The sequence below is a fragment of the Mycetocola saprophilus genome (assembly GCF_000718085.1).
GTDB lineage: Bacteria > Actinomycetota > Actinomycetes > Actinomycetales > Microbacteriaceae > Mycetocola > Mycetocola saprophilus.
This window is the reverse complement of record NZ_JOEC01000002.1, coordinates 1093578-1151248: the sequence shown is the minus strand read 5'-3', so window position 1 is coordinate 1151248 and position 57671 is coordinate 1093578. Positions and strand designations below refer to the sequence as shown.

Below are 57671 nucleotides of genomic sequence, written 5' to 3'. Positions count from 1 at the left end.
GTCACGGGGTGTTGTGTTTTTGCCGGTAGATTGAGGCTGTGATGAGTACGACCACCCCACCCCGGCCGCGCCGTTCCCGCGCCGAGCGCTATCGCAGCGCGCTCTGGCTGCTCACCAAACGGGACCTACGGGTGCGCTATTCCACCAGCGCCCTGGGGTATTTCTGGTCGATTCTGGATCCGCTGGTCATGGCCGGCATCTACTGGTTCGTCTTTGTGGTGGTGTTTAAGCGTGACGGCACCATCGGTGAGGACCCCTATATCGTCTTCCTGATCGCCGGCCTGCTGCCCTGGATGTGGTTCACCGGAACCATCTCCGACAGCACCCGGGCGTTCCTGCGGGAGGCCAAGCTGGTGCGCTCCACGTCCATTCCGCGCACCATCTGGGTCGCTCGTCTGGTGCTCTCCAAGGGCCTGGAATTCCTGGCCTCGATCCCCGTGCTCATCATCTTTGCGGTGATTTTTGGGGCGCATGCCAACTGGTCGCTGGTGTGGACGTATCCGCTGGCGATCATCCTGCAGGCGACCCTGGTGCTGGGCATCGGCCTGATCGTGGCCCCGCTGGTTGTGTTCTTCCGTGATCTGGAGCGCGCGGTGAAGCTCATCCTGCGCTTCATGTTCTACGCCTCCCCGATCGTCTACTCGACCCTGGACATGCCCAAGGACATCCAGTCCTGGGCCGCGCTGAACCCGCTCAGCGGCATCTTCTCGCTGTACCGTTCGGGCCTGTACCCCGAGCAGCTGGTCGCGTTCCCGGTGATCATGTCCGTCATCATCTCGGTGGTGGTTCTGGGCATCGGCCTGCTCGTCTTCCGCCGCTGTGAGCGCGCGGTTCTCAAGGAGATCTAATGACCGAACCGATCATCTCGGTGACCGACCTGGGCATCCAGTTCCGCCGCAATAAGGCTCGTCGCCGCAGCTTCAAGGACCTGTTTGCCGGGCGCAAGCGCCGGGCCCGCCCGAACCAGTTCTGGGCGTTTCGCAACCTCACCTTCGACGTGGCGCCGGGCGAGGCCATCGGCGTGGTGGGACGCAACGGCCAGGGCAAGTCCACGCTGCTGAAGCTGGTGGCCGGGGTCATCCTGCCCGATGAGGGACGCGTTCGGGTCGGGGCCGGAGTCGCACCGCTGATCGAGATCACCGGCGGCTTTGTCAGCGACCTGTCGGTGCGCGATAACGTATATCTGACCGCCGGTCTGCACGGCATGTCCAAGGCCGAGGTGGCCGCAAGATTTGATGAGATCATCGACTTTGCCGAGATCCAGGACTTCGTGGACACCCCGTATAAGCACCTCTCCAGCGGCATGAAGGTGCGCATCGCTTTCTCGGTGATCGCGCAGCTGGATGAGCCGGTGATCCTGGTGGATGAGGTGCTGGCGGTGGGTGATAAGTCCTTCCGCGAGAAGTGCTACCGCCGCATCGACGAGCTTCTTTCGGCCGGGAGAACGCTGTTCTTTGTCTCGCATAACGAGCGTGACCTTCGGCGTTTTTGCAGCCGCGGCCTGTACCTTGACAAGGGAAAACTGGTCCTGGATGGGCCCATTGGCGAGGTTCTTGATCGCTATAACGAGGATTATAATAATCCCACGTCCTAATCCGGGCGGACCCGTTCGAACAGGGGGAAGGGGCACGCATGGCTAAGAAACCACCGGTGTACGTGGTAACGGGGGTTCCCGAGCCCGAACGCTCCCCCGCCGATCCCGCCAGCATCGACGCGATCCTGCTCCCCGGCACCACCACGTCGGCGGCCCAGGGCGGTTCGCCTCGGCCGGCCAAGGCAGGCCCCGTCGGCTCGGCCACCGATCCGGCCTGGGTCCGCGGGATCGACCGTCTGCTCTCGGTTCAGCGGCCGCTGGTCCTCGCGCATATTCGCTCGATTCGCCGCCGCCATCCGCATGCCACGGGCGACCAGATGGTGCGCATTCTCGAACGCCGCTATCTGACCGCCGTGACCTCCGGCGGTGCCGCGGTCGGGGCCACCGCGATGGTTCCGGCGATCGGCACGGGCATCACCATCGCCCTCTCCGGCGTGGAAACCGCCGGGTTCCTGGAGGCTACCGCCCTGTTTGCCCAGTCGGTGGCCGAGGTTCACGGGATCGCCGTGAACGATCCGCTGCGTGCCCGCGCCCTGGTGATGACCCTGATGCTGGGCAACGCCGGCAGCGACCTGGTAAAAAACTTCACCGGCGACGTGCTCGGCCAGGGCAACAGCCGCCGCGCACACTGGGGTCGCACGATCGCGTCCTCGATGCCGCAGATGGTCATGGGCCCCTTTGCCGACCAGGTGAAGTCTCGCTTTATGAAGCACTTTGTGGCGACCCAGGGCACCACCCTGGTGGGCAAGGCCGTCCCCTTCGGCATCGGCGCGGCCATCGGCGGGGTGGGAAACCACGTGGCCGGCCGCGGGGTGGTCACCAGCGCGCGCACGGCCTTCGGGCCGGCCCCGGTGCGTCTTCCGCTCGAACTTGAACCGCTGGAACGCGCCGAGCCGCTGGTGGGACGGGTCCGTTCGGGCATTCGTGGCCTCGGGGAAAAGATTCCGCGGGCACTTCCCGGACGCCGTCGCCCCGGAACGCCCGAGGCACCGGGGAAGAACCGCACACCGCGTCCCGAGGATCCCCAGAATCTCGCCTAGGCATTCTCCCCGGCGGCGTATTCATCCCACCGCCGCGTGGAGGCGCGCCTAGGCGTTCCTGCCCTCCTGCGCGGCGAAATCTTCCCACCGCTCCATCAGGGTGTCCACGGCCGCGTGGAAGCGTGCGGTAGCCTCCCCCGGGGTGGTGTCGCCGAAGTAGTGGCGGGACCAGCGTCGCAGGCGCGCGGTGGCCTCGGCATCATCCCGCACGCGCTCAACCTCGGTGACGATGTGGGCGGCGCCCTCGGCGGTCAGCCACTCGCACTCCTGCAGGTAGCCTCCGGCGTCGATTTCGGCGGCGGGATTGACCGGCCGGGTCACCAGCACGGGCTTCCCCACGGCCAGACGGTCATAGATCATCGCCGAGATATCAACGATGGCCACATCCGAGGCCGCAAGCTGCCAGCCAAGCTCGATGCCCTGGTCATAGACGTGCTGAACCCGCGGATCGGCGTGGTTGGCGTGCTGAATCATCGAGATGATCTCGCGATTGGCCTGCGCATAGCCGTGATCGCTCACACCCGAGCGCGGATGCGGACGGTAGATCACCCGGTGCTGACCCGAGGCCAGGAGACTCTTGACCAGGGTCACGCCGTGGGTGGCGATGGATCCATAGGCCGCCGAGGCCCGGTCCCCCTCCCAGGTTGGGGCGTAGAGCACCACGGTGCGCTCGTCGGGGACGAAGGGCAGCCTGCCGGCGAAGTGATCGGCCTGGGGACGACCGATCGCGAACGTGCGTCGATCCAGATCGTAGTCCCAGAGCGCCTGGGTGAGCCGCTCGCGGGCGGCCTCCCCGGCGATGAAGGCGTAATCGTAGGCCTTGAACTGGTTGGTGGTCATATACATCTTGTCGCTCTCACCGTGATTGATAAACACGTGCCAGCGACGTCCGTAACGGAACATCTGGAAGTTCTTGGCGTTCTGATTCACGTAGAACACGATGCGGATGTCCTGCTCCTCGAGGGTGTCCTCAAGTTCGCGAACGGTGCGCACATAGGCCACGTCCAGCGGGGATTCCTCCAGCAGCTGCGCGGCCGCGGTCGCGGTACGGGTCAGCACCACCACGGGCCATTTTTCGGCCAGGCCCGCGAGCGGCTGATACCACTGGCGCATCTGGTACATGTTGACCTTGCCATCGGCAAAGTACACGGCGATTTTGAAGTGACCGGGGGTCAACGGTGTCAGGGCCGCCAGCCGATGGGCAAGATCGGTCCGCGCGCGGCGATTCGCAATCGCCTCGCCGAGGAGAGTGAGAGCCTTACGGCCGTCGGAGATGACACCCATGTACGTTTCGTATCCAGTCGTTTACGTTGTGTTCGTTGCAGATTAGTAGATCGGTGGACGCCCGGCCCGGTTCATCCGCCAGATGGTGCGCCAGCGCAGACGCGTGCGTCCACCCGGTGCGGTGCGGATGCCCTCGCGCCAGCCACCAAACCAGGGTTTGAGGGCCTCGGGCTTGCGCCACCAGCGGGCGATCGTCGCGAGGGTCCAGACCCCCACGTAGGCGATCCCCAGCGGGAAGGGCAGGTTACGCCGGGCGATCCAGACGCGGTTTCGCGCCGTCAATCGATAATACTGGCTGTGCCGGGTCTGCTGCACGACGGGGTGGAATGCCCGCAGGTCTCCGTCGTACCAGGCCCGCAGGTCCTGGTCCCAGACCCGCCAGGCCAGCTCGATCCCCTCATGCGCATAGAAGAAGGGTTCCGCCCAGCCCCCGGTGCGATCAAACACCGCACGGGGCATCAGGATCGAGGCCTCCATGCAGGAAAACGCGGGGCCGGATTCGCTCGGGTCGGGGCTACCGGCGCGGGGGATCCAGTGGCGCAGGGTTTCCCCGGACTCGGGATCCATCATCCGCGGCTGCACCAGACCGATGCTGGGGTCGGCCCGGATCAGCCCGATCGCTCGGGCCAGATAATCGGTATCGGGCAGCCAGGCATCGTCATCGAGGAAGTAGATATACTCCCCCGCCACCTGTGCGGCCCCGCGGTTGCGCCCGGCGGGAATGCCCTCGTTGGTGGCCAGGGCGTGGGCGCGAACGCCCGCGGGGAGGCCCACCGGCTGGTAGCCGTTACCCACCACCACCATGTCGAGGCGAACGCCGGTCTGGGCGAGCACGCTGTCGATCGCGCGGCGCAGCTCCTCGGGTCGACGCCCCTGGGTGAGGATCGCGACGCCCACGCTCGGCAGGCCCGCGCCGGGCGCTGCGGCGCTAGGCACGCAGCCGCTTCGAGGTCATGATGGCCACAAAGTGCCCAAACAGGGTGATGATGCCAAAGACCAGCAGGAACACCAGGGTGCCACGCATCGCCAGCTCGCCACCGATAAACAGTCCGACCACGGCGCCCACAAAGATCACCATGGTGAGTTCCACCGAGTGGAACAGGCGGTGGAAGGGCAGGAAGCGGGCGATCCGACGGGCCGCCTGCAGCAGACCCGGCTGCGGTGCCGACTCGCTCACGCTATAGGTGAGCTTGGGGGCACCATAGGCGGCACGGGCGTTGCGCACCATATCGTTGAGGGCCTTGTTCAGGATGATCACGATCGCCAGGCCCATACCCAGGGTCGTCCAGAGGTAGTCCTCGGGTGCCTCAAACGGGTAGCCGGCGGCGCGAATGGCCAGCGCGATGGGGATCAGCGTCTCGGTCGAGTAGTGCCCCACCGAGTCGAGGAACGTGCCCGCCGGGGACGAGGTCTTGCGCCAGCGCGCCACCTCACCATCCGAGCAGTCCACAAGCATCTGCAGCTGACCAAAGATCAGACCGAGAACCGCGCCCCAGATCCCGGGGATCAGCAGGACCCCGGCCACACACCATCCGGTGAGGATCATGATGCCGGTCACGCCGTTGGCGCTGATCCGGGTGCGCAGCAGCGCCATGGTCAGGTACGGGGACAGATCACGCAGGTACAGCGAGGCCACCCAGTGCTCGGCGTTGCGGCGGGATCGAACCTCCGGCGGCTGGGCCACGGCGCGCAGCTCGGCCAGCGAGCCGGGTCGGGTATAGCGAGGCTGGGAGTCGGTCATCGGCGGTTCTTACCTTCGTTTTTCAGCGCCGAGGTGGACCCGGCAAGGGAGAGATATCCCAGGATAAACCCGATGCCCCAGCAGAAGTGAATACACGGGATGACGATCAGGAACCAGGCCATCGCCCGCGGGGAATCCTTCGACCCGACGGTGAGGGTGGCCAGTAGGACCAGCAGCACGTAGCCGGCCGGGATGATCCAGCCCCACACCAGCGGGTTCGGGGTACCCAGCGCGGACTCCACGGTCCCGATGACGCCCAGAATAATACCCACGGTGACGGCCAGAACCATCAGCGGCGGCGCAAAGTAGCGGATGATCCCCCGGCTGGGGAAGGTACGGCTGAGCTCCCCGCGCCACAGGCCGGTGGAGAAGAACTGGCGAATCAGGCGGTTCAGGCTCGGCCTCGGCCGGTACACCACGCGCATTTCGGGGGTGAACCAGACGGTTTCCCCACCCTTGGCCAGGCGGTGGTTGAGCTCCCAGTCCTGGCCACGCTTGATGCGCTCATCAAACAGGCCCGCGGCCTCCAGCGCATCCCGGCGGAACACGCCGAGGTACACGGTTTCGGCCGGCCCCTGGGTGCCACCCACGTGGTGGGGGCTGCCGCCGAGCCCCACCCGGCTGCCATAGGCGCGGGCCACCGCCTGCTCGAACGGGGTGGTGCCCCGGGCGTCCATGATGCCGCCCACGTTGGCGGCGCCGGTGCGCAGGATCGTCTCAACCGCGACAGAGGTGTAGTTGGGAGGCAACACCGAGTGGGCGTCCACCCGCACCACGATGGGCAGGGTGGTAGCGCGAATGGCGATGTTGAGTCCGGCCGGGGTCGAGCCCACCGGGTTGTCGATCACCCGAATCCGGGGATCCTCGGCCGAGAGCTCGGCCACGAGTTCATTGGTGCCATCGATACTGGGCCCCACGGCGATCGCCACTTCAAAGGGGCCGGTGTAGTCCTGGGCCAGCAGTGAGTCAACGGCCGCACGTACGTGGGTGACATCGTTGAGCACCGGCATAACGTATGAGACGCCGGGTAACGTGGTCTGGGAAGGGGCAGAAGAATGCTCCGACATGGTCTCCGCTCGCGGTATTGTCCGAACTAGAGCGTATCAGTCTCTTTCGGAATCATGCTGCGGGAACGCCGCAGGCTGGCGTTCGAGTCCCGGATATACGGCGGCGCCCGCCGTGTTGTTCAACACGACGGGCGCGCGGTGGCTCTGGAAGGAAGCCGGTGAATCGGGCCTACTTCACCGAGAGGGTGGCCAGGGTCACGTTGGCGGTGCCCTGGTTGGTGCCCCGCACGTAGGTGATCTCCACCTTGGTGTCCGGAGCGTAGGAGCGAACCTGGGCGGTCAGATCGTTGGCGCTGGAGACGGGCTTACCATTCACCGCGGTCACGATGTCACCGGCACGCAGTCCGCCGGCCTCGGCGGGTCCACCCGCGGTGACCTCCTTGATCAGTGCGCCGGCGGTGGTGGCGTCGGCCACGGTCGAGGCATCCTGAACGGAGGCACCCAGCAGGCCGTGGGTTGCGGTTCCGGTCTTGATGATCTCGTCGGTGATCCGCTTGACGGTGTTCGAGGGGATCGCGAAGCCCAGGCCGGCGCTGGCACCCTGGGTGCTGTTGTCGCTCTTACCCGGGTCGACGATGGCCACGTTGATTCCGATCAGCGAGCCACTGGAATCCACCAGCGGTCCACCGGAGTTACCCGGGTTGATCGGGGCGTCGGTCTGGATCACGCCGATCGGCACCTGAGCCTTCTGCTGGCTCGGCTGCTGACCCTGCTGGTTCTGGCCGCGCAGGTCGAAGCCCCAGTTGTGGCCATCGGAGTTACCCGAGTCGCCGTTCTGGTCGTTTCCACCGGCGCTTGAATCGTTCTTCGGCACCGCGGTGGACGGCAGGCTCAGCGAGCGGTTGAGCGCGCTGACGATACCGTTGGTCACCGAGTTGGGCAGATCCAGCGGGGCACCCACGGCGATCGCTGCCTGGCCGACATTGAGCTTGTCGGAGTCGGCGAAGTTGATCGGGGTGAAGTCGTTCACACCATCCACCTTGATCACGGCGAGGTCGTTCAGCGGGTCGCTTCCCACCACCTTGGCGTCATAGCGACGACCGTTGCTGTCCTGCACCTTGATCGCCACGTCGGTGGTGGCACCGTCCAGGGTGACCACGTGGTTGTTGGTGACGATGTACCCGTCCTTGGTGAGCGCGGCACCGGAACCGGTCGCGCTGCCACCCTGCGACTGCACCGAGATGGTGAAGGTGCTGGCGAGTGCGCGATGGGCGGCGGCGGCAATCTGGTCCACCTTGGTCTCATCGTTGACGGACACGGTGCCCGCCCCGACGTTTCCGGTCGAGGAGATGTGGGACTGGTTCGGGGAGATCAGCGCATAGGTCGCCGCGCCGATTCCTCCGCCCAGCAGCGCTCCGACGGCGAAGCCCGCCACCACCAAAACGGGGGCGCGACGCTTCCTGGGGCCGGGGGCGGCGAAGGCGTTCCCCGAGTTCGGGGGTGTGCCCCCAAATCCGGAACCACCGGCGGCGTGCGCACCGGGATGCTGGGCGTCCGAACCGGGGTAGGCCGGGGCGGACCCGGGGTACGCGCCATAGGAACCCGGAGCGGAGGCCTGGGCGGCCGGAGCAATCGGGGTCGTGGCCGCGGTCTGGGCGGCAGCGTGGCCGGCCGGAGCGATCGGGGTGGTGGCCGCGGTTGCCTGAGCCGAGTGCGCGGACGAGGACGGGGCCGAGTGCGCGGACGGAGCCTGAGCAGAGTACGCGGGCTGAGTCGGGGCGGTGGCCGGGGCCTGAGCCGAGTGGGTGGGCTGCACGGGCTGAGTCGGTGCCGTGTGCTGGGCCTGACCGGCGGGCTGCGCCGGAGCGGCCGGCTGCGCGGCGTGGGACGGCGCGGTGGGCTGCTGACCCGTCTGCTGAGCCGCGCTGTAGGCGTTGGTCGGCTGCTGTGCCGACGGGTAGCCGGGGGTGGCGGACTGCGGGGCGGTCGGGGCCGGACCGGCCGCGGTGTATCCACCGTGGGTGGGCAGCGGCGGTGCCGGACGCGGCTCGGTGGCCTGGTGGGCGGCCGGGGTGACCGGTGCGGCAGGAACCGACGGCTGCACCGCGGTCTCGGTCTGGTCTGCCGATACCTCGGGCAGTACCCGGGTCTCGGCCTGGGTGTCGGTGGACTCCTGGGTGTTGGCGGTGTCGTGAGAATTGGCGGACGTCTCGCCGGTGCCGTCGGCCCCGGTAGTCGGATCGACCTCGTGAGGGTTGTGAGTCATGATTGCTCCTTCCAAGCACAGCCAGCTTGTCGTGCGAACCTGAACGTTTCTTAAGCGCCAGCTGTGGAGTATCCAGCGCCCCGTTTTGCCCCGGATTTCCGGGGTTCCGTAACGATACGACTTCTTCATCGTAGCCGCCACTAGGCTGGAGCGGGCCGGAAATGACGCCGACCGTTACACATTCTTTAGCAAAAGGACTGGGCATGAACGCTCTCGCTGGTTGGTCTCGAGCCGCACGGGGTGCGGGGCTACTCTCCCCCGGCGGCGCCCCGGCCGCCTCGATCTTCTCGGAGATGAGCGCCCTGGCTGGTGCCACCGGGGCGATTAACCTGGGGCAGGGCTTTCCCGACGAGGATGGCCCGATCGAGGTCCTGGAGGCCGCCCGGGAGGCGATTGCGTCCGGGGTCAACCAGTACCCGCCCGGACGAGGTACCGCGGACCTGCGCCTGGCCATCGCCGAGCACCGAAACCGGTTCTGGGGCGACAGCCCCGATCCCGAAACCGAGATCCTGGTCACCGCCGGGGCCACCGAGGCCCTCGCCGCGACGATCCTGGGCCTGACCGAACCCGGCGACGAGGTCGTGACCTTCGAGCCCTTCTATGACGCCTATGGCGGCCTGATCGCGCTGGCCGGAGCCACCCACGTCACCGCGACCCTCCACGCCCCCACATTCACCCCCGATCCCGACGAGCTGCGCCGAGTTATCACCGACCGCACCCGACTGATCATCGTGAACACCCCGCACAACCCCACCGGCGTGATGCTGTCCACCGAGATCCTGGATCTGCTGGTGGAGCTCGCCCACCGCCACGATGCGATCATCGTGACCGATGAGGTTTATGAACACCTCACCTTTGAGCACACCCACGTGCCCGTGGTCACGCGTCCCGGAGCCGCCGAGCGCACGCTGACGATCTCGTCGGGTGGAAAGACGTTTGCGACCACCGGATGGAAGATCGGCTGGATCAGTGGCCCGGCAGATCTGATCACCCGGGTCACCACGGTGAAGCAGTTCCTCTCCTACGTGAACGGAGCACCGTTCCAGCCGGCCATTGCGGTGGGCCTGCGCCTGCCCGATGCCTACTTCACCGGGGTGGCGAAAACCCTCCAGGGAAAACGGGACCGCCTAGCCACCGGACTGTCGGCGGCCGGTTTCGGAGTGTCTCTGCCCGACGCCGGATACTTCATCGTCGCCGATACGTCGCCGCTGGGGTTCGCCGACGCCACCGAGCTGGCTCGCGAGCTTCCCTCAAGGATCGGGATCGCGGCAATTCCGGTCTCCGCCTTCGTGCGGCCCGAGCACCGCGACGACACGTGCATCGTTAGGCAGCCGCGCGCATACTGACGCTTACCGTGTCGAAATAGCCCCGGAACACCGCGGCGTGCATCGTTAGGCAGCCGCGCGCATACTGACGCTTACCGTGTCGAAATAGCCCCGGAACACCGCGGCGTGCATCGTTAGGCAGCCGCGCGCAGGTTCGCGCTTACAGTGTCGAAGTAGTGTGGGGCGTGCACCGCGAGGTCCGAGCTAAACCCTGCCGCACAGTCGGGGCAGCGGTTCACCTCAAGGTAGGTCGCGATTGTCAGCGTGGCTGAGCACGCCCCACACAGAATCGCCGGTTCACCCCAGGCCGAGCGCGGCCAACGCTCGAGCCGGTGATCGGCGTCTTCATCATGGCAGCGGAAGCACGGGTAATAGCGAGAGCAGCACGGAACGAGGATGGCGACTATGTCGCGTTCACCGGAAAAGTGAACGCAACGAGTCTCCTCGTCCAGCGTTGCTCCATATACTCGCACGTTGCCCTCCCCAAGGCATTTTTCGTTTGCTCATGTGCCACCGAGATTACCGCAATTCACCCGTATTTCCGAGGTTTATCCCCAGATTAGGACCGGTAATGCGGCCCCAGTTGGGGGGCATATTCGCGACGGGGAACGACGATTGGTAGCGAAATTTCGCGTAATTCCGCGGTTCTAGTCGGTTTTTACCGGTACCGGAGCCCCGGCCCGCGGAAGCACACGGTAACGCCGCAGCGAGAGCGCGGGGTTGGTTTCACGCACGGCCTCGATGTGGGCCGGATCGAGGTCACCCAGGGCGAGCCCGGTTTCGGCGCCGAGGGTGGCCAGGGCGATGCCCGCCGGGTCCACAATCACGCTGGCACCGATGCCACCGGGGGCGCTCTGATCGGCGGCCACCACATAGGCGGTGTTCTCGATGGCGCGCGCCGCGGTGAGCGTCATCCAGTGGTGCTCCTTATGCCGGCCGGGAACCCATTCCGAGGGCACCAGGATGACATCGGCGCCGGCGTCCACCAGAACGCGCGAGGATTCGGGGAAACGCAGGTCGTAGCAGGTCTGCAGCCCGAAGGTCAGCCCGCCGATCCGGAAGAGCTCGTCGGGGCCGGAGGTGTCCCCCGGGGCGATCCAGTCGCTTTCCCGGGTGCCAAACGCATCGTAGAGGTGACGCTTGCGGTAGCGCGCCTGAATGCGCCCGCTCGGGTCGATGGCCACGACGGTGTTGGAGACATGGTCCGTGCCGAGGGATTCGAACATCCCAAAAACGATCCAGAGTCCGAGCTCGCGCGCGGTTGCCGAGACCCGACGAACGAAGGGTCCATCCAGGGGTTCGGCGAACTCACGAACTTCCGGGCCGAAGGGCGGGCGGAACCAGGCCGAGTACTCGGGGAACACGATCAGTTCGGCACCGCGGTCGCGCGCGGCGCGGGCGAGGCGAAGCATCTCGGTGTGATTATGGTCGGGCTGGTCATCGGGGGCGAACTGTCCGACGGCCACGCGTACGATGGCTGAGTCCTGGGTCTCGACGGTCATAAATTCCACCCTAGCCGCGGGAACGCGGCGATGGCAGACCGCGCGGCGTGGTGCACGGACGTGCAGGGCGCCAGGCCCGTAACCGCGATGAGCGAGCCTCCTGGGAGGCTGGACCTGCCCAACCAATTCGATCCGCACCGGGACCGGAGCGTGCGGTCGGTGCCGGTGCGGATCGTTTCAGGCTAATGGTCGGCCGTGTCCCCCCAAGGTAACGGCCGACCCGAATGATCCACGTGATACGAGGTCCCCCGACCGCGTATCCCACACCACATTTCTGGGGTGCCGGCTCTTTGAACCCGAATCTCCAAACCGGGTGAATCACTAGATCCACACTATGGCGGGCGACAGTTCTTACCCGGGCCCGTGTCGCATACCGTATGCCGATATGTCGCGGCTCGACTGTCGGCATGAACGGCACCCCGGCAGAGCTCATGGGCGAGCATCACACCCATGACGCCCCGGCGTCCCACGAAACACGCGGGAACCCCTGGTAGCGTTCCTCTACCTACGCGGTCGCGTCGGCTCTCACTACTCCTCGGGGGAATCATGACCAGCACACATTCACGCCCACGCCTGCGCCCCGGGGCACTGGTGACGTCCGCCACCGCCGGGCTACTCGTCCTATCCGGGTGCTCGGCCCTACCCGGTTTCTCCGAAAGCGAGCAGTCCTCCAAGACCCCCGCGTCCGCAGCCAGCACCGCACCGGCGCAGGACTGTGCGGCGATCGTGCCGGTTCTCGGCAAGCTGCCCGCGCTGCAGCTGGATGGGACTGCCGCGGACTATTTCACCGAGTATGCAAACTCCGTGACCAGGGCCCTGAATGCCAGCACAAATGGCGAGATTTCCGCCACGCTCACGGGAATCAACGAGCAGATCACGCGTGCCTCAGATGTCACAACCCGGCTCGCCGCGCTCGGCGACACCTCGGGACTCAACCCGGCACAGCTGATCGAGCGGGCTCAACAGGCGGCAGACCTAGCCGCGGAGGCTAAGACGGTGTTCTCCGACCTCACCACGCAGGTGGGCAAACTGACGGCACTCTGTCCGCAGGTGAAATAGCGAGTCATGTGATCCGTCGCCGCACGCGGCCAGGACATGACGCTACCCGAGGCTTGGCATCGGCTAAGACATCACATCGGCTGAGACATCGCATCGACTGAGACATCGCATCGACTGAGACATCGCATCGACGAGGCAAAGCAAAAGGCCCCCGGAAACCGGGGGCCTTTTCTTGCGATCTTGTCGCGATGGTTGCGGGGGCAGGATTTGAACCTACGACCTCTGGGTTATGAGCCCAGCGAGCTACCGAGCTGCTCCACCCCGCGTTACGTATGTCAGCTTATCACGGCCCCGCACGCGAGCCAATTCGAGGCCAGGAGTCGGCGCGTCCCCCGGCCCCTTCGCCAACAGCGGTGGTTGAAGGAACTGAACCAACCGAGACAACCGCAACAACCGCAGCGGGCACCGGAACCGCAGCAGACACGGCCAGCTCGGCACGATCTGCTCAGCACAGCAAAAATCCCCGGATCTTCCGATCCGGGGATTTTGGTGTTACCACATGGTTGCGGGAGCAGGATTTGAACCTACGACCTCTGGGTTATGAGCCCAGCGAGCTACCGAGCTGCTCCATCCCGCGTTACGTTTATTACTCTACCCAGTAGATCCCCGAAGCGCCAATCGAGCGATTCTCTCGGCGTGGCGCGAGCCCTCCCCCGCTCCAAAACACGAACGGCGCCATCCCGAGGGATGACGCCATTCGTGTTGGTGCCGGTTACTTCAGCGCGGCGTTGGCGCGGTCAACCGCGTCACTCAGCGCCTTGTCGGCGGTGCCATAGGCGGCCCAGTCTCCCGACTCGAGCGCCTTCTGCTTGTCCTTCATAGCCTGGGCGGCATCATTCAGGGCGGTGCGGAGGGCCTCGGCCTTAGCCGGGTCTACCGGGGCGTTGGTGCTCGGGGTTTCGGTTCCGGGATCCGGTGTTTCGGTTCCCGGGTTTTCAGTCCCACCCGGCTCGGTCGGCACGATGCCACCGTCTCCGGCGCTCGCACCCGAGTCACCACCGAAGAGCTCATCCAGCGCCTCATCCAGGGTGGACTTGAACGCGATCTTGTCACCGAAGGCCACGAGCACTCGCTGGAGCAGCGGGAACTTGGTGGTACCGCTGGACTGCACGTACACGGGCTGGACGTAGAGCAGACCGCCACCCACGGGAACCGTCAGCAGGTTACCGTTGATCACTTCGGTCTGACCCTGCTTCAGCAGGTTGATCTCCTTCGAGACCTCCTGGTTCGCGTTGAACGTGTTCTGCACCTGACCCGGTCCGGGGATCGCGTCCCCCGAGGTCAACGTGAGCAATCGGAGCTTGCCGTAGTCGGCGCTCTTTTTACCCTTCTCGTTTCCGGCATTCGCATCGGCGGCCAGGTAGCCGGTCAGCACGTTACGGCTGTCCTCACCCTTGCCCGGCGGAATGAAGGACGAGTAGAGCGAGAAGCTCGGCTTGTCCTGACCTGGCATCTGCATCGTCAGGTAGTACGGCGGCTGCAGACGCGGGTCATCCTTCTTGGACTGCGGGTCGGACGGGGTGATCCACTTGTCGGTCTCCGAGAAGAACTGTCCGGCGTTGGTGACGTGGTAGTCACCGAGGATCTTGCGCTGCACCTTGAACATGTCGCTCGGGTAGCGCACGTGGCTCAGCAGGTCACCGCTCATCTCGGAGATCGGGCGGATCGTGTTGGGGTAGATCTTCTGCCAGGTCTTCAGGATCGCGTCATCGGTGTCCCACGCGTAGAGCTTCACCGAACCGTCATACGCGTCCACGGTCGCCTTGACCGAGTTGCGCATGTAGTTGATGTCATCCAGCGCGAAGGACTGTCCGCCCTCGGAGTCCTGAATCGAGTTCGACAGGCTCACGGTCTTCGAGTAGGGGAAGTCGGCCGAGGTGGTGTATCCATCCACGATCCAGACGATCCGACCGTCCACCACCGAGGGGTACGGGTCCGAGTCCAGGTCGAGGTACGGGGCCGCCTTCTTCACGCGGGCCGCCGGGTCGCGGTCATAGAGGATCTGCGAGTCGTTGGTCACATCCGAGGACAGGAAGATCTGCTCGGACTGGAACTTCAGCGCGTACACCAGCTTCTTGAAGATGTTGTCGAGCTTGGGTCCACCATCACCGGTGAACGTGTAGTAGGCCTGCTGGTCACCCTCGCGGCTGGCCGGGTAGTCCAGCTCGATCGGGTCGGTTCCCTTGGGAGCGCCCACGATCGAGTAGCGCGGCGACTGCTCGCCGAAGTACACCCGCGGCTCGAAGTTGCCCAGCTCACCGGTGGAGGGGATTCCCGACTGCATGAAGACGGGCTGACCATCGGAGGAGCGCTTGTTACCGTAGGCGGCAACCAGGCCGTAGCCATGGGTGTAGACCAGCGAGGAGTTCACCCAGTTGGCGTCCAGGCCTGCCTGGTTGAGCTCACGCACGGCGACCACGGCGTCCTGGCTGCGGCCGTCGATCTCATAGCGGTCCACATCCAGTACCTTGGGGAAGCTGTAGTACTGCTTGAACTGCTCGAGCTGCTGGAACGACTTGGTCACCACGGCCGGGTCGATGATCCGGATGTTAGCGGTGGTCTCGGCGTCCTGACGCAGCGCGCCCGGCTCGGCGTCGGTGGTCGCGGCATACGGAATCTCCTGGACATCGCTCAGCCCATACGCTGCCCGAGTCAGGTCGATATTCTTCTGCAGATAGGGGGTTTCCAGGGCCTTCTCGTTCGGCTGAACCTGGAAGCGCTGCACCAGCGCCGGATAGGCGAGGCCCAGAACCAGCGCGGACACCAGCAGCAGCGCGGTACCCACCACGGGCAGACGCCAGCGGCCGACAAACGCGGTTACGAAGAACAGGATGGCCACCAGGGCGGCGATGCCGGCGAGGATCATCTTGCCGGGGATCGTGGCGTTGGCATCGGCGTAGTTCACACCGGTGAACCGGCTGGACACGGTGGTCAGGGTCGCATACTGGTCAAGCCAGATCGAGACGGCCTGCAGCAGCAGGTAGACGCCGGCGAGAACGGCGATCTGCACGCGGGCGTGCTTGGAGATGCGCAGCTCGCGACCGCTCAGGTGAATCGAACCGTAGAGGTAGGACACCACGGCGGTGAGGATCAGGCTGAGCAGGATCACGGCGGAGGCGAAGGCCACCACGCCGCGGAAGAAGGGAAGCTCGAACATGTAGAACGACGCGTCGAGGCCAAACTGCGGGTCGGTGGTTCCGGTGGGGGTCGAGTTAAACCACAGCAGAACCTCCTTCCAGCGTCCGGCCACCGAAAGACCCGCGAAGAGGCCCAGCACTACCGGAATACCGTAGGTCGCCAGGCGACGCAGCGGCTCGATCAGTTCCTGATAGCGATCCAGCTGGCTGGAGAGCTTGGCGTAGACCGGCCGCAGGCGGTAGGCCAGCTGAATGCTGAGCCACACCGGCACCGCCATGCCGATAAATCCGATCAGGAACATGACGCTGGTCCCGATCCACTGGGTGGCAAGCACCTCGGTGAATCCCAGCTGGTCATACCAGAGGAAGTCCGTGTAGAAGCCGGAGAACGCGAAGAATGCGACGACGAGCACGCCGACGATAATCACGGTCAGGGCTAGGGGAGACCTCTTTTTTCTGGGGGCTGAAGTTGATGCAGTATTTGATGCTGACGTCACAGTAGGCCTTCGTTGGTATTCGGGGTCGTTACCCCAGTCTACGCGGGAAACGCCGGGCGTGGCCCGCCCGGCGACGCAATTTCATGTCGCATTCGGCACTCCCCTAGGAGGCGGCTGTACCCACTTCGGGGGTGGCCGGTGTAACCGGTGCGGCGCCGGTTGTTCCCAGAATGTTCAGGCTGGTGATCCAGAGACGATCCAGTTGTGCGGGATCATTGAACACCTTGGCAAACAGCACCAGCCCCTCCAGCTGAGCGACCAGCGCGCGGGCGGTGTCCCGCGCCGGCACCAGCGAGGGTGCGAGATCTCCGGTCTCGACGGCCTGGGTGAGTGCGGCCTCGATCAGATCCAGCTGCTCCTCAAAGATGACCTGCAGCCGGTCTCGAATGACCTCATCCTGCCCGCGCATTTCCAGCGCCAGGTTCCCGAAGAGGCATCCGGTGATCGCCCCGGTGTCGCGCAGGGAGTCGGATTGGACTTCAGCGGTCAGCGTAAACAGATTCTGCAGGCAGTGCGGTAGCGGACATCGTTGCACGTAAACCGGGCAGGTCCGCACCCAAGCGCGGTCCCGGTGAGTTAGTCCGGCTCGATGCCCCGCAGGTGACGCCAGCGACCGGGGGAGGTTCCATAGATCCGCCGAAACGCGGTGGAGAACGCGTACTCGTTGGCATACCCCACCTCGGCGGCAATCGTGGCGAGTGATGCCTCGCCACGGGTGAGCGCATCGGCCGCTCGACGCATCCGCAGCACCGTCAGGTAGCGTCCGGGCGGCTCCCCCACCACCGTTCGGAACCGCGCGGCAAAGGCGGCGCGGGACAGACCGACGATCCCGGCCAGCGCATCCACCGAGTGGGCGGCGCCGGGGTCCCGATGAATCGCCCGCAGGGCCGGGGCGAGCAGCGGATCGGCCAGGCCACGGTACCACCCGGGGCCGTGGCTGTCCGGCCGGCTCCACCAGGTGCGCAGCGAGTAGACGAGGATCAGATCAAGAATCCGATCCAGGATGGATTGACGGCCGTCCTCCCCCGAATCGGCCTCGGCTGCCATCACCTCCACCAGCGCACGATGGGCGGGCTCCAGCTCCCCCGAGCGCAGCACCACGACCCGGGGCAGCGTGGCCAGGAAGGCCTCGCTCAACCCGCCTTCCATCCGGTATGCCCCGCAGAGTATGCGCGCATCGGGGACCGCAGACTCATCCGATCCCCGCATCCGTGCCTCGCCGATGGGCTCCACCGAGGCCCCGGGCGCACTCACCAGCGCGTAGGGTGTGCCGGCGGTGACCAGCACCACGTCCCCCGCGGCCAGATCCAGCGCCGGAATTCCCGGGATCTCGATCAGGCCCGTGCCCCGCAAGAGCACGTGCGCCGTCAGCGCGCGACCGCCCGAAAAGCCCAGGCCCCAGGGGGCACGGCGATCCAGAATCGAAAACACCGCACCGCGAGCCCGAGCCTGACTCAGCTCCTCCGAGAGAACATCCACGCCCCCATCGTAGACGCAGACGAATGTTTTCGAGCTAAACAGGCATTGTTTGGAGCCTTGGGTGTTTCTAGTCTGGGCCCATGACAGCATTTTTGATTCTCGGCGGCACCGGTAAGGTGGGCCGCCGACTCGCCACCCACCTCGAATCCGCGGGCATGCGCGTCCGCGCCGTCGGCCGCCAGACCGCCATCCCCTTTGACTGGAACGATCCCACAACCTGGGGCACCGCGCTTGAGGACATCACCGGCGTATTCATCGTGGGCCCTGGTTCGGCCCGGGACTGGTCCCCGGCGCTCACCGCGTTCCTCGACCGGGCCCTCGATGCCGGGGTCACCCACGCGGTGCTGCTCTCGGCTCGCGGGGTGGAGTTTCTGCCCGACGGCAACGTGGCCCGCGCCGAGGCCGCGATCGCCCGGTCACCGATCCCGCAGACCATTCTGCGCCCCACCCACTTCGCGCAGAACTTCACCGAGGCCATGTTTGTGCCCCGCGACGGCCGAGTTCGGGCACCGCTGGGCGAGGGGCTGGAGCCCTTTATCGACGTGCGCGACATCGTCGAGGTTGCGGCCACCGTGCTGGTCGAGTCCGCATCCGCCGCGGGGACGATCCATACCGGGGTCATCGAACTCTCGGGCCCGGGGGCGCTCTCGATGACCCGGGCGCTGGGGATGATCGCCGCGGCTACCGGCATTCCCGCAGGCTTTGATAACGAGGATGAGGACAGCCATCGCGAATCGATGCGCGCCGCGGGGGTCCCGGAGGAGTACATTCGCTGGCGACTCGCGATGCTTCGCGGCATCCGCGACGGCGAGGATGCCTACCTCAGCACCGGGGTCCGCACGGTGCTGGGACGCGAGGCCACGTCCTTCGCCGAGTGGATCGAGCGGGAGGTGCGCACGCGCTGATTGTGGCAACGTCCCGCCACACAACGGTGGCGACCGGGATCTCCCGGTCGGCACCGCGGCACCCGTTATTTGCAGGTGGGCAGGGCGTCGAGGTCGCCCTTGTTCTTGATCGTGTCCAGGACCTTCAGCGAGTCGGTCAGCTTCTCGGTGGAGAATACCCGCAGCCCGTCGGGGAGGTGACCCACCACCTCGTTACAGTTCGAGGCGGGGGCCAGGAAGTAGGTGGCCCCGGCGTTCTTGGCACCGTACAGCTTCTGCCGGATACCGCCGATCGGGCCCACGTTTCCGGCCGCATCGATGGTTCCGGTGCCGGCGACGTGGGTGCCACCGGTCAGGTCATCGCCGGAGAGCTTGTCGATGATCCCCAGGGCAAACATCATGCCGGCGCTGGGTCCACCGATATCGGCCAGGTTGATCTTGACCTCAAACGGGAAGTCGAACACCTCTCCCGTTCCCACGCCGATCACGGCGCGCTTGGATCCGTCGCTCGCGGTGGCCAGGGTCGGCGTCATGTCGATCTTCAGCGGGGCACCATCGCGGGTGACCTCCATCGTCAGGGCCTTCTCGGTCCCGTTATCCTTGACCAGCTTCTGCACGCCCTCGAGGTCTTCCACCGGGGTTCCGTTGACCGAGATCACCTCGTCACCCACCCGGAGTTTGCCGTCGGCGGGGGCACCACCCTGAATCATCGTGACCCGCAGGTGCGAGGGCACCGCGTATCCCTGGTGCTTCAGCGCCGCGGCGATGGCGTCCTGCTGCGAGCTCACCATCAGCTGCTGGTTCTGTTCGTTGCGCTGATCCGTGGTGACGCCCGCCGGGTAAATCTCGTCAATGGGGACCACCGTGCGCTCCCGGTCAAACCAGGAGCCGATCACGCTGAGCCAGGTGGCCGGACGCTCACGGTCGCCAAGCAGCTGAACTGTCAGCAGGTCGAGGTTACCGGTGGTTTTATGGGTCTGCTCGCCGTTGATCTCGATAATCGGGACCTCTTTGTCCTTGATTGTCGTGGTCCCCAGGGTGTTTTCCACCGGACCGGGCTGCTGCACCAGATAGGTACTCGGGGCGAAGGCCAGGATCAGCAGGAGGCCCATCGCCACCAGCAGAAACACCCAACCGGTGCGGCGACGACGCGCAAGCGGGTCGGGCTGCTGTGCGGCAAGGGTCTGTTCAAATAGCGACACGGGGGCCTTTCCTCAAGACAAAGCCGCACCACAGGATCCGTGATGGGCCGTAGATATCCAGACTAGGGCCTGGAAACCTCAAGTTCACTGAGATCCGCTCACTCCACACCGGCGACGCCGCACAGTGCGAACCCCGATCCGTGCTGGGTGGTGAGTTCATCGTCCTCATCACGCACCGTGCAGGAGACCTCTCCCTCGGAGCGATCGCTAATCACCCGAATCTCCGCATAGTCGCCCACCGCGATGTCCAGGCGGATAGGCTCCAGCGCAGTCAGGGTGTCCGAGTATTCCGAGCCATCGGGACGCAGCACGGTATAGCGGGCGGGCTCGGGGGAGGCTGCCTGCAGCTCGATGCTCACGGTGCGAGCTCCCTCGGCGGGACTCACATCGACGATGCGGGTGCCGGCGAGTCCCCCGCTGTTCACCGCGACCCCGAATCCCAGCAGGATGCAGAGCGGAACCAGCATCAACCAGCCCAGGGCACCCACGCAGACGGCCACGATCGAGAGGGTGCGTCCCCGACCGGCACGCTGAATCGCCACCGCTCCGGCTCCCGAGGCCAGGCCGCGTCGGGCCAGAATGGTCTGCCAGAGTCCGAAGACCCCCACCGGGAGAAACAGGATCGTCCCGATGATCGCCAGGGCCAGGTTGGGACGCAGCGGCACAATTTCTGACTCGGGAAGCAGCGAAGTCTCGGGCTCGGGGGTACTCGTGCTCGCGCGATCCGGGGGTGCCGGAAAGCTGGGGAGGGCCTGGGCCGGATCCACCGCGTCCGCATCGCGCGACAATCCGGCCGACGGGTCGTCGGCCGGGCGATCCGGGGTGTGCGGGCTGATAATCGGGTCCATTCCCTAGGAAGCGGTACCCCTCCATCCAACCACGAATTCACGCCGGCCCGGGTTTTGAGCGCGGTACCGGCACTGTTCGCGGCGGGCGGACGATAATTGCCCAAAAAACCGGTGACGCTTCGGGACCTACCTGTAGCGTAGAAAGGGCTACTTGGAGCATTCGGAAAGGTGGCACACGTGCCAGACGAAAACGCAGGCAACCCCGAGGACGAGTTCCGCGAAATGCTAAACCGGTTCATCTCCGGACAGGGCGGGATCGACCCGTCCCAGCTCGCCGGTGCCGCCGGTTTGCCCGCCGATCCCGCCGCGCTGTCGGCCATGCTGAGCCAGCTACAAAACGCGATGCGCGGTTCCACCGATGGTGGCGTGAACTGGGGTGTGGCCGGAGATCAGGCCCGCCAGATCGCCAACGCCCAGAGCGTGGATACCCCCGAAGATCAGCGTCACGCGCTCGAACAGGCCCTCAACGTGGCCTCGCTTTGGCTCGCCGACGCGACCACCTTCTCCGAGCTGAGCGCCTCCCCGACCCTGGTGAGCCGTGCCGAGTGGGCGCGACTGAGCATGCCGGTCTGGACCGAGGTGGCCGAGCCGGTCGCCAGCAGCATCTCCGATGCCCTGGCCACGGTCCTGCAGGAGCAGGCACCCGAGGAGCTGCGCGGGATGATCGCCGGTGCCAGTCAGATGCTGCGCAGCGTGGGCGGTGCCCTGTTCGCGATGCAGCTGGGACAGGTGGTGGGCCAGCTCTCTAGCGAGGTGGTATCCGGTGGCGACATCGGCATTCCGCTGATGGAGGATAACCACGCGGTCCTGGTCCCCCAGAACATCGCCGCCTTTGGCGAGGGCCTCGACATCCCCACCGATCAGGTCCAGCTCTACCTGGCCGTGCGCGAACTCGCGCATGCCCGCCTGTTCCGCAATGCCCGCTGGCTGCGTCTGCACCTGATTTCCGCGATTACCGCGTTTGCCCGCGGTATCTCGATCGACATCGACGCGATGGAATCCCTGGCCGAGGACTTCGACCCGAGCAACCCCGAGCAGCTGCGCAGCGCGCTGAGCAACGGCTCGCTGATTCCGCCGAAGTCCGAGGCGCAGCTTGCCTCGCTGGCATCCCTGGAAACGACCCTGGCTCTGATCGAGGGGTGGGTGGACGTGGTAACCGCCCAGGCGACCGTGCGTTTGCCGCGGGCCCAGGCGATCGCCGAGACGGTGCGTCGCCGTCGGGCCACCGGAGGACCCGCCGAATCGGCCTTCGCCGCGCTGGTGGGTCTGGAGCTTCGTCCGCGTCGTCTGCGCGAGGCCGCGGCACTGTGGCAGGCGGTCACCGAGGCCGTGGGCACCGAGGCGCGCGACGCGCTCTGGGCACACCCCGACCTGGTGCCAACCGCCGAGGACATCGACGATCCCGCGGGCTTCATTGCCCGCCTCACCGCGCTGGCCCGCGGCGAGGCACCCGAGCGTGACGAGATGGACGATGCGCTGGATGCGCTGCTGCGTGGAGAGTTTGGCAGCACCGACGGGACCAACAGTGCCGATGCCGATGCCGATGCCGATGCCGCCGATGGTGGTACCGGGACCGACGGCGCGGACGGAACCTCGACGGCACCCACCGATCCGGAGCCGGACGCTCCCACGGCCTAGTTTCGCTGATTTCCGACACACGCGCGGGTCCCCTCGGGGCCCGCGCGTGTGTGGTTTGTCCGGCTGCTGCTCGGCTTGGGGCCGCGGGCGGGTGCGCGCCCAGTCGCACGGGCAGGCACGTTGGTGCCATACACGTCAGGCGGCGGGACCTGTGCTCCGGGTGCGCCTCATTCACACAGCGCGTGTTCGGGTGATCCGGAGTGCACGGGCGCACACTCGGTTCATGATGATCAAATTGAACCCCACCCTTCCGCTGCTCTGGCGCACTCCCACAGAATTTCAGATCGGTTTTGACCCGCCCGCCGCCGTGACCCTGACCGGGGTCACCCCCGCCCAGGAACACCTGTTGGGTGCCCTCGGTGCCGGGGCTACCGTCCCCGTCTTGGAAGAGCTCGGGGCGAAGAGCGGGCTCGGCTCGTCGGAGGTCCACGCGCTGCTCGGCGCACTTGGTCCGGCGCTGGAGGACCACCCACGCCCCGAGACATCTCGACGCCGACGCCCACGGGTTCCGCGCTGGGCGGTGCTGGGGCAGGTTCGCGGGCACCCGCATCCGCTCGTGCGCGCCATTGCCCAGACCGCCGACGCCACGCGCCTGGACCCGCCACGCACCACGTTGGCCACCACCCGACGCCCGGCACTCGTGGTGCTGGTTGATAACTTTGTGATCCCACCCCACCGCTATGTTCCCTGGATATCCGAGGAGGTACCGCACCTGGCCGTCGTCTGCTGGGAGCGACAGATACGGATCGGCCCGCTGGTCGAGCCGGGCCGCGGGCCCTGCATCGGGTGTGTGCAGCGGTCGGCGGCGGCGCGGGATCCCACCTGGGCGTCCCTGGCGATCCAGGCGCATCGGACGCTCGCCGCGAGCTCCGGGCCTCCGCTCTCGGCCCTGGCCGTGGGGCCGGTGCTCGCGGCGGTTCATGCCCGGCTGCGCTCCGAGAGCCGCGAGCTTCGCGCGGGCGTCCTGGTGGTGGATGGGACCTCGGTACTCGGGCGTCGGGAGCAGGTGTTCCCGCACCCGGAGTGCGCGTGCGGGGCCGGCGGTCTCGCAGGCGGCACTGTGGGCGAACCGGCGGATGGCCCCACCGGTGGCCCCACCGGTGGGGCCGCGGATTCGGCGTTCCCCACTAGCGCGTCGGGTGCCCCATTTCCGTGAGAAAGCGGGACGGCACCCGGCTTCCGCTGCCGCGCGGCGCGCCCTCCGCCCAGGACAGCATCAGGCGCGAGCGTGCCCGGGTGATGCCCACGTACATGAGTCGACGCTCCTCATCCACCATCGTTTCGGTGGTGGCATAGCTGATCGGAACCAGGCCCTCGCTGAGCCCCACCAGGAACACCGTCTCCCATTCCAGGCCCTTGGCCGAGTGCATCGTGGCCAGGGTGACCGCCTGCTGGGTGGGCTCGGCCCCCGCGGCCTGGCGCTCCAGAAGTTCGTCGGTGAATACGCGCAGGGTAGTGCCCGGGGCCGCACGATCCACCAGGTCCATCAGGGTATTCAGCGCCTCCCAGCGTTCGCGCAGGGCACCGGGTTGTTCGGGCGGGTCCACGGTCCAGCCGTGGGCGCGCAGCACGTCGCTCACCGATTTGAACAGCGGCTCCCCCACGATCGAAACCGACGCCCCCCGAAGCTCCATCAGCGCCTGACGAATCTCGGGGCGGTCAAAGAAGCGGGTACCCCCGTGCATGCGGAAGGCCAGGCCGGCCTCGTTTAGGGCCTGTTCAAACACCGAGGACTGCACGTTGACCCGGAACAGAATGGCGATGTCGGCGAGGTCGGTGCCCGATTCATGCAGCTCGATGATTCGGGACACAACCCCGCGCGCCTCGGCGAGGTCGTCACGGAAGCGGGCGGTGATCGGTGCGGGTGTCGCGGCCGGACGACCAGGGCCCTCGGTCGAGGAGGCGGTATCCGCCGCGCGCAGTTCCAGGGCCCCCGCGCGCCCACGCATCAGCGCATTGGCGTCCTTGATGATGGGGGCGGTGGAGCGATAGTTGCGTTCCAGGCGCACGATGGTGGCGTCGTGATAGTTACGTTCAAAATCCAACAGATAGGAGCTCCGTGCCCCGGCGAAGGTGTAGATCGTCTGGCTGGCATCACCCACCACACACAGATCATTGCGCGGTCCCAGCCACGCGTCCAGCAGCTGCTGTTGCAGCGGGGAAACGTCCTGGTACTCATCCACCACGAAGTGTCGGAACTGTTCGCGCACCTGCATCGCCACCGAGGCCTCGGAGTGGATCATGCCCACGCAGGTGAGCAGGACGTCCTCAAAATCGAGCTGCTTGCGCTCGTCCTTGAGGTCCTCGTATCCCTGTTGCAGGGTCGCCACCTGCTCAAGGGAGATCGAGCCGATGCCCGGGCGGTCCGATGCCGCATACTGTTCGATGCTCAGCCCGCTGACCTTACGCCACTCGATCTCGGCGGCCAGGTCGCGCAGCGCGGCGGTATCCAAACGCAGTCGGCGAGCCTCGGCGAGCTGTCCCAGCAGCTTGCCCTTCCCGCTGATCAGGGTCGGGAAGGCTCCGCCCACGGTGTGCGGCCAGAAGTAGTTCAGCTGGCTCAGCGCCGCCGAGTGGAACGTCCGCGCGGACACCCCGTGTGCGCCGAGCACCCGAAGCCGGGAGCGCAGCTCGGCCGCGGCCCGGGTGGTGAAGGTCAGGGCCAGTACCCGGTTCGCCGCGAAGGTGCCGGTCGCGACCCCGTAGGCGATCCGGTGGGTGATCGCACGGGTCTTACCGGTGCCGGCACCCGCGAGCACACACACCGGGCCGCCGAGGGACTCGGCCACCACACGCTGTTCGGGATCCAGCCCCGCCAGCAGTGCCTCGGGATCGGTGGAGACCGGCTGAAGATTCATACTCATGCCCAGGCGGGTCCCGAGCGGTCGGCCTGGGCGGCGGCGATGTCTCCACCGCCGTCGGCACTCAGCCAATCATCCAGCAGGGCGCGGGCGATCGAGGTGGTTCCGGGCAGGGTCAGGGTGCCCGCCTCGGCGCGCAGAGAGTCGCGGGAGAACCAGCGCAGATCCAGGATCTCCTCCCCGTCGGGGGTGACCGCAAGTGGATCCTGATCCGCGGCCACCCGGGCGGTGTAACCGAGCATCAGCGAGCGCGGCAGCGGCCAGGGCTGGGATCCGCGATAGCGCGGGTCGACAACCCGGACCCCGGCCTCCTCGAAGATTTCCCGGACCACTGCCTGCTCCAGCGACTCCCCCGCCTCAACAAACCCGGCCAGCAGCGAGTACTGTCCCGCCCGCCAGAGCGCATTGGAACCCAGCAGCACCCGGTCCTCGGCGTCGGTGACCAGCACGATGATCGCCGGGTCGGTGCGCGGGAAGTGCTCGGCCCCGCAGCTCGGGCAGTGTCGCGACCATCCGGACTGACGAACCTCGGTCGGGTGGCCGCAGCGGGAGCAGAAGGTGCTCGACCGGTGCCAGTTCACCAGGGCCAGGGCCTCGGTCAGCAGGCCGGCATCGCGCGCCTCAAACACCGCCCCGAAGTCCCGCAGGCTCCCCCACTCACCGCCCGGGTGCACCCGGGCGGCGGCGTCATCGGCTTCGCTACCGGCGGCATCGCCGGCGTTCAGCACGTCCAGATCCAGGCTCACGATGCGGGCCCCGGCGGGGGTACCCGCCTCATCCCGGAGCGCGCGGCCCAGGTAGGTCGGCGGAAGGGTCGCGACATCGGCGGGCAGTTCGCTCGCCCGGAACAGGCGCAAACGACCGTGTTCCACCGCCGTGGTGCCCGCGCGCATCAGCAGGTAGCGAGCATCGGCATCGGCGAGCAAGTCGATCGCCAGGTCCGGATTCTCGCGGGTTGTGTAGTCGCGGTCGATCTCGCTGCGGGAGAGTGGAAGGTCGGCGAGGATGCCGAAACGGTCCGAATTGTCGGCTGCGGCCTGAAGATGATTGGACATGGGCTCCCTCTGTGAACGGGCGTGGCGGCCCGCATCACGGGTCGTCGCGATCTAACCTAGAGAACATGGTCAGATCGCATTTAACTCTAGCCGCGTTGGCGACCGCTGCGGTGCCCGGACTCGAGGTGCGTGCAAGCGGGACCCTGGCACTTGATGGATCCGGAGATTTCGACTCGGCGCTCCTGCGTACCGGAACCGACGAGGACGTCGTGGTGCGCATCCCCAGCAACGAGCGTGCGGCCGGCGAACAGGCCATCGAACTCATCGCCCTCCAGGCCATGACCGCGGGCATTCGCAGCCGTCTGCCGTTTGAGGTCCCCACCGTGATCGGCCAGGCGCCGGCCAGCCCCGGCCGGATCGTGGTCTCCAAATTCCTGCCCGGATTCCATGTACCCGCCGCATACATTCCCCCGGGGGACGGGGTCGCCACCTCGATCGGCGGGGCCATCGCCGCGATTCACACCCTCCCCGCATCCTTCGTGACCGAGATCGGGCTGCCGGCCCTGACCGCCGCGCAGTGCCGAAACGAGGCCCTGAACGTGATCGAGCGCGCAGCGTCCACCCGACGCCTGCCCGCGGCGATCCGCCAGCGCTGGAGTGATGCGGCCAACGACGACAGCCTGTGGCAGTTCCAGCCCGTGGTGGTCAACGGAACCCTGAGCGCCGAATCCTTCCTGATCACCGATCACGAGGTCGGACCGGTGGTGAGCGGACTGGTCGGCTGGAGCGGTCTGCGGGTGAGCGACCCGGCGCGCGATCTGCACTGGCTCAGCGCCGCCCCCGACGCCGCCGACGACGTCTTCGCCTCCTACCGGATGTCCTGCACGCGCACCCCCGACCGGTTCATCCGTCAGCGGGCGCTGCTGCACGCCGAGCTGGAGCTGGCTCGCTGGCTCCTGCACGGGCTGGACACCCGCAATCAGGAGGTTATCGAGGATGCCGTGGGGCTGCTCGACGGTCTCGTGGACAGCGTGCTGGGCAACCTGTCCGAGCCGATCAATCCCGAGGCGGACCCGGTGCTCGCCGTGGGTGACGTCGAAACCCTGCTCAAGAGCACCCCTAAAACCACGCCCTCCACCGCGCAGATCGGCATGGAGACCGACACCTACGACTTCGAGGAGGAATCGGCCGTCTCCAACGAGACCGGCCCGATTGCGCTCCCCGAGGATGTGCTGGGTGAGGACGCCCTCGAATCCGCGGCTAACGCCGAGGGGGCCTCGGGAACCGTTCATCCCGATCAGGAGGAAACCCGCGAGATTCCCTCGGGCGGCTCGGACCGCTAGGTCGGCCACCTACCCAGATAACGCTGAAACGCCGCGATCCGTTTTCCTCGGATCGCGGCGTTTCAGCGCCGGAGCCTATGCGGCGAGAAGCTCTCCCTGGACGCCACTAGCACCCTGGACGAACCGGGACAGCGCGTCCACACACGCACCCTCCCCCGCGGGACTTCCGGCGAGTTCGGCGGAGCTGGGCGAGTTCCCACCCACCAGTCCCTCGATCAGGGCACCCACAATCGCCCCGGCAATCAGCGCGGTGGGTTGCTCGGGAAGCTCCCCGCTCTCGACGCCGTCACGCAGGATCTCCTCGACCAGATTGGCGGCATCCCGGCGGCAGTACACGCGCTCGCGCACCACCTCGGGGCCCGCCGGCTCATGAATGAGGGCGGTGGCAAACGCGCGCTCACCCAGCACAACCCGGGCAAACTCACGCACCACGGTGTCCAGCCGCTCGGCCGCTGACCACTGGCTGCGGAAGGGATCATCGTGGCCGATCGCCTGGCGAATCCGCGCGGCCATCACCGAATACGCATTCACCGTCACCGCGGCGATCAGATTATTTTTGGCAGGAAATAGTGAGTACACGGTGGCGGGCCCAAATCCCGCGTTCCGTGCAACCGCGGCGATGCTGAGACCGGCGAGGCCGGACTCCGCGATCATGTTGCCCGCGGCTAAAATAATTACTTCTCGACGCTGTTCGCTCATTGGTCCCCCTGACCAGGTTGCGGCCGGTACCGGTTGGACCGGTCATCTGTGCCCAGAATAGGGGGTCAATTCATCCCGCGATAGGCCCCGTTTGGGGGCCATACGCAGGTTACATCGAGTGGGTTGCCACCGCCCTCTCCCAGGCCCGGACCAGCTCGTGGGCGTCGGAGAGTTTTTCCGGTCGCAGCACCCGGTCATCGGCCACGTAGTAGAACACCGCGTCGATCAGGCGCGGGTCGGTTCCGGTCCAGCGCGCATAGCCCTCGCGGTAGAGGGCCAGCTGATACTGACGCTCGCGCAGCTCCTCATCCGACCGCGGTGCCTTGCCGGTTTTCCAGTCGACGATCTGGATGCGCCCCTCGCGCTCATAGACGGCGTCGAGCTTGCAGATGATCAGCTTGTCCGCCAGGCGATAGTTGATCTCGATTTCCACCGCGATCGGTGCCAGGTCCGCCCACTCCGAGCGCAGGAACGTGGCCTGCAGCTCCTCGAGACGTTCCCGCTCGGCCTCGGCGACGGGGGCCAGGGTTCCGCCGAGCTCCTCATCGTCAATCTCCCACATCTGGGCGTCGATGGTTTCCCGCGATCCCATCAGCCCCGCGCGGTTCTCCACCCAGTCGTGGAACAGGGTTCCCAGGCGGGTCTGGCGGTAGGGACGTTCGGGCACCGGGCGGGCGATGCGCGCGGCCGCCTGAATCGGGTCCACCACGAAGTCCTTGAACCTGGATGCGGGGATGCGCGCGGGTAGGTCGACCCGGGCCGGGCCGCCGGTGAGGATGTGGTGACGTTCGGCCAGCAGCAGGTCCACGTTGCTGGCGTCCTCGCTCGGGTTCTCGGGATCGAGCGGACGCGGATCGGCGCTCCGGATAGCCGCGGCAGCCGCGGTCACGGCCCGGCGTCGCTCCCCCAGCGGATCCCGCGGCCACACCAGGCTGCGGATCTGGTCGGTGCGCGGGTTCTCCTCCTCCAGCGGCGAGGACGGCAGGCTCGGATCCTCATAGCGCGCATCCCCACCCCAGGCCACGGGCACCGCCTGGGCGACCTCATAGAGGTACACCCCGGGCTCGCGCGGCTTGACCGCGTTGGTCCAGAACGATCCCGAGAGCAGCAGCGTGTCCTTGGCCCGGGTGACCGCCACATAGGCCAGGCGGCGCTGCTCGTGCGCGTGCTGGGTGTCGATCTGGTCACCGAAGCTCGCATACGCCAGCTCGAATGCGGGCTGACTCTCAAGCCCCCGCCAGGCGAGCTCGGGCAGCTCGGCGGCATCACCGCGGAACGCATAGGGCAGCTCGCCAAACGCGGTCCAGCCGCGGCGGCTGCGCGGGGTTCCCGGGAGTTCCCCGGACACCATGCGCGGGACCGCGACGCTGTCCCACTCCAGGCCCTTGGCCCCGTGGATCGTGAGTACCTGAACGGTCCCCGGCTCGGGCTCCTCGCCGCGTGGGCTGAGATTTTCATGCTGCTCGGCCTGTTCCAGCCACTCCAGGAACGCCCCGATGGTGCCGGTCTCGTCCACCTGCAAAAACGCGGTAATCTGCTCGGCGAACGCCTCAAGACTCGGCCCGGCCAGCACCTGGTGCTCATTCGCCGCGGCCTCGAGGTCGAGGCCCAGCTCCCGGGCAACCAGGCCCACGTACTCGTGCAGGCCGAGGCCCACCCGGCGACGCAGTCCGGTCAGCAGGGTTGCCGCCTCGCGCATGCGCTCCAGCGCGATGGGGGTGAAATCCGCCAGCGCCTTGTGGTCTGCGGGCGCGTTTTCCAGGAAGTCGAGGGCGTCCACGAGCGAGGGGTTGTCCTCGGCATCGGCGGATCCGAAGCGCTTATCGCGTACCTCCTGGGGAACCCGGGCGAGGCGGTGATCGCGCTCACCGAGCCAGCGGGCCAGGTTGCCCAGCGCGCGCAGATCGCGGGGGCCGATGCGGAAGCGGCCGCCGGCCAGCAGACGGATCAGCTCGGATCCGGCACTCGGATCGTGCAGCACCCGCAGCGCGCACACCAGGTCCACGATTACCGGCTGATCCAGCAGTCCGGCCAATCCGAGCACGTGGTAGGGAACCCCGCGGGCTTCGAGGGCGCGGAGGAAGGGATCCACCTTTTTGAGCGAGCGGCACAGCAGCGCGGCCGAGCGCGCCTTCTCGCCGCGCTTCGTGTCCCCGCGCGGACGCTCCAGCTCGGCGGCGAACCACTCGGCCACCGCCTCCGCCTCATCCTCGACGGTCTGCTCGAAGGCGATGCGCACGCCACCGGGACCGGCGAAGGTTGCCGGGGCCAGGGTCTTGACCGGGACGCCCTCGGCCACCGGCAGGGCGGCGACCAGGGCGTTGGCCGCGTCCAGGACCAGGCCCGGATTTCGCCAGGACGTAGACAGGGTGAAGCGCGCGGCGGTGTCCGCGGGGCGATATCCCGGGGTCCGGGCCACCGAGAAGTCGCGGGAAAAACGGGCGAGGTTGGCCGCCGAGGCCCCGCGCCAGCCGTAGATCGACTGGTTGGGATCGCCCACGGCCATGACCCCGTGCCCACCGAAGAGGCGCGAGAGCAGCTCGGTCTGCACGACCGAGGTGTCCTGATACTCATCCAGGATCACCACCCGATAGCGGGCCCGATACTCGACCGCTACCCGCTCCAGGGTGCGCACGATCTCCAGGGCCAGCGCGACCTGATCGGAGAACTCGATAAACCCACGGGTGCGCTTGCGGGCCGCATACTCCTCGGCCAGCTCGATCAGCATCGGCAGCTCGGCCAGATCGGCGGCCGCGGCCACCAGGTCCTTATTCGGGCTGCGCTTACGCTTGCCGGTGGTCTCGTCGTTGATCGGCAGCTCGGTGAGGGTCTGGAACTCCTCGGCCAGGGCAACGATCTTCGCGGTGTGCTCGCGCACATCGTTATCGCTGATTCCGCGGGAGACCCGCAGCACCCCCTGCACAAGCGCGGGCAACGGGCGGGAGGATTCCACCAGCCGCGGATCCGTGCTCTCGATCAGCACCCGACGCGCGAGCGCCCAGGCCGATGCCTCACCGATCACCGTGGCGTCGGCCTCCCGACCGATCAGCGCCGCATACTCCCGGAACAGGCCGCTGGCAAACGCGTTATAGGTCGCGATGGTGGGGGCTTCGAGCACGTCGATCTCGACACCCTGACCGCCCCGATCCGCGAGCGCCTGACGCAGCTGGGTAATGCGCTGATGGACCCGCTCGGCCAGCTCACCGGCGGCCTTGCGGGTGAAGGTGAGCCCGAGAATCTCGGACACCCGGACGTGGCCGTTGGCGAGCAGCCAGACGATCCGATTCGACATGGTCTCGGTTTTCCCACTGCCGGCACCGGCCACCACCAGGGCGGGTTCCAGCGGGGCCTCGATCACCGCGATCTGCTCGGCGGTGGGGGCGGGCAGTCCCAGCAGCGCGGCGATGTCGAGCGCGCTCAGGGCGGGGGTCTGATTCGACTGGGTCATGATTACTCCGAGACGGCCGCGATGAGGTGGATACGGTAGGTCAGGCGGGTAAGGGGATCGTGCTCGCCCTCGCCGAAGACGCCGACGAAGGTCGCGGCGGCCATGCCGGTGCCCACGGTTTCCACGCGCTCCTCGAAAGCCGCAAGCTCCTCCTCGGTCTGGACCTCCTGGACGCGCTCGGCGTAGGCCTTGACCGTGGGGGTGCGTACGTAGAGCAGCATCGCGCCGCCCGAGCGTCCGGTGATCGGGTGGCGGCGGACCGCGGGCTCGGCGGGGGTCGCGGGCTCGGCGGGCGGGACGGCGACCGCGACAACGGGTGCCTCGGCGGTCGCGTCGGCTGGCGAGTCGGCCAGTGGAGCAACGTGAGCCTCGACCGGCGCGGCGGCCTCATCCGGAACCTCGGTATACACGGCCCCGCGGGTCAGCGCGAGCTGATAGGCGGAGAGCTGGGCGTGGGTCAGCATCGACTTCTGGGTGGGGATGCTGCGCCCGGTCTTGAGGTCGATGATCACGATCACCGGTTCGGTGTCCTCGCCGGTGGCCGGACGCCGCTCGATCCGGTCGATTGAGCCGCCGATGATGATCTGGCCCACCTCGAGGCGGAACCCGCCCTCGGTACTCAGCACCACGTTGCCCGCGCGCAGGGCGTCGGAGAGGTAGGCGGCCACACCCACCAGAGCCTCGTCCACCCCGGCGCGCTCGCGCTGAGCCAGCCAGGGCGCCTCAAATCTCAGCTCGCCCCAGCGCTCGGAGACGTGCTCCCACAGTCGTTCGGGGGCGATATCGGCGGGGGTGATCTGGTCGGCGGGGATCATCCCCGCGCGCTCAAACGCCTCGTGGATGATCGTGCCGATGCCCGCCGCCACGGTGCTCGGCGGGCGCGCCACGTCCTCGATAAACCAGTTCAGCGGCGACTTCTCGAACGCCTCCATCCGCGAGGGCGAGACCCGCACGCGTGCGTCGGGATCCTTGAGGTCCACCAGCGGTTCGGTGGTGGAGGGCTCTGCCAGGCCGTACCAGGAGTCCGGGGAGGCCCCGGCGATCCCCTCGTCCGACAGCCGGGCCAGCAGGCTTGCCGCCTCGGCCGCCTCCTCGGGACGCCCGGCCTCGTGAGCGCGCACCAGGCGGCGGCGCAGCGCGCCCACCATGCCGCGCAGGGTCAGCGGATACTCACCGGTCCCGGTACGCACGGGCGCACCATCGAGGGTCGGGAACCGAAGGAAGGGCGAGGGCTGTTCGTCATCGCCATCGGTGGTGGATACCACCAGCTGGGTGCGCGCCCGCGAACAGGCGAGAACAAAGAGGCGCAGCTCGTCGGAGAGGAGTTCGGCCCGCGCATCCAGCAGGGTCGTGGGCAGGCCCGCGACCACCTGGCTGAAGAGCTGCGGATACAGCAGCGCCCCGCGCAGCTGCAGGTTGGGCCAGGCACCGGCCTGCACCCGGGCGGCAACCACCACGTCGAACTCGCGGCCCACTACCGCGCTCGGGGTGCCGATCCAGACGGCCTCCCCGCGCGCCCGCGGTGCCAGCGAGTCCTCCCCCAGGTCGGCCTCGAGGAGCGAGTCGACGAAGATACCGGCGTCGGCATCGGGATCGCGTTCGGCCGCGCGCTTGGCCGCGGTGAACAGGGCGACCGCCGCATCAAGGTTGGTGTTGGCCTCCTCGGCAAGCAGGCCGCCCTGGCCCAGCTGAGTGGTCCAGGTTTTTTCCAAGCCGCTGCGATCCCAGACGATCCAGGCCAGCTCCTCGGCGCTGTTGCCCGCCGCATACCCCGCCCGCACCTGCGCCAGGGTTTCGGCGAAGCGCAGCGCGCGGCGGGCACCGGGGGTGTCGAGGGTCGCGAATCTTCCGGGGGCGGCGAGGGCTTCGATCAGCAGCTCATCCGATCCTCGGTGTCCGCCGCCCAGCAGCTCCTCGTGGCGCAGCGCGCGGCGCAGTCGGCGCAGACCGATCCCGTCGAAACCGCCCAGCGGTCCCAGCAGCAGCTCGGTGTAGCGGGCGGCGGTCACCGGGATGCGTTCGAGGGCCACCGCGAGCGCCAGGATCAGCGCCCGCGCCGCATAGCGGTCGCGCAGGGCTTCGCCGGCGGTCTCCGCCGAGGTGGGAACGTCGGCCATGGCCAGCGCCCGAGCCAGCACGGGAATGGACGCCGAGGAGCGCACCACGATCGCCATCTGTGACCAGGGCACCCCGTGATACACGTGGCGCTCGCGCAGCATCCGGGCGATCGCCTGCTGCTCGGCTGCCGGGGAGGACGCGCGAATGCGCACCACCGGCAGCGTGGGCGGAATCTCCCAGCGTTCCTGTTCGGACTCCTCGGTGGAGTGGACGGGGGCCTGCGCGGGCTGAGCGGGCAGCACCGAGGCCGCGCGACGATGCTCAACCCGCCCGGCGGCCCCCACCCGATCGCTCAGCTCGGTGATCACCGCGCGCAGCTCGGGACCATGCCGGTGCACCTGCGTCAGCGTGAACGTCTCCACCGGGGCACCCAGGATCAGGTTGAGCCCGCTGAGCGCCGCGGGATCGGAGCCGCGGAAGGTTGCGCTGGCCACATCGGGATCCCCAAACGCCAGGATCGTGGAGCCGGCGGCGGCCGCGGCCGCCAGGAATCCCAGCGTGCCCGGTCCCTGCTCCTGGAAGTCGTCCACGAGGATCAGGCGTGGGGCCGAAACGCGGCCCTCACGCAGCAGCGTGGTCGCCTCGGCGATCACCTCGGCGGCATCCAGCCGGGGCTGCGAATACTGGTCCATCACGTGCTCATAGCGGGCGATGAACGCGGCCGCCGCCACCCACTCGGGACGCTCGTGCTGGTGCCCCAGGTGGGCCAGCTCGGCGGGGCGGGTGCGGGTTTCCACGAGCCGCATCATCAGCTCCCGCAGTTCGGTGCGGAAACCACTGAGCGCCCGCACATCGGGTCCCAGGCTTTCGGGCCAGGCGGCACCCTCGTCCTCCACCTCTCCGGCCAGCAGGTCGGCGAGGATCGTATCCTGATCGGCGCCGGTCAGCAGCCGCGGAACGGTCACCCCATCGGCCACCGCGGCGGCCGTCACAAAACTAAAGGCCAGCGAGCCCAGGGTGCGCGCCAGCGGGCCCCGGGTGGGACGGTCGATGCGCAGCGCCAGGGTGTCCCGTAGCGCGGTGGCCGACCGGCGGTCGGCGGCCAGCACGACCACGTCGTCGGTGGGATAGCCGCGGGTGATAATCCGATCGGCCACCACCTCGGTCAGCGTGTGGGTCTTCCCCGATCCGGGCGCACCGTGCACCGCCGCGTGGGCACCATCGCGGAGATCCCGCACGGCACGCTGGCTGTTATCCAGGCTCGCGGACAACCGGTCTTGATCGAGGGGTTCGGATTCGCTCACGCTCCCACGCTAGCGTGAGCCACCGATATCCCCCGGAAGACACCGCCGATGCGGGGATCACCGGCCCGGCGAGGACGCGTGTTCGCTCTGGGCACGCGCGGATAACGGGTTTCGGTGGGTGGCGGTGTCGTACGCTGGAATCAACCCAGGATCCGTTCCCCGGCAACCGAAAGGCACCAACGTGGATATCCGTATCGGCATCATCAACAGCCCCCGCGAACTCGGCTTCGAATCCAGCCAGAGCGCGGCCGACGTCGAGAAGATTGTCGGCGACGCAATCAGCTCCGGCACCCCGCACTTCACCCTCACCGACGACAAGGGCAAGCGCTACATCGTGGCCACCGGTTCGGTAGCCTACGTCGAGATCGGTAGCGAGGAGACCCGTCGCATCGGGTTTGTTGGCTAATTAGTCGGCAGCAGTAAACGAAGCGCCCCACCAACACGGTGGGGCGCTTCGTTGTTAGTGTCGCTTCGATGCCGGGTATCGTGCGCCCGAATTGTGTGGCTAGGCGGTCAGGCCCAGCGCATCCATGCGCTGGGTGTGCCGGCCGATCAGCTCGGTAAACACCGGCTCGACCCGCTCGGGGGTGTTTCCCGGTGCCCGATCGGTGGTGTCGGTGCCCACCGGTTCGAGGCGCAGCGCCGCATGGCACACCAGCATGATGTCGCCCACCAGGCGGCGTCCGCTGAGAGCCAGGCGGTGGGCGCGACGGGGATCCTCGATGATCGCATCGCGCAGGATTCCCACCACCACCGAGGAGCCGTTATCGGCACCGAGAACGCGTTCCATCCGGGGGGCCAGGTCGGCGGGCAGGCGCGCGGCCAGGCCGCGGAAGAAGTCGTCCAGGAAGCCCTGGGTGATGTAGAGGCCCAGCAGTCCCTCGTTGATCGAGTCGCCGCGGGCGATGCCCAGCAGGCGATCAATCGCCGGCACGTAGGGGGCCATCAGCACCTGCGGATCCTCGCCGCGACGGCGAATCTCCCCGACCAGCTCATGATGCTTACGCAGCGCAAGCCCGGCGGGCCCCGCGATCAACTCGGTGGTCAGCAGGCGACCGCTGTCGCGGCTGATCGCCGAGTACTGCTGAAACACGGCCAGCTGCAAATACGCAGACTGTCCAAGGAAGTCGGAGGTGTCGGAGGCAAGCTCGGCAAAGTCCACCCGGGTGGTGGGAACCGTGCTCTCGCGCAGTACCACTTGGGATTCGTTTGAGGAGGGGCCACGCCGCCGAAACCAGGAAATCACACGCTCAGTCTACGCGTCCCGGTAAGCTGGGAGTGTCTCATCGTTGGAATGGGACCCTACGCCCGCACGCAGAATCCGTTGGCGTAGACCACATCACTGCATGACAGGCATTAAATATCGTGACTTTTCTTGAACTCGGCGTCGCCCAGGACATGGTGGACGCCCTCGCCGGTAAGGGAATTACCGCGCCGTTCCCGATCCAGGAACAGACCATCCCGCTGGCCATCGCCGGCCAGGACATCATCGGCCAGGCCAAGACCGGCACCGGTAAGACCTTCGGTTTTGGTCTCCCGGTGCTGCAGCGCCTCGGCGACAACCCCGAACCCGGCGTCAAGGCGCTGATCGTGGTTCCCACCCGCGAGCTGGCCGTCCAGGTGTATGAAGACCTGGTGCTGGCCGCCGGCAACCGTCCCACCAAGATCGCCGCCATCTACGGAGGCAAGGCCTATGAAGGTCAGATCGAGGAGATCAAGGCCGGCGCCCAGGTCATCGTGGGTACCCCGGGACGACTGATCGACCTCAACAACCAGCGCCTGCTCGACTTCTCCAAGATCCAGGAAATGGTGCTGGACGAGGCCGACAAGATGCTCGACCTGGGCTTCCTGGCCGACATCGAGCGCCTCTTCTCTAAGACCCCCGCCGAGCGCCACACCATGCTGTTCTCGGCCACCATGCCCGGTCCGATCGTCGCCCTGTCGCGCCGGTTCATGACCAAGCCCATCCACATTCGCGCAAGCGACCCGGATGAGGGTCTGACCCAGGCCAACATTAAGCACGTCATCTACCGTGCGCACTCGCTGGATAAGGACGAGGTCATCGCCCGCATCCTGCAGGCCGAGGGCCGCGGCAAGACCGTGATCTTCACCCGCACCAAGCGTGCCGCCGCCCGCCTGATGGACGAGCTCAACGACCGCGGCTTCAACGCGACCGCCGTGCACGGAGACCTCGGCCAGGAGCAGCGCGAGCGCGGCATGGCCGCATTCAAGGCGGGCAAGAAGGACGTGCTGATCGCGACCGATGTGGCCGCCCGCGGCATCGACGTGGACGATGTGACCCACGTGATCAACCACACCATCCCCGACGACGAGAAGACCTACCTGCACCGCGTGGGCCGCACCGGCCGCGCCGGGAAGACCGGTATCGCCGTGACCTTCGTCGACTGGGAAGACCTGCACAAGTGGGCCCTGATCAACAAGGCGCTGGAGTTCGGTCAGCCCGAGCCCACCGAGACCTATTCCTCCTCCCCGCACCTGTTTGAGGACCTCAACATCCCCGCCGGCACAAAGGGCCGTCTGAAGCCCGCCGCCCCGGCGGCCCCGCGCGAGGGTGCCGCCCGCAGCGGTGGTGCTCGCAGTGGCAACGGATCGCGTCCGGCACGTGGCGAAGGCCAGGGTCGCGGCGAAGGTCAGGCTCGTACCGAGCGTCCCGCCCGATCGGGTGAGGCCGGCGGAGACGCCGCTCGCCCCTCGCGTAACCGTCGTCGCACCCGCGGTGGCGGCGCGGCCGCCGGTCCCGCCGCCGGCGTCACCCCGGTTGAGGGTGCCCCGGTGACCGCCTCGGCACCGCAGGATGGCGAGGGTGCTCCGCGCCGTCGTCGTCGCTCGCGTGGTGGCCGCGGTCGCGGCGAGGGTGCAGCCCCCGCCGAGGCCGCTCCCGCCGCCGAATAGCCGCAGAAACACAACACCCGCCCCTCCAACTCGGAAGGGCGGGCGTTGTGTCTGTGGGCTAGCCGGCGATGATCGGGGCGAACCCGGTGGCCTCGGCCACGATCGCGTCCACCACCGCGCTCGGCGTGGTGTTCTCCCCGAGCCGGTTGGGCTTGCCGGCCCCGTGATAGTCGCTGGATCCGGTGAGCACCAGGTTGTAGCGGGCGGCCAGCGCGCGCAGCCACGACTTCCCCTCGGGGGTGTTCTCGCGGTGGTCGATCTCCATCCCGAACAGTCCCGCCTCTACCATCTCGGCAACCACGTCCTCGGGGATCAGGCGTCCCCGGGTTCCGGTGGCCGGGTGGGCGATGACCGGTACGCCGCCGGCCTCGCGGATCATCCGGATCGCCACGATGGGATCCGGCGCATAGAGCGGGATAATGTATCCGCTGCGTGGGTGCAGGATGGTGTCAAACGCGGCGCTGCGATCGGTGGAGTGGCCGCGGGCCACCAGCGCGTCGGCGATGTGTGGACGCCCGATCGAGGCCCCGGGGGTGGTCTGGGCGAGGACGTCCTCCCAGGTGAGGTCATAGTCCACCCGAATGTTTTCCACGATCTCGGCCGCGCGTGTCTTGCGGGCCACCCGGATCCGCTCGGTTTCGGCCAGCAGCGCCGGATCGGAGGGATCAAACAGGTAGGCGAGCATGTGCACGCTCATGCCGTTATGCCGGGTGCTCAGCTCCATCCCGGGAATCAGGTTCACCCCCACTTCAGGGGCCGCGACCATCGCCTCGGGCCAGCCCGCGGTGGTGTCGTGATCGGTCAGCGCAACCGTGCCCAATCCGGCCTGAGCCGCCGCCCGCACCAGTTCTCCGGGGGTTTCGGTACCGTCGGAGATACTCGAATGAGTGTGCAGATCGGCGGGACCACGGAGGGAGGATTGCAGGGGCATACTGACCAGTGTAGGCCGCATGCTCAGCATCCTCCCGGGAACTCCCAGATTTCGCCCGATATCCTGACCGGGTCATGTTCAAGTTCCTCGGCGCTCTCCTCACCCTTGCGGTTGCACTGGGCCTGCTCATCGTGACCTGGCCCCCGCTGTTTGGTCTCCAGACCACCGTGGTCGTCGCCCAGATCACCGCGATGCGTGGCCTCCTGGTGGCCTGCTGCGTCGCCGCGCTGATCCTCTTTTTAATCATCGGGATCATTCGCCCGCTGCGCGGATTCGCCGGCAGCATGGCCGTGGTCATGTTCCTCGGAGCCGTGGCCAACACCGGCATCCTGGTGTACCGCGGGTTTGACAACGATGCGATGCCGGCAAAAACCGAGAGCAGCATCAACGTGCTCAGTTGGAACACCAAGGGTAACGCGATGGGTTCGGCCACCATCGCCAAGCTCGCGCTGGACTCCGGGGCGGATATCGTCGCCCTGCCCGAGACCCGCAATCAGACCGGACTCGAGGTGGCCGCCGCGATGAAGGCCGCCGGCAAACCCATGAACGTGTTTACCGAGTCGTTTGGCAAGATTGCTGCCGCCAGCTCAACCACGGTTTTGGTCTCCCCCTCGCTGGGCGCGTACACGCAGGCCAGCAGCAACGGCGTGGGTGCCTCGAACACGCTCGTGGTGCCCAGCGTGGTGCTCCGTCCCGCCGACGGCCGCGGCCCCACCATCATCGCCAGCCACGCTGTCTCCCCCTCGACCCCGCAGATGCACAACTGGCGCGAGGACCTGGCCTGGCTCGCCGCGCAGTGTGACGCCGAGAACGTCATCATCGCCGGCGACTTCAACGCGACCGTGGACAGCATGGCGGGCCTCGGCCGCGACGGCGCCGCGCTCGGGCGCTGCAATGACGCGGGCCTGGCGACCCGCACCGCAGCCCTCGGCACCTGGCCGACCAACATTCCCGCACTGCTGGGATCCCCGATCGATCACGTCTTCGCCACCCCGGTCTGGGACATCGCCGGCATGAAGGTACACAGCGAGTTCGATCAGGCGGGCAGCGATCACCGCCCGATCACCGTGCGCCTGGAACCGGCCGCGGCGGACTAGCCCCGAACTTCGTTCCGGATATGCCTCGGATTCTCAGCTAAGTCTCGTTGGTTTTCCATAGCCGTGGCCTCGTCCGCGACATAACCTTCAACAAGGTATCGCCTCGTGCCCCCGACGTTGACGTACCGTCACATTCGGACGAAAACGAGGTTTTCACAATGAACTATGGAACGACACACAAACCCTGGACGGAACGGCTCGAATCACTCGATGTCTCCGCTCTGATTCCCACGCCAGCACTCGCCACACTCGCCACGCTGCTCATCGATTCGGGAGAGCGCGGCTGGCCCGCACCCGGCATATTTCCCGGCGAGACGAGCGGGATCCGCATTGAGTGGCAGTCCGCCCTCTGGGTGGTTGTTTTCGAGGTTGACTCTTCGGGCAGGTATTTTCTTGGATACATCCCGGTGGAGCCACCCGCCGAGCCCGCGAGTATCTCCACTCGGGATGCCACTCGACTAAAAACCTTTATCAGCACACACGTTCATGACTAGCGTGCACTGCGAGTATCTTCTGCCCGGTGAGAACATCCCTGACGTCCCGGACGAGCTCTGGTTACGGGCCTGTTTTGATACACCGAACCTGATTGATCCAGTGACCGGAGTAGTAAGTAATCTGATGTTCGCATGGGGAACCCTAGACGACGGAAAGCTCTCCGGCGCGCGTTCAAGACGAACGACGCCTGGACGTATGTACCAGCACCTCACCCAGGTAAACGCCCATCCCGTCCATCACATTCGTGGGTTGGTGTCAGCCTCGCTCTGGATGCTCGAGCTTCATTTACACGACGATTTCTCAATCCTTCAACGCGAAACGCTGCCGCTTCCAGGGCACGCCTACCTCGACGTTCAACACCTTGCGCGCGGCGGATCGCACCGCGCAAAAATTGTACGGGAGACGGTTAGGGCTCGACTCCTTCACCACTCACGGGTTGTGCATGAGTCCGAGGCAGGTTCTCGCTAGGATCAACCCGCGACACCGCGGTGAGCGAGCCAAGGCGGACAGACACGCCAGGTGCTTCAAACCGGGGCACGAACAGTGCGAGAATGTAAAGCATGACTACCAGTAGCGAAGAGACCAAGGACGCCCGATCCACCACCCCCGGATCCGATCGCTTCCAGGACTATATTGGGTCCCAGTGGGCCGACCGCACGGATGAGCTCCCCACCGCGCGCGTCCAGGCGGCGTTTGCCGAGAGGCGCCGCGCCGAGGTGAGCGCCGCGTTTACCGGTGCCCGCGTGGTGATCGAGGCCGGCGACCCCAAGCAGCGCTCCAACGACACCGACTACCCGTTCCGCGCCCACTCGGCCTTTGCCCACCTGACCGGCTGGGGTGCCGACTCCGAGCCCGGTGCCGTGCTGGTGTTTGAGCCCGCGGGCGAGGGTCACGAGATCACCCTGTACTTCCGCGAACGCGCCGGGCGCGACTCCGACGAGTTCTACGCCAACCACGCGATCGGCGAGTTCTGGATCGGTCCGCGCCCCTCCCTGGCCCAGGTTGCCGCCGACCTGAACCTGGCTACCGCCCACCTGGATGAGTTTGTGGCCACCGACTCGGACCTGCGCATCGACCACGACGAGGACCTCACCCGGTTCGTCTCCGAGCTGCGCCTGGTCAAGGACTCCTTCGAGATCGCCGAGATGCGCGAAGCAGTGAACGCCACCGCCGGTGGATTCGACGCCTTCATCGCCGAGCTGCCCCGCATCATCGCCTCCCCGCGGGGCGAGCGCGTGGTCGAGGGTGTCTTCAACACCCACGCCCGCGAGCACGGCAACACCGTCGGTTATGACACCATCGCGGCCTCGGGATCCCACGCGTGCATCCTGCACTGGACCCGCAACGACGGCGCGGTCACCCCGGGCGAGCTGATCCTGGTGGATGCCGGCGTCGAGGTCGAGAGCCTGTACACCGCGGACATCACCCGCACCCTGCCGATCAACGGCACCTTCACCGACGTGCAGCGCAAGGTCTATGAGGCCGTGCGCGAGGCAGCCGATGCCGCCCTGGCGATCGTGCGACCCGGCATCGTGTTCAAGGAGATCCACGCCGAGGCCATGCGCGTAATCGCCGAGAAGACCGCCGAGTGGGGCATGCTGCCGGTTTCGGCCGAGGAGTCGCTGCTGGTGGAGAACCAGTACCACCGCCGGTACATGGTGCACGGTACCAGCCACCACCTGGGCATCGACGTGCACGACTGCGCCCAGGCTCGTCGCGACTTCTACCACGAGGGCATCGTCGAGGAGGGCATGATCTTCACGATCGAGCCCGGCCTGTACTTCCAGAACGACGACCTGACCGTGCCCGAGGAGTTCCGCGGCATCGGCGTTCGGATCGAGGACGACATCCTGGTCACCGCCGACGGTGCCGAAAACCTCTCGGCACACATCCCGCGCACCGCGGACGATGTCGAGGCGTGGATCGCGCGCCTGAACGCCTAGGCACTCGGGCATCGCCCCGGCCGTATCCCGCGAAACGCTGATGGGCTTCCCGGGTGGCCGTCCACTTCGTAATCGCCGTCGGTTCGCACCGGCGGCGATTGCGTTTTGGGCACCCCGGCCGATCGTTTTGCTCGAGACCCTGGCATCTCCGGACGCAAGCGCGCAGAATAGAGGCATGACCGCCACCGTGGATCTGATCGATGCCTTCCGAAGCGCCGACCCCGATCGTCGCGCCAGACTCCTGCGCGGCTGCGAAGCCGGTGCCGACTCCGACCGGGTCGACTTCCTGATCACCCTGGTTGAGGACAGCGCCGAGGATCCGGCCGTGCGCACCGAGGCCGCCCGTGCCCTGGCGCTGATCGCGGCGATCGACGGGGAGGAGCCCGGCCGTCTCTTCGATGAAGAGCTGGATACCGCACGCAATCTGATCGGCGAGATCCTGGCCGGCGTGGCCAACCGCGATCCCGATGAGGACCTCCGAGTGTGGGCTCTGCGCGGACTCGCGCGCTGCGATCTGCCCGACTCCGCCATTCGTGTGCTCGTGGGACTGGCCCTGGCCGAGCGGGAGGATCCGCTGCTGCGCACCCTCGCCGCGGCGGCCGTCTACGCCCAGGCCCCGGAATCGGTGGTCCGCACCGAGGCCCTCCCGGTTTTTGATCACGACCCGATCCTCGCCGGCGGGCCACACACCGCCTAAGCACCCTCGCGGTAACACCCTTGTTACGGCTGCAACATTGATGTTACGTTGAGGCATGGACGTCTCCACCCTCATCAGCCAGCTGGGCGCGCACCCCACCTCAACCGCGCGCGCCACCGGTCTTTCGCGAATGACGATTCAACGCGTTCGCGATGGTGCGTCGTCTCCCGAGCTCAAGACACTGCGGGAGTTCGCGCTGGCCGCCGGACTCGATGTGCACCTGACCCTGGTTCCCGCGAGTGACCCCGGTGCCGCCATCGCCGCTCGGGCACTGCTGGATCCCACCTTTACCGGCGTCCTCGACTCGGAGAAGGACACCTCGACCGGTATCTCGGCGGCAGATGTTCAGGAATGGACCACCCGCTTCGAACGCTGGGGTGCCCGCACGCCTCCGGAAATTATCGAAACAGCCGGGCGCTATGCCGCCCCGCAGCATCGCGCCGGCGCGGGCTTCTTTTCACCGCGCCCGGGGTTTAGCTCGGCGCGCATGATGAAGCTGGCGCACTCCACCGGCGTCGCCGCCCGGGGCCACTACGCCCTCTCGGGAGTTCCCGTGGCGGACTTCTATCTCGATCAGGCGTCCACGCCCGGCCCCCTGATCCTCTGGTCCGAGAATGCCGACGCGGCCTCTGAGATTCTCGGCCAGACCCTGGTGCGCGCGGATCGCTACCAGCCCGGAGGGGTCCTGGTTGCGGCGGCACATCCGGCCTACCTGATCGATTCCATTGAGATCCCCGAGACCGGACACCGGCTCGTCTCCCCCATTCAGACGGTTCTCGATCTGCACGGCTTGGGTTTCGGCGCTCTGGCCGAGGCGATCACCGAGGGGTGGTGACCGGCGATGAACCCACGCGGAAACCGGCAGACTCTCCTCGCCGATCCGTCAGAACCCTGGGGACGTGGCGCGCAAGACTACCTACAACGCCGTGCGCCGCGACAGGGAACACATCCGCGGGACACCCCCAGCCCCGTTCCCGAACCCACAACCACTCGGCCGCGTGCTCGGCAGGGTGACCCGGCACGCCAGATCACCACCGGGCGGGTCAGCTGGGACCCTTCTCGGGTCAATTTTGATCTCATTCCCGCCTCACCCACATCCCGTGCACTATTTCGCCTCCAGAAATCATTACCAACGCTGATCTGGAATGCCGCGGCTCTCGAGGGCAATACGTTCACCCTCCCCCAGGTGAGGACGCTGCTCGAGGGAGTAACCATCGGCGGCAAACCACAGGCCGAGGCAGACCAGATCCTGGCGCTTAGCGAGGGGATGGACATCATGGTGAGCGAGGTTCGCGCGGGGACGTTTACACTGCGCAAGGAACTCTCGGACCGAATCCATGCGGCGGTTGCACGCCACGAGGCCATCGAGGCGGGCAATTTCCGCGGCGAAGGGGACGTCACCGGCGGCGGAACCGTCCTGTTAGCACGGGGTGGTCGAATCGATGGAGACCCCACCGGCTCCGGAGGCAACGCGCTTGTGTCCGATCACGCAAATCTTCTCGCCGCCCTATCGGCCCTCCGTGATCCCCGGGCGAAAGCCCTGGTCTACTGCGCCTCGGCCACTCGCTCCCAGTTTTACTTTGACGGCAATAAGCGCACGGCAAGAATCATGATGACCGGCGCCCTGATCCAGGCGGGATTCGAGGCCGTCAGTATTCCGTTTATTCGGCGAGAGGAATACAATTTCGCCCTCGATACCCTGTTCACCACGGACGATGCCACCGAACTGATCGAGTACCTGACCACCTGCGCGCCGATCAGCGCGGGCTAGCCGAGCCCGTTCGAAAGCACCGCCCCCTTGCGCCACGCCGGTCCTCGGCACCGGTTTGGGATTATTCTGGCCGCACTCCGGGGCTAATCGGGGATGAATTTGCTCTCTCAGACCGAATCTACGCAAAAGACTTACTTTCTATTGCAAGAACTTGCTAGTGTGGCGACATGTCACGAAGACTCGCTGAGGTAGCCCGCAAGGTAGGCGTGAGTGAGGCGACCGTCAGTCGCGTCCTCAATGAAAAGCCGGGGGTATCCGAGACCACCCGCAATGCGGTACTCACCGCCCTCGACGTGCTGGGGTATGAGCGCCCCTCCAGCCTGCGCGGGGAGCGTGCTCGCCTGGTGGGCCTGGTCCTGCCCGAACTCCAGAACCCGATCTTCCCCGCGTTTGCCGAAGTGGTCTCCGGGGCGCTCGCCCAAAATGGCTACACCCCGGTGCTGTGCACGCAGACCACCGGCGGGATCTCCGAGGCCGACTATGTGGACCTGCTGCTCTCCCAGCGGGTGTCCGGGGTAGTGTTCTCCGGCGGCGCCTACGCGGAGACCGATGCCAGCCACGAACACTACGACCGCCTGACCGAGCTCGGCCTGCCGTTTGTCTTTGTTAACGCCCTGGCCGAGGGCCTGGATGTCGCCACGGTTTCCTGCGATGATGCGGTCGCGATGGAGCAGGCACTGGTCCATCTGCACCAGCTCGGGCACACCCAGATCGGCCTGATTCTGGGCCCCAAGGACCATGTGCCCTCACGGCGCAAGTATCAGGCCGCGCTGCGCTGGGGTGCCGCGAACGGCGTGGACTTCACCGGCAACCGGGTCATCCACTCGCTCTACTCGCTCGAGGCCGGGCAGGTTGCGGCGACGCGTCTGCTGCAGAAAACCGATGCCACCGCCTTCGTCTGCGCGAGCGACCTGCTGGCCCTCGGCGCGATCCGTGCGGTGCGCCGGGCGGGCCTCAACGTGCCGGCCGATGTGTCGGTGGTGGGCTACGACGACTCCGCCCTGATGAACGCGGTCGAGCCCCCGCTGACCACGATCCGTCAGCCGATCGAGACGATGGGACGCATGGTGGTGGAGCTCCTGCTGCGTCAGATCGGCGAGGATTCGGCCACCCGGGACGAGTTCCTGTTTGAGCCCGAACTGGTGGTTCGCGGCTCCACCGCGCCGATGCGCACCCGCTCCGCGCGCAAAAGAGAGTAAATCTTTGTAAATTTCTTACGTTCTGTGTCCTTCTTGCGTGATTCTGTCGCTTCCCTTACATTTAGGTTTCAACAACGGCGTTGGTCGGGTTCCTGCCCCAACCGGTACACGAGTGACGCCACGGATTACGCACAGGAAACAGAGGCGCTGGTTTGTCCAGGACCGTTGAACACCACAAGACCACCGCGGTCGACTCCCCCGAGGCCCTCGGTGCGGAGACCCCCGAGGCGTCCATCGACGCGCTCGGCACCCTACTTACTCCCTCCGCCAACTCCTGGTGGCGCGGGGACACGATCTATCAGATCTACCCCCGCTCGTTTGCCGACGGCAACGGCGACGGCACCGGCGACCTCCGCGGAGTCCGTCAGCGCCTGCCGTACCTCAAGGAACTCGGCATCAACGCGATCTGGTACACCCCGTGGTACGAGTCCCCGCTGGCCGATGGTGGCTATGACGTGGCCGACTACCGCCGGATCGACCCCGCCTTCGGCGACCTGGCCGAGGCCGAGGCGCTGATCCAGGATGCGCTGGCCCTGGGCATCCGCACGATCGTGGACGTGGTCCCCAACCACGTCTCGGCCGCGCACCGCTGGTTCCAGCAGGCCCTGGCTGCGGAGCCCGGCTCCCCCGAGCGCGCCCGCTTCTGGTTCCACCCGGGACTCGGCGAGAACGGCGATCAGCCGCCCACCCACTGGCCCAACAATTTCGCCGGCCCCACCTGGACCCGCCTCACCAACGAGGATGGCACCCCGGGCGAGTGGTACCTGCACCTGTTTGATCCCGAGCAGCCCGACCTCAACTGGTCCCACCCCGAGGTGGTCCAGGAGCACGAGGACATCCTGCGCTTCTGGTTCGACCGCGGCGTGGCCGGCATCCGGATCGACTCGGCGGCCCTGCTGGTGAAGGACCCCGCCCTCCCCGAGATCCCCGAGAACCCGGGTCCCGGCGAGCACCCCAACACCGACCGCGACGAGCTGCACACGATCTACCGCGGCTGGCGCCGGGTGGCCGAGGAGTACCGCGACCGGGCACCGCTGGGAGGCCGCGCGCTGATCGGCGAGATCTGGCTGCCCGATGCCGAGCGCTTTGCCGCGTACCTGCGCCCCGACGAGATGCACACCGCGTTCAACTTCGACTTCATGACGCGGCAGTGGAAGGCCGAGGAGCTGCGTGCCTCGATCGACCTGATGCGTGATGCTCACGCCCCGATCGGCGCCCCCTGCACCTGGGTGCTCTCCAACCACGACGTGACCCGCGTGGTCACCCGCTACGGCCGTGAGGACTCCTCGTTCGAGTTCCTCAAGAAGCGTCGCGGGATCCCCACCGACCTGGCCCTGGGTACCCGTCGTGCCCGCGCCGCCGCGCTGCTGACCGCCGCGCTGCCCGGTTCCCTCTACATCTGGCAGGGCGACGAGCTCGGCCTGCCCGAGGTTGAGGATCTGCCCGATGAGGAGCGTCAGGACCCGATGTACCACCGCTCGAACGGTGTGGATCCGGGTCGCGACGGCTGCCGCGTGCCGCTGCCCTGGTCCGGTCAGGAACCCCCGTTCGGCTTCGAACCCGAGGGTTCCACCGCGCCGACCTGGCTCTCCCAGCCGGCCGACTGGAACACCTACACGGTCGAGGCACAGCGCAAGGATCCCGGATCGATGCTGAACCTGTACCGCCGGATGCTGGAGTTCCGTGAGCGCGATGCGGCGCTCGGAGACGGCCCCTTCCGCTGGCTCACCGCGTCCGACCACGCGGGCTTCGGCCCCGAGGTGCTGGCCTTCGCCCGGGCCGACGGATTCATCAGCGTCACCAACTTCTCCGGTGAACCGTTCGCGCTGCCCGAGCGCGCCCAGCTCCTGCTTTCCAGTTCCCCCCTCGAAGGCGGTCTCCTGCCCGCCGACACCACCGCGTGGCTTCGGCTCACGCAGCACCCCTCCCGCACCAACTAATCACAACGAAAGGCAATGACAATGAAGTCACCCATTAAAGCGTTGACCCTCACGGTCTCCGCTCTGGCAGCAATCGGCCTCCTGGCCTCCTGCTCAAACGGCGCCAACCCGGGCGGCGGCGAATCAGCCGACGGCCAGGTTGAGCTCTCGGTGGTCAGCCTGATCCCCGGAACCGAGCAGGCGGCATTTGACGCCTTCAACAACCAGGTCAAGCAGTTCGAAAAGGCCAACCCGGACATCAAGATCAAGCCGGTCGAGTACGAGTGGAAGGCCGACACCTTCCCCGCGCTGCTCGCCGGTGGCACCCTGCCGATCGTCTACACCATCCCCTTCACCGACGGTCAGACCCTGATCGAAAACGGTCAGATCGCCGACATCACCGAAGAGGTCAAGGCGCTGCCGTTCTACGACAAGTTCAACAAGAACGTGCTCTCGGCCGGCACCGACGACAAGGGTCACATCTTCGCCGTCCCGCGCGAGGCCTACGGTAACGGCCTGCAGTACAACCGCGACCTGTTCACGCAGGCGGGCCTGGACCCCGACAAGCCGCCGACAACCTGGGATGAGGTCCGCGCGGCCGCCAAGACCATCTCCGAGAAGACCGGTGCAGCCGGTTACATGCAGATGACCCAGGGCGCCACCGGTGGATGGCAGACCACCGTGGCCACCTACGCCCACGGCGGCCGCATGGAGGAGATCAAGGGTGACAAGGTCACCGCGACCCTCGACACCGACGCCACCAAGAAGTCCCTGCAGTTCCTCAAGGACCTGCGCTGGGAGGACAACTCGATGGGCTCCAACTTCCTCTACGACTGGGGAACCATCAACAAGGCATTCGCCTCGGGCCAGATCGGCATGTTCACCGGCGGAAGCGACCTCTACACCGCGCTGATCCGCGAGAACCAGATGGACCCGGCGCACTACGGCATCACCACCCTGCCGCTCGAGGGCAAGGACGGCGCCGTGCTCGGCGGCGGTACCCTCTCGGTGGTCAACGGTAAGGCCAGCGAGGCGCAGAAGAAGGCCGCCGTCAAGTGGATCAACTTCTACTACCTGCAGAAGTACCTGGACAAGGACGCGGCCATCACCGATGCCAAGACCCTCGCCGCGGCAAACCAGGCCGTGGGAACCCCGGCTCTGCCGATCTTCGACAAGGCCACCCTGGATGAGTCTCGCGAGTGGATCAAGGACTACATCAACGTCCCCCAGGACCAGGTAGCCCCGTTCACCTCGAAGATCTTCGACCAGCCGCTGGTGATCGAGCCGACCAAGAGCACCCAGGACATCTACGGCATCCTCTCGCCGGTGGTCCAGGCAGTCCTCACCGATAAGAACGCCGACATCGACGCCCTGCTCAAGCAGGCAAACGCCGACGCCCAGGCGGTCCTGGACCGCGGCTAGCACCACCGGTTTCACCGCGGTTCACGCCGCACAGCTAGTATCCGCGAGCATCGGGCTCTCGCATCGCCGCGATGCGGGAGCCCGGGCAGACGCATCACCTCAATGCGCACGCCCGAGCCTCGCGCCGGCCGCGGGGATGGCCCGTCCATCCCCGCGGTCACACCTCGTTATTCCCTCGTGCAGGAAGGCACCGCCGCCACCATGACCACCCTCACCAAACCCGCTCCGACCAAGCGTCGGCGCGCCCGGAATCCACGCACCTGGTTGCGTGGCGGTGGGCTCTCCAACCTCCTCTTTGCGGCCCCGATGATCATCATCTTTGGGCTGTTCTCGTTCTACCCGATCATCCGCGCATTCGTGATGAGCTTCCAAAAGACCAACCTGATCGCCGACCCGCAGTGGGTGGGACTGCTGAACTTCCAGCGTGTGCTGGAGGATCCGGTGTTCTGGGTGGCCCTGCAAAACACCGGCTGGTTTGCGCTGCTGGCCCTGATCTTCGGATACCCGATTCCGCTGATCGCCGCCGTGCTGATGAGCGAGGTACGACGGGCCCGCGGCCTGTACTCGGTGCTCGCGTATCTGCCCGTCGTGATCCCGCCGGTGGTCGCCGTGCTGCTGTGGAAGTTCTTCTACGATGCGGGCCCCAACGGTGTGTTCAACACCATGCTGGGCTGGGTGGGCCTCGGGCCCTTCCCCTGGATTCAGGACGCGACCATGGCGATGCCCTCGATCGTGCTGGAGGCCACCTGGGCCGCCGCCGGTGGAACCATCATCATCTACCTCGCCGCGCTGACCGGGGTGGCCCCCGAACTCTACGATGCCGCCGAGATCGACGGTGCGGGTATCTGGCGCAAGATCTGGCACGTGACCCTACCGCAGCTGCGCGGGGTCCTGCTGATCACCCTGATCCTGCAGATCATCGGTACCGCGCAGGTGTTCCTGGAACCATTCCTGTTTACCGATGGTGGACCGGCCAACTCCACGGTCACCCTGCTCCAACTCATCTACCGGTACGGCTTCCAAAACAGCCTCGGTGGTAACTACGGTTCGGCGACCGCGCTGAGCGTAATGCTCGCACTCTTCCTCGCCCTGCTGTCCTTCGTGTACTTCCGTCTCACCTCTGGTTGGAGCAAGAATTGACCACCACATCGACCCGTAGCGACGCCGGCGTCGCGGTAACCGCCGACGCGGTGCTCGACACCGCTCCCGCCCCCACCCGTCGCCGTCGCCTCGGAAAGAAGAAGCCCGCGGCCGCCGGTCCCTCGGATGAGCGCGGGATCATCTCGACCAATGAGTGGAGCCGGCGCGGCATTCGTCGCTCCGCCAACGGCATCCAGATCACCCTCCTGGTGCTGCTCGCGATTGGCGGGCTGGGTCCGATCCTCTGGCTCGCCAAGGCCGCGATCACCCCCACCCAGGACACCCTGCGCACCCCGATGGCGCTGTTCCCCAACGGCTTCGCCTGGGACAACGTCAGCAAGGCGTGGACCACGATCGGACTGGACGTTCAGTTCATGAACACCGTGTGGGTGGCCCTGGGTGTGCTGGTCATGCAGCTGGTGGTCACGATGACCGCCGGGTACGTGCTGGCGATCCTCAAGCCCGCCTACGCCAAGGTCCTCAACGCCCTGGTGCTGGCCACCCTGTTTGTGCCCTCGGTGGTGCTGCTGGTGCCGCTGTACCTGACCATCCTCGATGTGCCGTTCCTGGGCATCTCGCTGCAGAACACGTTCTGGGCGGTGTGGCTACCCGCCGGTGCCAACGCCTTCAACATCCTGCTGGTGAAGCGCTTCTTCGAAAACCTCCCGCCGGAGATCTTCGAGGCCGCGCGCACCGAGGGGGCCGGATCGTTCCGGATCTTCTGGCAGATCGTGTTGCCGCTGTCCAAGCCGATCATCGGTGTGGTCTCGGTCTTCGCGGTGATTGCCGCCTGGAAGGACTTCCTCTGGCCCAAGCTGGTGCTCGCCCTCCCCGAGGTACAGCCACTCTCGGTGCGTCTGCCGCAGCTGCAGCAGACCATCGACCTGGGCACCTACCTGGCGGCCCTGGCCATCTCGACCCTGGTGCCGATCGTGCTGTTCATCATCTTCCAGGGTCTGTTCCTGAAGTCCGCCGGCATGGGTGGAGCGGTCAAGGGCTAGCACCCTTCCCCCGCAGAAGTGCCCACGACCAGTTGGTCGTGGGCACTTCTGCGTTCTTCGATGGCGGTGCCCACATGAACGGCGGATGAATCCTGGCGGGTTGCGCAAAAACTAAACATGAGCGAGCCTATAGTCACGGTAAGTGCCACAACCTGATCGGGTATCGGCCGCGGCGGATATCCCCCAGTGCTGGGAGACCTCATGATTCAGCTCGCGGTTTTTGACTTCTCTGGTACCACCATCGACGACGGCCAGGCCGTCTATCGCGCGCTGGAAGACGCGGTGCGCGAGTGCGGGGTGGACGTGGATCCGCACGATCTGCTGGCCTGGATGAGCGCCGATAAACATACGGCCCTGGCGGCGCTGATCGAACTCGGCGGCGGTAGCGTTACGGCCTCGGTGGTCGCCCGCGCGCATGCCCGGTATGTCGCGCTCTTGGACGGCTACTATGTCAGCCTTCCCCCGCGACCCCTGCCCGGGGTGTCGGCCACCCTGCGAGCGCTGCGGGCGGCGGGGATCCGGATCGCCCTCACCACCGGGCTCTCGCGCCCGGTCGCCACCGCGGTCCTGGCCCGGCTGGGCTGGCGCCTGGGTGCTCCCGGGGAAGACAACGCGGTCACCATCGACGCACTGGTGTGTGGCGATGAGGTGTCCCAGCTCTCCCCCGCACCGTACCTGATCCACCGGGCGATGGAGCGTACCGGGGTCCTCGACGCCGCCCGGGTGCTGGCTGCGGGCGACACGGTGGCCGATGTCCAGGCGGGCCTCTATGCCGGGGCCGCCCACGCGCTGGGGATTCTCGGGGGCGAACACACGGCGGCCGATTTTCGGGAGGCGGGACTGGGTCTCGCCACCGATTCGCGGGTGCGGATCCTGGACGCGATCACCGTGCTGCCCGAGTTCCTGAATCTCTCCGCGACCCCGGGCAGTGCCACGCCACCGGGGGCGCGCACCGACGCTAGCCGGCCAGCCGCTCCGCACCGGGGGCTTCGACCAGTGGATACACGTAGGTAAACAGGTCGAGGACCTTCGTTCCGCCGATCCACAGCCCGTCCCGCTCGGGGGTGCGCACAAATCCCAGGTGCTCGTAGAGTCCGTGGGCACCGGTCATCCCGGGTCCGGTCTTCAGGAACACCGTGTGCCAGCCATCCGCACGCGCCGAGGTCATCACGTGGCGCATGAGCGCGGCGGCGATCCCGCGACGGCGCGCCTCGGGGGCGACCCCCAGCAGGCGCAGATCCAGCTCCCCTTCCCGCACGTCCTCATGCAGCGGCGGGACGCCGACCCGACGCGTGGTGACGCTCCCGAGCAGGGCACCCGATGCGTCCTCGGCGACCCACACGTCATAGTTTTCCGCGCGGGAGGCGGCGAACTGCATCGGATCGGTGGCGTGCCCCTTATCTCCGTAATCGTGAGTATAGGCGGCGCGAATCAGCGTATCAATCGCCTCAAACTCCTCGGGGCGAGCCAGCCGAATCAGCGGATCCCCACTCATGCGGCACCGCCCGGGGTCCAGCCGAGAGCCGGGCCGATCCGGGTCGCCACCTGCTCCAGAATGTGCTTCCACTCGTCCAGGCCAAACTCGAAGGGCAGCTCGACCAGGTAGTCATCCGCCGCGGCGAATCCGGGATCCTGGGCGATGCTGTCCACGATTTCCGTGGTGGAGCCCAGGATGTCCGGGGCGATGATCGTGCGCGGTCCGTGCACCTCACGGGTGCGCGGGGTGCGGCGCTCTACGTAATCGCGGTAGAGCCCAAGTTGCGCCGGAGTTGCTCCCTCGGTGGGAACCACAACCCGGGCGAGCACGGCGTTGGAGGTCTCGGGGGTGGGATGAGCGGCGCGGTACGCGGCCACCTGCGCCTGCTGCACCAGTCCAAAGTCGCGCACGCCGTTTTCGGTGCTGCTGATGTTACTCATCAGCCAGCCCAGGCCCGCCTGCCCGGCCCACTCGGCCGAGCGCAGCGAGCCGCCACCGTACCAGATGCGGTTCGCGAGTCCCGGGCTGTGGGGTTCCACCCGCTCGGTGTCCAGGTCGCCGCCGATACCGTTGTACTCCTCGATCTCGCGCACCCGCGCGCCGTCGATCAGGTCGTGTAGACGCTGGATCCGGCCGTAACCATAGTCCTCGGTGCGCCACCCCGAATCGAAGACGATGTCGTTGACCTCATCGGAGAACTTCGGTGCCCCCACGCTGACCCCGGCGAGCACCCGTCCACCCGAAAGCAGATCGGCGGTGCCCAGGTCCTCGGCCAGGCGGAATGGATTCTCGTGTCCCACCGGGATCACCGCGGTCCCGAGCCCGATCCGGGAGGTGTGCTGGGCGAGGGCACCAAACAGCACCGCGGGGGAACCCAGGCCGCGCTGCAGGTGCCGCGAACGCAGCCATCCGCTATCCAGTCCCAGGGACTCGGCGAAGCGGAACAGCTCGATGGTGTCGGCCAACCCCCGGACGGGATCGGCCGGATCGATCGGCACGAGGTGCACAAACCCCAGCTTTTTGGGGGTGAGGGTCGAGGTCACGGGGTCTCCTTTTGGTGCGAGTAGTCACACCCTAATCCCCCGGGCTGATCAAACCGAACAGTCTTGTTATGTACGGTCATCCGAGGTCATCGGACGCCCCGAACCGAGTCGCTAGTTGGTGGTGCCGGTGCCGCCGTTTTCCAGGGCGGTATTCAGCAGCTTGCGGGCACGGCCCACCATTTCGGCGGGCACCACCAGGGAGTACGACGCGGCGACGATCTGCATGACCGAGGTGAAGTCCTTGCGCCGGCGGCGGGCGGAGAAGGTAAAGAGGGAGAACAGCATGCCGAAGCCGGCACCGAGGAATACGGCGGCAGCGACGATCCCGAGGTTCAGGGTGGGGTTCATGATGACCAGGATCAGGCCCAGGAAGATTCCCATCCAACCACCGCTCAGCGCTCCCGAACCGGCGGCGCGACCGTAGGTCATCTTGCCGGTGACCCGCTCGACGCTGCGCAGATCCGAGCCCACGATGGCCACGGCACGCACCGGGAAGTCGCTCTGACCCAGCACCGCGACGGCCTTCTGGGCGTCCTGATAGCTCTCAAAGATCGCCACCGTCTCCCCATCGGGAAGCTGGGCGTCAAACGGGTTGCGGCCACGGCCGGTCTGCGGAATACTCACGCTCTCATTCTCGCATTCCCATGCCGGAGAGAGCCGATAATCCCCTCATTTTCGCCCACAGCGCATCGGGCGACAGAACGAATGTGCGCCGGGAGCTGCGCCGGGTAGGTTCCATCCAAAACCCCGACTACATTAGAGAGGTGAGTACAACACGAGTCTTTGTCGCCCGACTTGCTGGGTGCACCGTATTTGACCCCGCGGGTGACCGCGTGGGCAAGGTGCGTGACGTTCTTGTGGTGTACCGAAAAAACGACCCGCCCCGCGTGGTGGGACTGGTGGTGGAGATTCCCGGAAAGCGTCGGGTCTTTGTCTCGATCGGCCGGGTCACCTCGATCTCCGCCGGCCAGGTCATCACGACCGGTCTGATCAACGTGCGCCGCTTCCAGCAGCGCGGTGGCGAGGTGCGCGTGATCGCCGAGATGCTGGGCCGCAAGGTCATCTTCCACGACGGTTCCGGCGAGGCCACCATCGAGGACGTGGCCATCGAATCCCAGGGACCCGGCGACTGGTCGGTCAACCAGTACTTTGTGCGCCGTCCCAAGACCTCCTCCTCCCCGTTCGCCCGCGGCGTCACCACGTTTGCCAGCTGGCGGGAAATCCGCGAGAAGGATGACGATGGCGAGGCGCAGTCGGCCGAGCGCCTGATCGCGACCTACACCGACCTCAAGCCCGCCGATCTGGCCAACACGATGCTGGACCTCCCCGGCGAGCGACTGCTCGAGGTGGCCGGGGAACTCTCCGACGACCGTCTGGCCGACGCCCTCGAGGAGATGCCCGAGACCAGCCAGATCCAGATTCTGGCGAGCCTGAGTGATAAGCGTGCGGCCGATGTGCTGGACCACATGCAGCCCGATGACGCGGCCGACCTGATCGGTCAGATGTCCGAGGAGCGCGGTGAGCAGCTGCTGGATCTGATGGAGCCCGAGGAGGCTGAGGACGTTCGTCTGCTGCTGACCTTCGCCCCGGATACCGCGGGTGGTTTGATGACCACCGAGCCGATCATCCTCTCCGCCGACTCCACCGTGGCCGAGGCCCTGGCCCTGGTGCGCAAGGCCGAGCTGGCCCCGGCGCTGGGTGCCGCCGTGTGCATCACCCTGCCCCCGTATGAGCCGCCGACCGGTCGCTACCTGGGCCTGGTGCACTTCCAGAAGATGCTGCGCTATCCCCCGCACGAGCGCCTGGGCACGATTATGGATCAGAGCCTGGAACCGCTCACCACCGATACCTCGGCGGCGCGGGTCGCACGCACCCTGGCCAGCTACGACCTGGTGTCGGTCCCCGTGGTGGACGACAATCACCGCCTGGTGGGCATGGTCACGATCGATGACGTGCTCGACTTCCTGCTGCCCGATGACTGGCGTACCCAGGAATCCGATATCCCCGTGCGCCGAAGTACGTCGCGCTTTCATCACACCGCACGCAACCCCAATGGCACACCTCGGGAGGGACGATAATGGCGAAGCAGCGACGTACCGATGCGGGCCTGGACGCCCCCAAGGGCCTGCGCGGCGCGGTCCTGGCCTCCCGCGACAAGAACAGCAGCGACCGCTTCGGCCGCTTCACCGAGTGGGTGGCCCGGGCGATGGGAACCCCCGGCTTCCTGGTGGGCCTGACCCTGTTCTGTGTGGCGTGGATCGCCTATAACTCCTGGGGTCCCGAAAACATTCGTTTCGACTCGGCGGCGTTTGGATTCACCGCGCTGACCCTGATCCTCTCGCTGCAGGCCTCCTACGCGGCCCCGCTGATTCTGCTCGCGCAAAACCGTCAGGACGACCGCGACCGCGTGCAGATCGAGCAGGACCGTCAGCGCGCCGAGCGCAACCTCGCCGACACCGAATACCTGGCCCGCGAGGTGGTGGCGCTGCGCCTGGCGATGAAGGACCTGGCCTCCAAGGACTTCATCCGCCACGAGCTGCGGGCGCTGCTGGAGGAGCTGGAACGAGACCGCGAACCCGCGGCTTCCCCCACCCAGGAGGAGCCGCGACCGTGAGCGAGATGCCCGCAGACACCGGTTCCCAGAACGGCGGCTCGGCGGCAGATCCGCGGCGGCACGAGGGACTCTGGCGCGCGCTCGGCACGGTCCAGGATCCCGAGATTCGCCGTCCGATCACCGAACTCGACATGGTGGAATCCGCCGACGTGGATGCCGAGGGGATCGCCCACGTCCACATTCTGCTGACCATCGTGGGGTGCCCGGCGGCCAACGCGATCGAGGCCGCGGTGCGCGCCGCCGCCGCCTCACTGCCCGAGGTCACCGCGGTGGACCTGCACGTCGGCGTGATGACCCCCATCCAGCGCGAGGCGCTGACCACCCGGCTGCGCGGCGATCGCGGCGAACGCGAGATGCCCTTTGGCCCGGGCACGCTGACCCGGGTGTTTGCGGTCACCAGCGGGAAGGGCGGCGTGGGCAAGTCCACGATCACGGCCAACCTGGCGGCGGCCTTTGCCGCGCGCGGGCTACGGGTGGGCATCGTGGATGCCGACGTGCACGGGTTCTCGATCCCGGGTCTGCTGGGAATCGGCGAGAACGCCGAGGCGCCGGTCAAGCCGACCCGACTGGACAACATGATCCTGCCGCCGGTGGCGCACGGCATCAAGCTAATCTCGATCGGCATGTTCCTGGATGATCCCCGGGCGGCCGTCGCCTGGCGCGGACCGATGCTGCACCGCACCATCACCCAGTTCCTCACCGATGTCTACTTCGGAGACCTCGACGTGCTGCTGCTGGATCTGCCCCCGGGCACCGGCGATATCGCGATCTCGATCGGGCAGCTGCTGCCCAATGCCG

47 protein-coding genes and 2 tRNA genes (1 of these 49 only partly in view) are annotated in these 57671 nt (G+C 66.9%); 25 read left to right on the top strand and 24 right to left on the bottom strand.

The features are described 5' to 3' along the window. Nucleotides 1–41: 41 nt before the first annotated feature. The 3 genes from IE92_RS0111070 to IE92_RS16735 are packed head-to-tail and all read left to right on the top strand — an operon-like array spanning nucleotide 42 to nucleotide 2634. On the top strand, nucleotides 42–848 hold the full coding sequence (locus IE92_RS0111070) for an ABC transporter permease (protein ID WP_030148561.1): 807 nt from the start codon (nucleotides 42–44) through the stop codon (nucleotides 846–848). Beyond that, on the top strand, nucleotides 848–1594 hold the full coding sequence (locus IE92_RS0111065; protein ID WP_030148560.1) for an ABC transporter ATP-binding protein: 747 nt from the start codon (nucleotides 848–850) through the stop codon (nucleotides 1592–1594). Before IE92_RS0111070 ends, IE92_RS0111065 begins: the two co-directional genes overlap by 1 nt. 38 nt (nucleotides 1595–1632) lie before the next feature. Next, nucleotides 1633–2634, top strand: a complete 1002-nt coding sequence (locus IE92_RS16735; protein WP_211250780.1) for a hypothetical protein — start codon at nucleotides 1633–1635, stop codon at nucleotides 2632–2634. A 48-nt stretch (nucleotides 2635–2682) separates the two neighbouring features. Here the strand turns inward: IE92_RS16735 and IE92_RS0111055 are convergent, their stop codons facing one another. The 5 genes from IE92_RS0111055 to IE92_RS0111035 all read right to left on the bottom strand — a co-directional run bounded on the left by IE92_RS0111055 (nucleotide 2683) and on the right by IE92_RS0111035 (nucleotide 8932). After that, the gene (locus IE92_RS0111055; protein WP_043321536.1) at nucleotides 2683–3918 is read right to left on the bottom strand and encodes a CDP-glycerol glycerophosphotransferase family protein; all 1236 of its coding nucleotides are present in this window, start codon (nucleotides 3916–3918) and stop codon (nucleotides 2683–2685) included. A gap of 42 nt (nucleotides 3919–3960) precedes the next feature. Next, nucleotides 3961–4854 (bottom strand): glycosyltransferase family 2 protein, encoded by an 894-nt coding sequence (locus tag IE92_RS0111050; RefSeq protein WP_030148557.1) that lies wholly within the window; start codon nucleotides 4852–4854, stop codon nucleotides 3961–3963. After that, a complete protein-coding gene (locus tag IE92_RS0111045; protein ID WP_030148556.1) occupies nucleotides 4847–5659 on the bottom strand; it encodes a CDP-alcohol phosphatidyltransferase family protein in 813 nt (270 codons plus the stop codon). Before IE92_RS0111045 ends, IE92_RS0111050 begins: the two co-directional genes overlap by 8 nt. Next, nucleotides 5656–6726, bottom strand: coding sequence for a glycosyltransferase family 2 protein (locus IE92_RS0111040; protein ID WP_030148555.1), 1071 nt, complete (start codon nucleotides 6724–6726; stop codon nucleotides 5656–5658). Before IE92_RS0111040 ends, IE92_RS0111045 begins: the two co-directional genes overlap by 4 nt. Before the next feature lie 169 nt (nucleotides 6727–6895). Further along, nucleotides 6896–8932, bottom strand: coding sequence for a trypsin-like peptidase domain-containing protein (locus IE92_RS0111035; protein ID WP_051701586.1), 2037 nt, complete (start codon nucleotides 8930–8932; stop codon nucleotides 6896–6898). Nucleotides 8933–9135: 203 nt separating this feature from the next. Between IE92_RS0111035 and IE92_RS0111030 the strand changes: the two genes are divergently transcribed. Next, nucleotides 9136–10278 (top strand): aminotransferase class I/II-fold pyridoxal phosphate-dependent enzyme, encoded by a 1143-nt coding sequence (locus IE92_RS0111030; RefSeq protein WP_030148553.1) that lies wholly within the window; start codon nucleotides 9136–9138, stop codon nucleotides 10276–10278. A 113-nt stretch (nucleotides 10279–10391) separates the two neighbouring features. Here the strand turns inward: IE92_RS0111030 and IE92_RS17860 are convergent, their stop codons facing one another. Both IE92_RS17860 and IE92_RS0111025 read right to left on the bottom strand, forming a co-directional pair. Further along, nucleotides 10392–10730 carry a CHY zinc finger protein gene (locus IE92_RS17860; RefSeq protein WP_081869605.1) on the bottom strand — a complete coding sequence of 113 codons (339 nt, stop codon included), beginning with the start codon at nucleotides 10728–10730 and terminating at the stop codon, nucleotides 10392–10394. 174 nt (nucleotides 10731–10904) lie between these two features. Further along, nucleotides 10905–11759, bottom strand: coding sequence for a carbon-nitrogen hydrolase family protein (locus IE92_RS0111025; RefSeq protein ID WP_043321538.1), 855 nt, complete (start codon nucleotides 11757–11759; stop codon nucleotides 10905–10907). A gap of 546 nt (nucleotides 11760–12305) precedes the next feature. On the opposite strand from IE92_RS0111025, the gene IE92_RS0111020 reads away from it, so the two are divergent. Continuing rightward, nucleotides 12306–12818 carry a hypothetical protein gene (locus tag IE92_RS0111020; protein ID WP_156027512.1) on the top strand — a complete coding sequence of 171 codons (513 nt, stop codon included), beginning with the start codon at nucleotides 12306–12308 and terminating at the stop codon, nucleotides 12816–12818. A gap of 189 nt (nucleotides 12819–13007) precedes the next feature. Here the strand turns inward: IE92_RS0111020 and IE92_RS0111015 are convergent. The 5 genes from IE92_RS0111015 to IE92_RS0110995 all read right to left on the bottom strand — a co-directional run bounded on the left by IE92_RS0111015 (nucleotide 13008) and on the right by IE92_RS0110995 (nucleotide 17931). After that, nucleotides 13008–13084: transfer RNA gene (locus IE92_RS0111015), tRNA-Met, on the bottom strand. A 234-nt stretch (nucleotides 13085–13318) separates the two neighbouring features. Next, nucleotides 13319–13395 (bottom strand) — tRNA-Met (locus tag IE92_RS0111010). A 135-nt stretch (nucleotides 13396–13530) separates the two neighbouring features. After that, nucleotides 13531–16452: a UPF0182 family membrane protein gene (locus IE92_RS0111005; protein WP_030148550.1), complete on the bottom strand. Its 2922-nt coding sequence runs from the start codon at nucleotides 16450–16452 to the stop codon at nucleotides 13531–13533. Nucleotides 16453–16555: 103 nt separating this feature from the next. Then, nucleotides 16556–16987: a TetR family transcriptional regulator C-terminal domain-containing protein gene (locus IE92_RS0111000; RefSeq protein ID WP_156027511.1), complete on the bottom strand. Its 432-nt coding sequence runs from the start codon at nucleotides 16985–16987 to the stop codon at nucleotides 16556–16558. A 41-nt stretch (nucleotides 16988–17028) separates the two neighbouring features. Next, nucleotides 17029–17931, bottom strand: coding sequence for an AraC family transcriptional regulator (locus tag IE92_RS0110995; RefSeq protein WP_030149605.1), 903 nt, complete (start codon nucleotides 17929–17931; stop codon nucleotides 17029–17031). 80 nt (nucleotides 17932–18011) lie between these two features. Here IE92_RS0110995 and IE92_RS0110985 point away from each other — a divergent pair, with 80 nt between their 5' ends. After that, entirely contained in the window at nucleotides 18012–18836 is an 825-nt protein-coding gene (locus tag IE92_RS0110985; protein WP_030148547.1) for a Rossmann-fold NAD(P)-binding domain-containing protein, read from the top strand. 65 nt (nucleotides 18837–18901) lie between these two features. Here the strand turns inward: IE92_RS0110985 and IE92_RS0110980 are convergent, their stop codons facing one another. Both IE92_RS0110980 and IE92_RS0110975 read right to left on the bottom strand, forming a co-directional pair. After that, a complete protein-coding gene (locus tag IE92_RS0110980; protein ID WP_030148546.1) occupies nucleotides 18902–20017 on the bottom strand; it encodes a YlbL family protein in 1116 nt (371 codons plus the stop codon). Nucleotides 20018–20115: 98 nt separating this feature from the next. Next, nucleotides 20116–20865 (bottom strand): CD225/dispanin family protein, encoded by a 750-nt coding sequence (locus IE92_RS0110975; RefSeq protein WP_030148545.1) that lies wholly within the window; start codon nucleotides 20863–20865, stop codon nucleotides 20116–20118. Nucleotides 20866–21042: 177 nt separating this feature from the next. On the opposite strand from IE92_RS0110975, the gene IE92_RS0110970 reads away from it, so the two are divergent. Both IE92_RS0110970 and IE92_RS0110965 read left to right on the top strand, forming a co-directional pair. Next, nucleotides 21043–22503, top strand: coding sequence for a zinc-dependent metalloprotease (locus IE92_RS0110970; protein ID WP_030148544.1), 1461 nt, complete (start codon nucleotides 21043–21045; stop codon nucleotides 22501–22503). Between the two features lie 223 nt (nucleotides 22504–22726). Further along, nucleotides 22727–23659, top strand: a complete 933-nt coding sequence (locus tag IE92_RS0110965; protein ID WP_030148543.1) for a TOMM precursor leader peptide-binding protein — start codon at nucleotides 22727–22729, stop codon at nucleotides 23657–23659. Here the strand turns inward: IE92_RS0110965 and IE92_RS0110960 are convergent. After that, the gene (locus tag IE92_RS0110960) at nucleotides 23631–25367 is read right to left on the bottom strand and encodes an ATP-dependent helicase (RefSeq protein ID WP_211250779.1); all 1737 of its coding nucleotides are present in this window, start codon (nucleotides 25365–25367) and stop codon (nucleotides 23631–23633) included. The two genes, IE92_RS0110965 and IE92_RS0110960, sit on opposite strands and share 29 nt — an antisense overlap. Further along, nucleotides 25364–26419, bottom strand: coding sequence for an NAD(+) diphosphatase (gene nudC / locus IE92_RS0110955; protein WP_081863884.1), 1056 nt, complete (start codon nucleotides 26417–26419; stop codon nucleotides 25364–25366). Before nudC ends, IE92_RS0110960 begins: the two co-directional genes overlap by 4 nt. Before the next feature lie 95 nt (nucleotides 26420–26514). Between nudC and IE92_RS0110950 the strand changes: the two genes are divergently transcribed. After that, a complete protein-coding gene (locus IE92_RS0110950; protein ID WP_051701588.1) occupies nucleotides 26515–27702 on the top strand; it encodes a phosphotransferase in 1188 nt (395 codons plus the stop codon). 75 nt (nucleotides 27703–27777) lie between these two features. On the opposite strand, the gene IE92_RS0110945 is transcribed toward IE92_RS0110950, so the two are convergent. The 3 genes from IE92_RS0110945 to IE92_RS0110935 all read right to left on the bottom strand — a co-directional run bounded on the left by IE92_RS0110945 (nucleotide 27778) and on the right by IE92_RS0110935 (nucleotide 35211). Beyond that, nucleotides 27778–28401 (bottom strand): TetR/AcrR family transcriptional regulator, encoded by a 624-nt coding sequence (locus tag IE92_RS0110945; protein WP_081863885.1) that lies wholly within the window; start codon nucleotides 28399–28401, stop codon nucleotides 27778–27780. 109 nt (nucleotides 28402–28510) lie between these two features. Further along, the gene (locus tag IE92_RS0110940; RefSeq protein WP_030149608.1) at nucleotides 28511–31849 is read right to left on the bottom strand and encodes an ATP-dependent helicase; all 3339 of its coding nucleotides are present in this window, start codon (nucleotides 31847–31849) and stop codon (nucleotides 28511–28513) included. Between the two features lie 2 nt (nucleotides 31850–31851). Then, the gene (locus IE92_RS0110935; protein WP_051701590.1) at nucleotides 31852–35211 is read right to left on the bottom strand and encodes a PD-(D/E)XK nuclease family protein; all 3360 of its coding nucleotides are present in this window, start codon (nucleotides 35209–35211) and stop codon (nucleotides 31852–31854) included. A gap of 181 nt (nucleotides 35212–35392) precedes the next feature. Between IE92_RS0110935 and IE92_RS0110930 the strand changes: the two genes are divergently transcribed. Beyond that, a complete protein-coding gene (locus tag IE92_RS0110930; RefSeq protein ID WP_030148536.1) occupies nucleotides 35393–35617 on the top strand; it encodes a DUF3107 domain-containing protein in 225 nt (74 codons plus the stop codon). 99 nt (nucleotides 35618–35716) lie between these two features. On the opposite strand, the gene IE92_RS0110925 is transcribed toward IE92_RS0110930, so the two are convergent. Then, complete coding sequence (locus IE92_RS0110925) at nucleotides 35717–36409, bottom strand: ferritin-like fold-containing protein (RefSeq protein WP_051701591.1); 693 nt, start codon at nucleotides 36407–36409, stop codon at nucleotides 35717–35719. Between the two features lie 164 nt (nucleotides 36410–36573). Between IE92_RS0110925 and IE92_RS0110920 the strand changes: the two genes are divergently transcribed. Beyond that, nucleotides 36574–38124 carry a DEAD/DEAH box helicase gene (locus tag IE92_RS0110920; protein ID WP_030148534.1) on the top strand — a complete coding sequence of 517 codons (1551 nt, stop codon included), beginning with the start codon at nucleotides 36574–36576 and terminating at the stop codon, nucleotides 38122–38124. A gap of 58 nt (nucleotides 38125–38182) precedes the next feature. Here the strand turns inward: IE92_RS0110920 and IE92_RS0110915 are convergent, their stop codons facing one another. Next, nucleotides 38183–39055, bottom strand: coding sequence for a PHP domain-containing protein (locus IE92_RS0110915; RefSeq protein ID WP_030148533.1), 873 nt, complete (start codon nucleotides 39053–39055; stop codon nucleotides 38183–38185). 74 nt (nucleotides 39056–39129) lie between these two features. Here IE92_RS0110915 and IE92_RS0110910 point away from each other — a divergent pair, with 74 nt between their 5' ends. The 11 genes from IE92_RS0110910 to IE92_RS0110860 all read left to right on the top strand — a co-directional run bounded on the left by IE92_RS0110910 (nucleotide 39130) and on the right by IE92_RS0110860 (nucleotide 52753). Further along, nucleotides 39130–40152 (top strand): endonuclease/exonuclease/phosphatase family protein, encoded by a 1023-nt coding sequence (locus tag IE92_RS0110910; protein WP_030148532.1) that lies wholly within the window; start codon nucleotides 39130–39132, stop codon nucleotides 40150–40152. Between the two features lie 1055 nt (nucleotides 40153–41207). Next, nucleotides 41208–42590: an aminopeptidase P family protein gene (locus IE92_RS0110905; RefSeq protein WP_051701592.1), complete on the top strand. Its 1383-nt coding sequence runs from the start codon at nucleotides 41208–41210 to the stop codon at nucleotides 42588–42590. A 175-nt stretch (nucleotides 42591–42765) separates the two neighbouring features. Then, nucleotides 42766–43287 (top strand): HEAT repeat domain-containing protein, encoded by a 522-nt coding sequence (locus IE92_RS0110900; protein ID WP_030148530.1) that lies wholly within the window; start codon nucleotides 42766–42768, stop codon nucleotides 43285–43287. A gap of 55 nt (nucleotides 43288–43342) precedes the next feature. After that, on the top strand, nucleotides 43343–44122 hold the full coding sequence (locus tag IE92_RS0110895; protein WP_030148529.1) for a hypothetical protein: 780 nt from the start codon (nucleotides 43343–43345) through the stop codon (nucleotides 44120–44122). 351 nt (nucleotides 44123–44473) lie between these two features. Further along, nucleotides 44474–45058 (top strand): Fic family protein, encoded by a 585-nt coding sequence (locus IE92_RS0110890; protein ID WP_211250778.1) that lies wholly within the window; start codon nucleotides 44474–44476, stop codon nucleotides 45056–45058. 167 nt (nucleotides 45059–45225) lie between these two features. Then, nucleotides 45226–46257 carry a LacI family DNA-binding transcriptional regulator gene (locus IE92_RS0110885; protein WP_030148527.1) on the top strand — a complete coding sequence of 344 codons (1032 nt, stop codon included), beginning with the start codon at nucleotides 45226–45228 and terminating at the stop codon, nucleotides 46255–46257. Nucleotides 46258–46490: 233 nt separating this feature from the next. Beyond that, nucleotides 46491–48197 (top strand): glycoside hydrolase family 13 protein, encoded by a 1707-nt coding sequence (locus IE92_RS0110880; RefSeq protein WP_030148526.1) that lies wholly within the window; start codon nucleotides 46491–46493, stop codon nucleotides 48195–48197. 21 nt (nucleotides 48198–48218) lie between these two features. Further along, the gene (locus IE92_RS0110875) at nucleotides 48219–49598 is read left to right on the top strand and encodes an ABC transporter substrate-binding protein (protein WP_030148525.1); all 1380 of its coding nucleotides are present in this window, start codon (nucleotides 48219–48221) and stop codon (nucleotides 49596–49598) included. Nucleotides 49599–49799: 201 nt separating this feature from the next. Further along, on the top strand, nucleotides 49800–50738 hold the full coding sequence (locus tag IE92_RS0110870) for a carbohydrate ABC transporter permease (RefSeq protein ID WP_030148524.1): 939 nt from the start codon (nucleotides 49800–49802) through the stop codon (nucleotides 50736–50738). Continuing rightward, nucleotides 50735–51739 carry a carbohydrate ABC transporter permease gene (locus tag IE92_RS0110865; RefSeq protein WP_030148523.1) on the top strand — a complete coding sequence of 335 codons (1005 nt, stop codon included), beginning with the start codon at nucleotides 50735–50737 and terminating at the stop codon, nucleotides 51737–51739. Before IE92_RS0110870 ends, IE92_RS0110865 begins: the two co-directional genes overlap by 4 nt. Nucleotides 51740–51940: 201 nt before the next feature. Then, nucleotides 51941–52753, top strand: coding sequence for an HAD family hydrolase (locus IE92_RS0110860; protein WP_081864006.1), 813 nt, complete (start codon nucleotides 51941–51943; stop codon nucleotides 52751–52753). Here IE92_RS0110860 and IE92_RS0110855 read toward each other — a convergent pair. The 3 genes from IE92_RS0110855 to IE92_RS16730 all read right to left on the bottom strand — a co-directional run bounded on the left by IE92_RS0110855 (nucleotide 52698) and on the right by IE92_RS16730 (nucleotide 54883). After that, nucleotides 52698–53234 carry a GNAT family N-acetyltransferase gene (locus IE92_RS0110855; RefSeq protein ID WP_051701594.1) on the bottom strand — a complete coding sequence of 179 codons (537 nt, stop codon included), beginning with the start codon at nucleotides 53232–53234 and terminating at the stop codon, nucleotides 52698–52700. The genes IE92_RS0110860 and IE92_RS0110855 overlap by 56 nt on opposite strands. Further along, nucleotides 53231–54259 carry an LLM class flavin-dependent oxidoreductase gene (locus IE92_RS0110850; protein WP_030148520.1) on the bottom strand — a complete coding sequence of 343 codons (1029 nt, stop codon included), beginning with the start codon at nucleotides 54257–54259 and terminating at the stop codon, nucleotides 53231–53233. The genes IE92_RS0110855 and IE92_RS0110850 overlap by 4 nt, the downstream gene beginning before the upstream one ends. Nucleotides 54260–54370: 111 nt before the next feature. After that, nucleotides 54371–54883 carry a YflT domain-containing protein gene (locus tag IE92_RS16730; protein WP_245601260.1) on the bottom strand — a complete coding sequence of 171 codons (513 nt, stop codon included), beginning with the start codon at nucleotides 54881–54883 and terminating at the stop codon, nucleotides 54371–54373. 140 nt (nucleotides 54884–55023) lie between these two features. Between IE92_RS16730 and IE92_RS0110840 the strand changes: the two genes are divergently transcribed. The 3 genes in view from IE92_RS0110840 to IE92_RS0110830 are tightly spaced (at most 5 nt apart) and all read left to right on the top strand, a layout consistent with a single transcriptional unit that may run on beyond the window. Further along, nucleotides 55024–56337: a magnesium transporter MgtE N-terminal domain-containing protein gene (locus tag IE92_RS0110840; protein WP_030148518.1), complete on the top strand. Its 1314-nt coding sequence runs from the start codon at nucleotides 55024–55026 to the stop codon at nucleotides 56335–56337. Beyond that, nucleotides 56337–56873 (top strand): DUF1003 domain-containing protein, encoded by a 537-nt coding sequence (locus tag IE92_RS0110835; protein ID WP_030148517.1) that lies wholly within the window; start codon nucleotides 56337–56339, stop codon nucleotides 56871–56873. The genes IE92_RS0110840 and IE92_RS0110835 overlap by 1 nt, the downstream gene beginning before the upstream one ends. A 5-nt stretch (nucleotides 56874–56878) precedes the next feature. After that, nucleotides 56879–57671: the 5' portion of a P-loop NTPase gene (locus IE92_RS0110830; RefSeq protein WP_030148516.1), read on the top strand. Its footprint extends 392 nt past the window's final position; 793 of the gene's 1185 nt are visible here — the first part of the coding sequence; it begins with the start codon at nucleotides 56879–56881; its stop codon lies beyond the right edge, outside the window.

Bases quoted from the DNA above. Each gene is read 5' to 3' on its own strand.
- IE92_RS0111070 (WP_030148561.1), top strand. From the start codon at position 42: ATGAGTACGACCACCCCACCCCGGCCGCGCCGTTCCCGCGCCGAGCGC.
- IE92_RS0111065 (WP_030148560.1), top strand. From the start codon at position 848: ATGACCGAACCGATCATCTCGGTGACCGACCTGGGCATCCAGTTCCGC.
- IE92_RS16735 (WP_211250780.1), top strand. From the start codon at position 1,633: ATGGCTAAGAAACCACCGGTGTACGTGGTAACGGGGGTTCCCGAGCCC.
- IE92_RS0111055 (WP_043321536.1), bottom strand. From the start codon at position 3,918: ATGGGTGTCATCTCCGACGGCCGTAAGGCTCTCACTCTCCTCGGCGAG.
- IE92_RS0111045 (WP_030148556.1), bottom strand. From the start codon at position 5,659: ATGACCGACTCCCAGCCTCGCTATACCCGACCCGGCTCGCTGGCCGAG.
- IE92_RS0111040 (WP_030148555.1), bottom strand. From the start codon at position 6,726: ATGTCGGAGCATTCTTCTGCCCCTTCCCAGACCACGTTACCCGGCGTC.
- IE92_RS0111035 (WP_051701586.1), bottom strand. From the start codon at position 8,932: ATGACTCACAACCCTCACGAGGTCGATCCGACTACCGGGGCCGACGGC.
- IE92_RS0111030 (WP_030148553.1), top strand. From the start codon at position 9,136: ATGAACGCTCTCGCTGGTTGGTCTCGAGCCGCACGGGGTGCGGGGCTA.
- IE92_RS0111025 (WP_043321538.1), bottom strand. From the start codon at position 11,759: ATGACCGTCGAGACCCAGGACTCAGCCATCGTACGCGTGGCCGTCGGA.
- IE92_RS0111020 (WP_156027512.1), top strand. From the start codon at position 12,306: ATGACCAGCACACATTCACGCCCACGCCTGCGCCCCGGGGCACTGGTG.
- IE92_RS0110985 (WP_030148547.1), top strand. From the start codon at position 18,012: ATGACAGCATTTTTGATTCTCGGCGGCACCGGTAAGGTGGGCCGCCGA.
- IE92_RS0110975 (WP_030148545.1), bottom strand. From the start codon at position 20,865: ATGGACCCGATTATCAGCCCGCACACCCCGGATCGCCCGGCCGACGAC.
- IE92_RS0110965 (WP_030148543.1), top strand. From the start codon at position 22,727: ATGATGATCAAATTGAACCCCACCCTTCCGCTGCTCTGGCGCACTCCC.
- IE92_RS0110960 (WP_211250779.1), bottom strand. From the start codon at position 25,367: ATGAGTATGAATCTTCAGCCGGTCTCCACCGATCCCGAGGCACTGCTG.
- nudC (WP_081863884.1), bottom strand. From the start codon at position 26,419: ATGTCCAATCATCTTCAGGCCGCAGCCGACAATTCGGACCGTTTCGGC.
- IE92_RS0110945 (WP_081863885.1), bottom strand. From the start codon at position 28,401: ATGAGCGAACAGCGTCGAGAAGTAATTATTTTAGCCGCGGGCAACATG.
- IE92_RS0110940 (WP_030149608.1), bottom strand. From the start codon at position 31,849: ATGACCCAGTCGAATCAGACCCCCGCCCTGAGCGCGCTCGACATCGCC.
- IE92_RS0110915 (WP_030148533.1), bottom strand. From the start codon at position 39,055: ATGCCCCTGCAATCCTCCCTCCGTGGTCCCGCCGATCTGCACACTCAT.
- IE92_RS0110910 (WP_030148532.1), top strand. From the start codon at position 39,130: ATGTTCAAGTTCCTCGGCGCTCTCCTCACCCTTGCGGTTGCACTGGGC.
- IE92_RS0110905 (WP_051701592.1), top strand. From the start codon at position 41,208: ATGACTACCAGTAGCGAAGAGACCAAGGACGCCCGATCCACCACCCCC.
- IE92_RS0110900 (WP_030148530.1), top strand. From the start codon at position 42,766: ATGACCGCCACCGTGGATCTGATCGATGCCTTCCGAAGCGCCGACCCC.
- IE92_RS0110895 (WP_030148529.1), top strand. From the start codon at position 43,343: ATGGACGTCTCCACCCTCATCAGCCAGCTGGGCGCGCACCCCACCTCA.
- IE92_RS0110885 (WP_030148527.1), top strand. From the start codon at position 45,226: ATGTCACGAAGACTCGCTGAGGTAGCCCGCAAGGTAGGCGTGAGTGAG.
- IE92_RS0110875 (WP_030148525.1), top strand. From the start codon at position 48,219: ATGAAGTCACCCATTAAAGCGTTGACCCTCACGGTCTCCGCTCTGGCA.
- IE92_RS0110870 (WP_030148524.1), top strand. From the start codon at position 49,800: ATGACCACCCTCACCAAACCCGCTCCGACCAAGCGTCGGCGCGCCCGG.
- IE92_RS0110860 (WP_081864006.1), top strand. From the start codon at position 51,941: ATGATTCAGCTCGCGGTTTTTGACTTCTCTGGTACCACCATCGACGAC.
- IE92_RS0110855 (WP_051701594.1), bottom strand. From the start codon at position 53,234: ATGAGTGGGGATCCGCTGATTCGGCTGGCTCGCCCCGAGGAGTTTGAG.
- IE92_RS0110835 (WP_030148517.1), top strand. From the start codon at position 56,337: ATGGCGAAGCAGCGACGTACCGATGCGGGCCTGGACGCCCCCAAGGGC.